The 56,358-nt window shown below is 69.7% G+C and carries 53 protein-coding genes, 1 rRNA gene and 3 pseudogenes (2 of these 57 cut by a window edge); 28 read left to right on the top strand and 29 right to left on the bottom strand.

Annotation, left to right across the window (positions count from 1 at the left end):
* From ABD269_RS28150 to ABD269_RS28130, 6 genes are all read right to left on the bottom strand, one after another.
* Positions 1-134 carry the start of a phage portal protein gene (locus tag ABD269_RS28150; protein ID WP_344122358.1) on the bottom strand. The gene continues 1,339 nt to the left of window position 1, outside the view, so 134 of the gene's 1,473 nt are visible here — the first part of the coding sequence; its start codon is at positions 132-134; its stop codon lies off the left edge, out of view.
* Positions 121-567 carry an HNH endonuclease signature motif containing protein gene (locus ABD269_RS35440; protein WP_425572999.1) on the bottom strand — a complete coding sequence of 149 codons (447 nt, stop codon included), beginning with the start codon at positions 565-567 and terminating at the stop codon, positions 121-123. Before ABD269_RS35440 ends, ABD269_RS28150 begins: the two co-directional genes overlap by 14 nt.
* Positions 568-641: 74 nt before the next feature.
* Entirely contained in the window at positions 642-1,877 is a 1,236-nt protein-coding gene (locus ABD269_RS28145; RefSeq protein WP_344122356.1) for a PBSX family phage terminase large subunit, read from the bottom strand.
* Positions 1,877-2,323 (bottom strand): helix-turn-helix domain-containing protein, encoded by a 447-nt coding sequence (locus tag ABD269_RS28140; RefSeq protein WP_344122354.1) that lies wholly within the window; start codon positions 2,321-2,323, stop codon positions 1,877-1,879. Before ABD269_RS28140 ends, ABD269_RS28145 begins: the two co-directional genes overlap by 1 nt.
* Positions 2,324-2,389: 66 nt before the next feature.
* Complete coding sequence (locus ABD269_RS28135; protein ID WP_344122352.1) at positions 2,390-2,842, bottom strand: DUF732 domain-containing protein; 453 nt, start codon at positions 2,840-2,842, stop codon at positions 2,390-2,392.
* Between the two features lie 305 nt (positions 2,843-3,147).
* Positions 3,148-4,263 (bottom strand): hypothetical protein, encoded by a 1,116-nt coding sequence (locus ABD269_RS28130; RefSeq protein ID WP_344122350.1) that lies wholly within the window; start codon positions 4,261-4,263, stop codon positions 3,148-3,150.
* A gap of 128 nt (positions 4,264-4,391) precedes the next feature.
* On the opposite strand from ABD269_RS28130, the gene ABD269_RS28125 reads away from it, so the two are divergent.
* The gene (locus tag ABD269_RS28125; protein ID WP_344122348.1) at positions 4,392-4,685 is read left to right on the top strand and encodes a hypothetical protein; all 294 of its coding nucleotides are present in this window, start codon (positions 4,392-4,394) and stop codon (positions 4,683-4,685) included.
* Positions 4,686-4,719: 34 nt separating this feature from the next.
* Here ABD269_RS28125 and ABD269_RS28120 read toward each other — a convergent pair whose 3' ends face one another.
* The 5 genes from ABD269_RS28120 to ABD269_RS28100 are packed head-to-tail and all read right to left on the bottom strand — an operon-like array spanning position 4,720 to position 7,712.
* On the bottom strand, positions 4,720-5,493 hold the full coding sequence (locus ABD269_RS28120; protein WP_344122346.1) for a hypothetical protein: 774 nt from the start codon (positions 5,491-5,493) through the stop codon (positions 4,720-4,722).
* Between the two features lie 20 nt (positions 5,494-5,513).
* Complete coding sequence (locus ABD269_RS28115) at positions 5,514-5,810, bottom strand: hypothetical protein (RefSeq protein ID WP_344122344.1); 297 nt, start codon at positions 5,808-5,810, stop codon at positions 5,514-5,516.
* Positions 5,807-6,058, bottom strand: a complete 252-nt coding sequence (locus tag ABD269_RS28110) for a hypothetical protein (RefSeq protein WP_344122342.1) — start codon at positions 6,056-6,058, stop codon at positions 5,807-5,809. The genes ABD269_RS28115 and ABD269_RS28110 overlap by 4 nt, the downstream gene beginning before the upstream one ends.
* Complete coding sequence (locus tag ABD269_RS28105; protein WP_344122340.1) at positions 6,055-6,750, bottom strand: hypothetical protein; 696 nt, start codon at positions 6,748-6,750, stop codon at positions 6,055-6,057. Before ABD269_RS28105 ends, ABD269_RS28110 begins: the two co-directional genes overlap by 4 nt.
* Positions 6,747-7,712: a mucin-2 gene (locus ABD269_RS28100; RefSeq protein WP_344122338.1), complete on the bottom strand. Its 966-nt coding sequence runs from the start codon at positions 7,710-7,712 to the stop codon at positions 6,747-6,749. Before ABD269_RS28100 ends, ABD269_RS28105 begins: the two co-directional genes overlap by 4 nt.
* 253 nt (positions 7,713-7,965) lie before the next feature.
* Here ABD269_RS28100 and ABD269_RS28095 point away from each other — a divergent pair, with 253 nt between their 5' ends.
* Entirely contained in the window at positions 7,966-8,256 is a 291-nt protein-coding gene (locus tag ABD269_RS28095) for a hypothetical protein (protein WP_344122336.1), read from the top strand.
* 125 nt (positions 8,257-8,381) lie between these two features.
* Here the strand turns inward: ABD269_RS28095 and ABD269_RS28090 are convergent, their stop codons facing one another.
* Genes ABD269_RS28090 through ABD269_RS28080 form a run of 3 tightly spaced genes read right to left on the bottom strand, consistent with a single transcriptional unit; the run spans position 8,382 to position 10,566 of the window.
* Positions 8,382-9,245 carry a recombinase RecT gene (locus ABD269_RS28090; RefSeq protein ID WP_344122334.1) on the bottom strand — a complete coding sequence of 288 codons (864 nt, stop codon included), beginning with the start codon at positions 9,243-9,245 and terminating at the stop codon, positions 8,382-8,384.
* Positions 9,242-10,270: a YqaJ viral recombinase family nuclease gene (locus tag ABD269_RS28085; RefSeq protein WP_344122332.1), complete on the bottom strand. Its 1,029-nt coding sequence runs from the start codon at positions 10,268-10,270 to the stop codon at positions 9,242-9,244. The genes ABD269_RS28090 and ABD269_RS28085 overlap by 4 nt, the downstream gene beginning before the upstream one ends.
* A gap of 14 nt (positions 10,271-10,284) precedes the next feature.
* The gene (locus ABD269_RS28080; protein WP_344122330.1) at positions 10,285-10,566 is read right to left on the bottom strand and encodes a hypothetical protein; all 282 of its coding nucleotides are present in this window, start codon (positions 10,564-10,566) and stop codon (positions 10,285-10,287) included.
* A gap of 208 nt (positions 10,567-10,774) precedes the next feature.
* On the opposite strand from ABD269_RS28080, the gene ABD269_RS28075 reads away from it, so the two are divergent.
* A complete protein-coding gene (locus tag ABD269_RS28075; RefSeq protein WP_344122328.1) occupies positions 10,775-11,176 on the top strand; it encodes a hypothetical protein in 402 nt (133 codons plus the stop codon).
* Positions 11,177-11,887: 711 nt separating this feature from the next.
* Here the strand turns inward: ABD269_RS28075 and ABD269_RS28070 are convergent.
* Both ABD269_RS28070 and ABD269_RS28065 read right to left on the bottom strand, forming a co-directional pair.
* Positions 11,888-13,167: pseudogene (locus tag ABD269_RS28070) on the bottom strand (site-specific integrase).
* The gene (locus ABD269_RS28065) at positions 13,164-13,670 is read right to left on the bottom strand and encodes a transcriptional regulator (RefSeq protein WP_344122326.1); all 507 of its coding nucleotides are present in this window, start codon (positions 13,668-13,670) and stop codon (positions 13,164-13,166) included. Before ABD269_RS28065 ends, ABD269_RS28070 begins: the two are co-directional and overlap by 4 nt.
* 292 nt (positions 13,671-13,962) lie before the next feature.
* Between ABD269_RS28065 and ABD269_RS28060 the strand changes: the two are divergent.
* A pseudogene (locus tag ABD269_RS28060) lies at positions 13,963-14,446 on the top strand (NUDIX domain-containing protein).
* 435 nt (positions 14,447-14,881) lie between these two features.
* Here ABD269_RS28060 and ABD269_RS28055 read toward each other — a convergent pair.
* Both ABD269_RS28055 and aspS read right to left on the bottom strand, forming a co-directional pair.
* Positions 14,882-16,684, bottom strand: a complete 1,803-nt coding sequence (locus ABD269_RS28055; RefSeq protein WP_344122324.1) for an AAA family ATPase — start codon at positions 16,682-16,684, stop codon at positions 14,882-14,884.
* Between the two features lie 338 nt (positions 16,685-17,022).
* The gene (gene aspS, locus ABD269_RS28050) at positions 17,023-18,339 is read right to left on the bottom strand and encodes an aspartate--tRNA(Asn) ligase (protein ID WP_344122322.1); all 1,317 of its coding nucleotides are present in this window, start codon (positions 18,337-18,339) and stop codon (positions 17,023-17,025) included.
* 501 nt (positions 18,340-18,840) lie between these two features.
* Here aspS and ABD269_RS28045 point away from each other — a divergent pair.
* Together ABD269_RS28045 and ABD269_RS28040 are read left to right on the top strand one after the other, a co-directional pair.
* Positions 18,841-20,388, top strand: a complete 1,548-nt coding sequence (locus tag ABD269_RS28045; RefSeq protein WP_344122320.1) for an Eco57I restriction-modification methylase domain-containing protein — start codon at positions 18,841-18,843, stop codon at positions 20,386-20,388.
* Positions 20,389-21,366: a BsuBI/PstI family type II restriction endonuclease gene (locus ABD269_RS28040; RefSeq protein WP_344122318.1), complete on the top strand. Its 978-nt coding sequence runs from the start codon at positions 20,389-20,391 to the stop codon at positions 21,364-21,366. It abuts the gene before it with no gap.
* Positions 21,367-21,424: 58 nt separating this feature from the next.
* Here ABD269_RS28040 and rrf read toward each other — a convergent pair.
* Positions 21,425-21,541: ribosomal RNA gene (gene rrf, locus ABD269_RS28035) — 5S ribosomal RNA — on the bottom strand.
* Positions 21,542-21,903: 362 nt separating this feature from the next.
* Here rrf and ABD269_RS28030 point away from each other — a divergent pair.
* On the top strand, positions 21,904-23,964 hold the full coding sequence (locus tag ABD269_RS28030; RefSeq protein WP_344122316.1) for an ATP-binding protein: 2,061 nt from the start codon (positions 21,904-21,906) through the stop codon (positions 23,962-23,964).
* 69 nt (positions 23,965-24,033) lie between these two features.
* A pseudogene (locus tag ABD269_RS35435) lies at positions 24,034-24,129 on the top strand (nucleotidyltransferase domain-containing protein); the annotation flags it as partial.
* Positions 24,130-24,156: 27 nt separating this feature from the next.
* Here ABD269_RS35435 and ABD269_RS28025 read toward each other — a convergent pair.
* From ABD269_RS28025 to lysW, 8 genes are all read right to left on the bottom strand, one after another.
* Positions 24,157-25,572: a hypothetical protein gene (locus ABD269_RS28025; RefSeq protein ID WP_344122314.1), complete on the bottom strand. Its 1,416-nt coding sequence runs from the start codon at positions 25,570-25,572 to the stop codon at positions 24,157-24,159.
* A gap of 431 nt (positions 25,573-26,003) precedes the next feature.
* Positions 26,004-26,999 (bottom strand): transketolase family protein, encoded by a 996-nt coding sequence (locus ABD269_RS28020; RefSeq protein ID WP_344122312.1) that lies wholly within the window; start codon positions 26,997-26,999, stop codon positions 26,004-26,006.
* A complete protein-coding gene (locus ABD269_RS28015) occupies positions 26,996-27,874 on the bottom strand; it encodes a transketolase (RefSeq protein ID WP_344122310.1) in 879 nt (292 codons plus the stop codon). Before ABD269_RS28015 ends, ABD269_RS28020 begins: the two co-directional genes overlap by 4 nt.
* Positions 27,874-28,998: a M20/M25/M40 family metallo-hydrolase gene (locus ABD269_RS28010; protein WP_301893531.1), complete on the bottom strand. Its 1,125-nt coding sequence runs from the start codon at positions 28,996-28,998 to the stop codon at positions 27,874-27,876. Before ABD269_RS28010 ends, ABD269_RS28015 begins: the two co-directional genes overlap by 1 nt.
* Positions 28,995-29,873 carry a [LysW]-aminoadipate kinase gene (locus tag ABD269_RS28005; RefSeq protein WP_344122307.1) on the bottom strand — a complete coding sequence of 293 codons (879 nt, stop codon included), beginning with the start codon at positions 29,871-29,873 and terminating at the stop codon, positions 28,995-28,997. Before ABD269_RS28005 ends, ABD269_RS28010 begins: the two co-directional genes overlap by 4 nt.
* A gap of 133 nt (positions 29,874-30,006) precedes the next feature.
* A complete protein-coding gene (gene argC / locus ABD269_RS28000) occupies positions 30,007-31,044 on the bottom strand; it encodes an N-acetyl-gamma-glutamyl-phosphate reductase (protein ID WP_301893528.1) in 1,038 nt (345 codons plus the stop codon).
* The gene (locus tag ABD269_RS27995) at positions 31,032-31,877 is read right to left on the bottom strand and encodes a RimK family alpha-L-glutamate ligase (protein ID WP_344122714.1); all 846 of its coding nucleotides are present in this window, start codon (positions 31,875-31,877) and stop codon (positions 31,032-31,034) included. The genes argC and ABD269_RS27995 overlap by 13 nt, the downstream gene beginning before the upstream one ends.
* Positions 31,878-31,906: 29 nt before the next feature.
* Positions 31,907-32,071, bottom strand: a complete 165-nt coding sequence (gene lysW, locus ABD269_RS27990; protein WP_116213109.1) for a lysine biosynthesis protein LysW — start codon at positions 32,069-32,071, stop codon at positions 31,907-31,909.
* A 399-nt stretch (positions 32,072-32,470) separates the two neighbouring features.
* On the opposite strand from lysW, the gene ABD269_RS27985 reads away from it, so the two are divergent.
* The 20 genes from ABD269_RS27985 (at position 32,471) to ABD269_RS27890 (ending at position 54,710) form a co-directional block, all read left to right on the top strand.
* Positions 32,471-33,127 (top strand): sulfotransferase-like domain-containing protein, encoded by a 657-nt coding sequence (locus tag ABD269_RS27985; protein WP_425572998.1) that lies wholly within the window; start codon positions 32,471-32,473, stop codon positions 33,125-33,127.
* A gap of 51 nt (positions 33,128-33,178) precedes the next feature.
* Positions 33,179-33,748 (top strand): adenylyl-sulfate kinase, encoded by a 570-nt coding sequence (gene cysC, locus ABD269_RS27980; protein WP_344122302.1) that lies wholly within the window; start codon positions 33,179-33,181, stop codon positions 33,746-33,748.
* On the top strand, positions 33,745-34,692 hold the full coding sequence (gene cysD, locus ABD269_RS27975) for a sulfate adenylyltransferase subunit CysD (protein WP_344122300.1): 948 nt from the start codon (positions 33,745-33,747) through the stop codon (positions 34,690-34,692). The genes cysC and cysD overlap by 4 nt, the downstream gene beginning before the upstream one ends.
* On the top strand, positions 34,693-35,970 hold the full coding sequence (locus tag ABD269_RS27970) for a sulfate adenylyltransferase subunit 1 (protein WP_344122297.1): 1,278 nt from the start codon (positions 34,693-34,695) through the stop codon (positions 35,968-35,970). It abuts the gene before it with no gap.
* A 367-nt stretch (positions 35,971-36,337) separates the two neighbouring features.
* Positions 36,338-37,054, top strand: coding sequence for a response regulator (locus ABD269_RS27965; protein ID WP_301893524.1), 717 nt, complete (start codon positions 36,338-36,340; stop codon positions 37,052-37,054).
* A gap of 153 nt (positions 37,055-37,207) precedes the next feature.
* The gene (locus ABD269_RS27960) at positions 37,208-37,405 is read left to right on the top strand and encodes an MbtH family protein (protein WP_301893523.1); all 198 of its coding nucleotides are present in this window, start codon (positions 37,208-37,210) and stop codon (positions 37,403-37,405) included.
* A gap of 37 nt (positions 37,406-37,442) precedes the next feature.
* The gene (locus ABD269_RS27955; protein WP_344122294.1) at positions 37,443-39,236 is read left to right on the top strand and encodes an amino acid adenylation domain-containing protein; all 1,794 of its coding nucleotides are present in this window, start codon (positions 37,443-37,445) and stop codon (positions 39,234-39,236) included.
* A gap of 78 nt (positions 39,237-39,314) precedes the next feature.
* A complete protein-coding gene (locus ABD269_RS27950; protein WP_344122292.1) occupies positions 39,315-40,094 on the top strand; it encodes a thioesterase II family protein in 780 nt (259 codons plus the stop codon).
* Complete coding sequence (locus ABD269_RS27945) at positions 40,091-41,431, top strand: M20/M25/M40 family metallo-hydrolase (protein WP_344122289.1); 1,341 nt, start codon at positions 40,091-40,093, stop codon at positions 41,429-41,431. Before ABD269_RS27950 ends, ABD269_RS27945 begins: the two co-directional genes overlap by 4 nt.
* Positions 41,424-42,368: a GNAT family N-acetyltransferase gene (locus ABD269_RS27940; protein ID WP_344122287.1), complete on the top strand. Its 945-nt coding sequence runs from the start codon at positions 41,424-41,426 to the stop codon at positions 42,366-42,368. Before ABD269_RS27945 ends, ABD269_RS27940 begins: the two co-directional genes overlap by 8 nt.
* On the top strand, positions 42,365-42,958 hold the full coding sequence (locus ABD269_RS27935; protein ID WP_301893517.1) for a hypothetical protein: 594 nt from the start codon (positions 42,365-42,367) through the stop codon (positions 42,956-42,958). Before ABD269_RS27940 ends, ABD269_RS27935 begins: the two co-directional genes overlap by 4 nt.
* Entirely contained in the window at positions 42,955-43,980 is a 1,026-nt protein-coding gene (locus tag ABD269_RS27930; RefSeq protein WP_344122284.1) for a BtrH N-terminal domain-containing protein, read from the top strand. The genes ABD269_RS27935 and ABD269_RS27930 overlap by 4 nt, the downstream gene beginning before the upstream one ends.
* On the top strand, positions 43,980-45,374 hold the full coding sequence (locus ABD269_RS27925) for a DegT/DnrJ/EryC1/StrS family aminotransferase (RefSeq protein ID WP_344122282.1): 1,395 nt from the start codon (positions 43,980-43,982) through the stop codon (positions 45,372-45,374). The genes ABD269_RS27930 and ABD269_RS27925 overlap by 1 nt, the downstream gene beginning before the upstream one ends.
* Positions 45,371-45,697 (top strand): acyl carrier protein, encoded by a 327-nt coding sequence (locus tag ABD269_RS27920; protein ID WP_344122280.1) that lies wholly within the window; start codon positions 45,371-45,373, stop codon positions 45,695-45,697. The genes ABD269_RS27925 and ABD269_RS27920 overlap by 4 nt, the downstream gene beginning before the upstream one ends.
* A gap of 40 nt (positions 45,698-45,737) precedes the next feature.
* Entirely contained in the window at positions 45,738-49,823 is a 4,086-nt protein-coding gene (locus tag ABD269_RS27915) for a non-ribosomal peptide synthetase (protein ID WP_344122278.1), read from the top strand.
* A gap of 56 nt (positions 49,824-49,879) precedes the next feature.
* Positions 49,880-51,034 carry an acyl-CoA dehydrogenase family protein gene (locus ABD269_RS27910; RefSeq protein WP_344122276.1) on the top strand — a complete coding sequence of 385 codons (1,155 nt, stop codon included), beginning with the start codon at positions 49,880-49,882 and terminating at the stop codon, positions 51,032-51,034.
* A gap of 41 nt (positions 51,035-51,075) precedes the next feature.
* The gene (locus ABD269_RS27905) at positions 51,076-52,206 is read left to right on the top strand and encodes an acyl-CoA dehydrogenase family protein (RefSeq protein WP_344122274.1); all 1,131 of its coding nucleotides are present in this window, start codon (positions 51,076-51,078) and stop codon (positions 52,204-52,206) included.
* A gap of 15 nt (positions 52,207-52,221) precedes the next feature.
* Complete coding sequence (locus tag ABD269_RS27900) at positions 52,222-53,097, top strand: AzlC family ABC transporter permease (protein ID WP_344122712.1); 876 nt, start codon at positions 52,222-52,224, stop codon at positions 53,095-53,097.
* Positions 53,098-53,418 carry an AzlD domain-containing protein gene (locus tag ABD269_RS27895; RefSeq protein WP_301893505.1) on the top strand — a complete coding sequence of 107 codons (321 nt, stop codon included), beginning with the start codon at positions 53,098-53,100 and terminating at the stop codon, positions 53,416-53,418.
* A 38-nt stretch (positions 53,419-53,456) separates the two neighbouring features.
* Positions 53,457-54,710 carry an ATP-grasp domain-containing protein gene (locus ABD269_RS27890; RefSeq protein WP_344122272.1) on the top strand — a complete coding sequence of 418 codons (1,254 nt, stop codon included), beginning with the start codon at positions 53,457-53,459 and terminating at the stop codon, positions 54,708-54,710.
* An 89-nt stretch (positions 54,711-54,799) separates the two neighbouring features.
* Here the strand turns inward: ABD269_RS27890 and ABD269_RS27885 are convergent, their stop codons facing one another.
* Both ABD269_RS27885 and ABD269_RS27880 read right to left on the bottom strand, forming a co-directional pair.
* A complete protein-coding gene (locus ABD269_RS27885; protein ID WP_301893501.1) occupies positions 54,800-55,585 on the bottom strand; it encodes an ABC transporter permease in 786 nt (261 codons plus the stop codon).
* Positions 55,582-56,358 carry the 3' portion of an ATP-binding cassette domain-containing protein gene (locus ABD269_RS27880; protein WP_344122269.1) on the bottom strand. 216 nt of this gene lie beyond the right edge of the window, so the window shows 777 of its 993 coding nt (coding positions 217-993); its start codon lies off the right edge, out of view; its stop codon occupies positions 55,582-55,584. Before ABD269_RS27880 ends, ABD269_RS27885 begins: the two co-directional genes overlap by 4 nt.

Raw genomic sequence — 56,358 nt, 5'->3', positions numbered from 1 at the left:
CGCGGCTGGTCGCGGTAGACCCCGGCGAGCCGCTTGTGATCGCCCGAGTACCACGCATCATCGACGCGCAGATCGCGGTAGATGCCGGCGAACTGCTTCGGCGGCCACGGGGTATCAGCGTCAGGAAGCGGCACAGGCCACCTCCCGTCGATGTCGTGCGCGGTTCTGCGCCATGGCACGGCACCGTCGGCACTTCCTCGTGCCGTTGGGCGCTCGGTACGTATTGGCGGCATCGAATTCGTGTCCGCGACAGCAGTGGGTTTGGCGGGCACGCCGGGCAGCGATGTTCACGCCGCGTCGGATGTTGATCCGCTGGGTTACCGCTTCGAGGTGATCAGGCCGGACGCAGTCCCGCCGGTGGCACAAGTGGTCGATCACGAGCCCGTCGGGTATCTCCCCGTGCCAGAGTTCATACGCGACCCGGTGCGCAGACCGGATCCGAGCACCGACCCTGAACTGCCCGTAGCCGGACGGCTTGACCGACCCTGTCCACTGCCAGCAGCCGCCGGCGGTCGGGGTCACCTTGTCGAGGAATCGATCGGCATCGTTACGCGGGTTACGCGGCATCGCATGTCCCCCTTTGGGCAGGCGCACCCACGGCACGCCCCCCGGGCGTCCGGGGTGTGGCGGTGGTGGTGTGGCTACTGGGGCTGTGCGATCAGGTGGCGCCACTCGTGGGCGGTGGACTGCACGGCGTAGCGCAGGGCGTCGACGCTGTGATCGTTGACCTTGGCGGGCTGATCCTCGCCGCGCGCTGCGGCCTGCTCCGACCATGAGTAGTCGGGGAGTTCAGTGAGCAGCCCCTCGCACGAGCGGTGGATGTACAGCAGGCCGGCGTCGAGGACGTTCGAGACGCTGCGGATGCCGTCCAGCACGGCGTTGTCGGCGCGGGCGACGCCGGGGTGCTCGTCCGTCCACAACTGTGTGGAAAACGAGGCGGCCGACGGGTCGACGAACGTCCACTCGGGCACGATGCCGAGCTCGTCGAGCCATCCTCGGACCGCGGCGGAGTACTGGGCGTCGGTCATCTGTCGGCGGGCGGCTCGGGAGTCGTACCGCCACTCGGCGACCGCGTACAGGCGGTCGTCGGGGCCGAGGCCGAGCAGCACGGCGGAGAAAGGATTCGCCGTGCCGTAGTCGATGCCGAGCCAGTACCGGCGCATCTCCGGCAACGCATCGACGACGTGCCGCTGCTCGTCGTACATGTCGTAGATCGACCCCTCGGCCAGCACCCACGCGCCGTCGATCATGCGGCGTCGCCAAAGGCCGGAATACTCGGCGGACAGCGCGGCAACGTAGGCGGGCGGCAACGCGGGGTTGTCGTCGAGGCGGAAGTGAAAGCCGACGAGGTCGAGTTCGGCCTCGCGGTCGAGGTACGACGCCTTGAGCCAGTGCCGCGGCCCGTCGGGGTTCGTGGTGGCCAGCAGCCGCGCCCCAGGCACGCTCAGGCGGGCGAGTAGCTGCGTCCAGAATCCCTCGGGTACGAGGGTGGCCTCGTCGACGTAGGCGAGGCAGGCCGTTGCGCCGCGCAGGCGGCCCTCGGCCCGAGCGTCCGAGGCACCGATCAGGTGGACGGTGCGGCCGAGGATGTTCGCCGTCGTGGCGCCCCGGGTGTGCCGTACCTCCGCAGTGACGTCCGGGCCGAACAGCGCCGGATCGGCGAGCGGTTCGAGAATGTTCCTCTCGATCGTTTGCAGCGATCGGCCGCACAGCAGGATCAGGCCCGTTGCCGGCGCCCGCCGTATCGAGATCAGGAACGCGAGCAGGCTCGCGATGGTCTTGCCCGACCGCACGCTGCCGTGCCAGACAGAAATGCGGGAGTCGAACGATGCCCGGACCGACGAGAGTTGCTTGTCGGACAGAGGGGGCGAGGCCACTACACCCCCTTGTCGTCACCTCCGGCCGGCCCGAGCAGGGCGTCGGCGAGGCGGTCGAGCATCGATCCTCCGGCGCTACCGGTCCTGCTGTGACGGGCGAGCTCGGCGACGCGGGCGTGCACCTCGGTAAGAGCGCGGGCGGCGGTGGCGTGGTCGCGGGCGTCGCGTGCGGACTCGGCGCCGGTTGTCCGCTCGACTTGGCGCAGGGCGCCGTCGAGGGACTCCTCGGCGAGCAGCTCACGCCGCGCGGCAGCATCGGCGCGGCGCGCCTCGGTCGCAGCAGCCACGCGGGCACCGCCGGAGAATTCGAGCCCCAGCTCGCGGGCGACCTTCGAGACTGTCGCGGCGCTGCGCCCGGTCTCGCGGGCGATGGCGTTACGGGACTTGCCTGCGGCGTGTAGCCGGCGGACCTGTTCGCGGTCGGTATTGGTGATCGGCTCGGCCACGGCTGATCACCTCCGGGCACGCAACGGCCCGGCAGCAGCACCGCCGGGCCGTACAGGCGTGATGGGTCAGTGCTTCGGGCAGAGGTGCGTCTGCACCGCGGTGAGGATCTGCTCGGCCTGCGCGGTGGTGAACTGCTTCGCACCGCTGAATCGTTGCTGCGTGAGCGATACCTGCTTGGCGTGGTCACTGGGGAACGAGTGGATCGTTCCGCACGTGTCGCGTCCGCGGCTCACAGCACGGTCTTCCTTGCCGTTCACGATGGCGGGGTCGATGGCGTTCAGGGCGCGGACGTAGGCGGCCTGAACGGCAGCGTCCGGCTTGGGCGGGATGCCGCCTCTTGCCTCGGCGCTCGCAAGGGGCTTGCTCGGGGTGGCCGGGGCGGCGGGTGCGCTCGACGCCGCGGCCGGCGGCGTGCTCTTCTCCGGGGACTTGCTCTCGCTGCCCTTGCCGCCTCCACACGCGGTGAGGCTTGCGGCGGCGATCACGACGGCAGTTAAGGCGGTGGCGGTGCGTTTCATGGTGGCTCTCCCCTGGCCAGCGGGCATGATCGCCCATCCTGGCATGACACCACCCCGCCACAGGGGGGGAGTGGCGGGGCGGTGGTCGGGGGGTTTCCGGGCACGCCGGAGGCGCCTCCAACTCTAGGTCACGAATTGGTAACGGCGCAAGTCTGTTCGGGTGCATGCCCGGGATAGGCTGGCCGCAGCCTTGGGCGGGGTTTGCTCCTGCCCACGGCTAGGGCCCGTGAGGCGGTGGAGTCGCCGAAGCGGGCCCGTTCTACTTCTCGCCCGCCTCGGTTAAGTCCGGGGCGGGCGGTTGGTCATCAGCCGAAGAGGGCGCCCTGCTCGGCACCGTCGCCTAGGTTGAACAGAACATCATTGGCGGCCTGCTGCCCGGTGGCTATCCACCCGCTACGCCACGTGCCCGCGGCGTCGAGGGACTCCGCGACGTCGACCTCGTCGGCCTCGGGGGCGGCCTGCCGCTGCTGGGTCCGGCGTCGGGCCCGGAGCGCGCGCCCTGCTTCCTGGCATGCGGCGTCCGCTTGGCGGACAGTCTTGTCCTCGTCGCCCTCGGCCGGGCGCCATGCGAACACGCACCGCAGGCTGCGCGGCTCGACGCGCCACCCGGCCTCGGTGAACTTGTCCCGCAAGATGTTCAGTTCGACGACGTGCGGCTCGCCTCGGAACGTGTCCTGTCCGCCCTCGACCCAGTAGGCGGCGACGCGCCCCTGCCCGCGGGGGTCGAGCATGTACCCGCGCACGCTGGTGTCGACCTCGTCGGCGCCCCGGCTGGTGTCGGTGCGGTCGGTCAGGATGGCGGGCTTCAACGGGCGCAGGGCGGCGCGGGCGGCAACGACGTCGGGGTGCTGGGCGTGCCGGGGCAGGCTGCCCTCGGCGGTACCGCCGTGCTCGACGACGACACCCTCGACGATGCGGCGCTCGATTTCGGCCGCCGGCTGCCGTTCGGCCCCGACCGCAGCCGAGTCCTGCCGGGTTCCCGCAGGTGTCAGCTCGGACGTGTACAGGCGGCGACGCGTGAATCCGCCCTCGCGTTGGATGTTGGCGCGCACCTCGGGCAGGGCCTCGGCTGCGCGGGTCATGTCCTCGGCCGTCGCCCCCTCGACCCGGGCGATTTCGACGCCGGCGCGGGTTGTGATCGTCCAGGTGTCGGACGGCTCATCGCGCGTGGGCTGCTCCTGGTCCTGCTCGGCGAGCTGCTCGGCGTTCTCGGCGCGCTTCCGCGCAGCGCGGGTGCACGTGGCGCACATCTTGTGCCCCCGCTCGTCGAGCAGTTCGGAAGCCTCCAAGATGTTGAGGTACTCGCCAACCTCGCGGCTGCACAGCGTGTCGTCGTTGCGGGGCGAGTAGTGGACGCGCTTTCCGCGGCCGACGGTGGCGTACGTGACGCTCGCGAGCTCGGCAAGTGTGCGGATTTCCATGGGGGTTGCTCCCTTGGTTGTGGTGGGGCCGGGTGGAGTCCGGCGGCACACCAAGAATTTATAGGGGGCCTAGAAAGTGTGTCAAGGGGGTCTAGAAAATAATCTTCGGGACCGCGTAGGCTGCTCCCATGAGCGAGACGACCCCCCCGGCTGAGCAGGCACGCGCCGCCCTGCGTGAGCACATGGCGGAGCACCTCGACGCCGCGCTCGCCTACCTCGACGGCATCCCCGACCCTGTCGAGCGCGAACTCACGGCGCAGCTCCTCGCCGAGGATCTGCTGCCGGACGCCGTGAAGCGGGTCAAGGCCGTGCGCGGTGCCGCGCTACAAGAGCTGCGCGACCGGAAGCTCTCTCTTCGCAAGATTGGCGAACTGATCGGCAAGTCCACGCCGCGCGTGGATCAGATCCTCAAGGGCAAATAGCAGGCCGGCCCCGAGATTGCGGGCCGGCCTGCTGTCATGCCGCTAGGGGAAGGTCCCCCAGATGTCCCGCAGCGGCGAGGGCGGCGACGAGGTCGGACAGGTCGCCCCACTCCCACACCCGCCGGCCCCGCCCGTCGAGCACGACGGGGGCAGGGCAGGCCGGCCCGGTCGAGCAGGTCACGGCCGGCCCCTGCTCGGGTCCGGTGTGCAGCACCAGCAGGCCAGCGCACCAGGGGCACGGCCGGTCGGGAACCGGGGTAGTGCGCTCATCGAGGGCGAGCGTGCGCAGTAGACGACCCTCGCACTCCCGGACGCTGCGCCGTGCCTCATGCAGCAGGCGTGGGGGCAGGACGTCGAACGGTGCCGCGGCGAGGGTGCCGTCGAGCTGCTGCTCGGGCTCGGTGTCCTCGTCGAGCAGGCGCCCCTCGATCCACACACATGCCCAGTGAAGGCCGTGCCCTCTGCTGCCCGGCGAGGTGGGGCTGCGGTAGCCCCACCTGCGCGGGTCGTCGAGGGTGGCGTGCTGGACGGTGGCGGCGAGAGTGTCGGCGAGGTCGAACACCTGGCGCTCGATGTCGAGGCCGGCGTCGAGCGCGGTCACGTTCAGTGGGGCGGGGTGCTCGCGCAGCACCAACGGCGCCCGGTCCTCGACGAGCAGCTCGTCGTCGCGCATGGTGTGCGCGAGCTGCCGCGGGGGCCACACGTCCGCCGGCGGCGTCTCGATCGTGAGCAGCAGCTCGCCCCAGTGTTCCCGGATGGTGCGCAGCGCCTCGACGGTCTCGCGGCGGGCAATAGCGGCGCTGGTCATAGGTGATCCCCCTCAGTCGTTCAGTGGGCGGTGATGGTGGCGAGCGCCTGCTGCGCCCGGTCGCGGTCGGCCTCGGCCTCGACGATCGCCTGCTCGGCGGCCTCGACCCTGGCGTGCAGTCGACGGACAGCCGCTGTGTAGCCGACGGCGGTGCGCCGCGCTCGGTCACCCTCGGCGATCTCGGCACCGACCATGGCGCGCAGCAGGTCGGCCTCGGAGGGCAGCAGCCGCTCGGCGCGGGCAAGCAGGACGGCGAGGGACGCGCGGCGGCGGGTGCGGCCGAGCTCCCGGTCGGCGGCTCGGGTGCTGCGGCTCATGAGGTGGCGTCTCCGTTCGTCCGGGTACGGCGGGGGAGCAGGCGACGGGCAAGACCCCGACGGGTCCGGCCGGCCTCCCGCGCGCGAGGCGCGACCGGTCGCGCGGGCGGTGTGCTGGTGATGTGCCATCCGTCGGCGGCGAGGCGGTCGGCGAGTGCTGCGGTGGTGAGGGTCGCGAGGTGCGGGTGCACGTCGAGTTCGTCCGTGAGGTGGGCGGCGATGAGGGCGCGTGCGGCGTAGGGGATCACCGGCGGCCTCCTGCGGTGTGACGGGCTCGGGCGGTGCGCGGGGCGGGTGGTTGGCACATCACGTGGGACACGTGCTCGGTGTAGGTGCGCTGTCGCTTGTCGTGGGTGTGATCGCGGAGTTCACGCCCGCTCGGCGCCTTGCACCGTGAGTTCCGCCGGGCGCGGCACGTCTCGTGCGGGCAGTCGACTTCGAGCTCGGGGAAGGCGCGGCGGCGGGCGCCGTATCGCTGCTTGGCGAGTTGATCGGCAACATCGGTCGGCATGTACGGGCGCTCGTCCTCGTCGACGGCGCGGCCGACACCGGCGGCCAAGGCGAGGACTTCGTGCGAGGGCTCGGCGCCTATGGCCTGGGTGATGGTGCGTGCGGGCAGGGTGCCGTCGGCCGCGGCGGCGAGTTGGGCGCGACGGTGCTCGGCGAACTGGGCGCCGGTCTCGTTGGGGTTGCCGTTGTAGACGGGGTGGGCGGCGCCGATGCGGTCCTCGCGTATGCGGACGCGGATGCGGCGGACGTGGGCGGGAGTGATCCACTGCTCGGTTTCGGCGTAGTGGCGGGCGACGGCTTCGCGGGTATCGGCGTCGAGGGGCACGCCGTTGAGTGCGGCGGCCCATGCGCGGGCGTCGGTTTCGCCGATGGTCCTGCGGTCGAACGCGGCGCACAGGGTGAGCAGTTCGGCGGCGTCTGCGGGTGTCATTGGGCGTTCTCCTGTTCGCGGAGTCGGGCGGCGAGGTCGAGTCCGTCGCGCACGCGCTGATCGGTGGTCGAGGGGCGGGCAGCACTGCGTAGGGCGACGACGGTCGCACCGGGCCCGGTCGAGTCGGGGGTGCGGGTGGGCATGGAGGGGAGGGAGCGCCATCCGGCGAGGAAGTAGCGCGCGCTGCGGGGGCGGGTGCGTGCGGCCTGCCAGGCGCCCCCGGCGTGGTCGACGAGGACGGGCACACCGCAGCGCCCGATCAGGGCTTGCAGCAGGACCCACTCGGCGGGGGCGAGCTCCCACGAGACGACCATGCCGGCGGCGGTCATCGCGTCGACGAGGGGCCGTACAGGCTCTGCGATCCGAGGCCCGTCGCTGTCCCCCGAGCTAGCTTGTTTCCCTCTACTTCCGAAGGAAGTAGAGGGGTATGGCTTGGGGTTGGTTAGGGGGCCTGTGACACCCTCCATAGGGTCACGCTGTGACAGCCCCTCTTGACCTGCGGTTTCCTCTCGAAACTGGGGTGCGTTTCGCTCACGATCCGGCGCCGATCCGCGCTCGTTTCGCGCACGATCCGCGCGCGATTCATCGCCGATTCGCTCCCCATTTCCGCGGCTGCGGCTCTTGGCCTTGCGCTCCGCGGCGGCGCTCCGATTGGCCTCGACCTGCGCGCGGGTGGCGTTGCGACCGGCCTCGAAGAAGTCGTGCACCACATAGTCGCCAGCGGCCGGCTGGACGCAGCGCGAGCAGCCGTGACCGTGCTCGTGCCACAACCCGACCTTGACCAACTTGGCGGCCTGCGGGGCAGTTCCGTACTGCTTGGCGACCACGGCCGGCACGTGGCCCTCGGTGAGGTGCTGGGCGGAGTAGGCGCCGCACCGCAGCCACAGACCCAGAGCAGCGTTACCCGCGGCGATCACCTTCGGGTGCATGTGCGCGCTGTCATCGATCTTGAACCAGGTCACGGGGTCGGCTCCTTCCTGGGCGCGGACGGGGGTGGGCCGTCCGGTGAGGGCGGCAGGGGGGTGTAGAGCGGGAAGCAGTAGCCAGTGAGGTAGCGACGGATGCCGTCGACGGCGCGGCGTACGTCTGTACGGCGCTGCGCTCATCGGGTGAACACTGCATTGCCGGGGTCATTTGCGGGGCACTCCGCCCGGGAAGTCGATAGATTCATTTACGTTTCTGTCGCAGCGGTCAAGAAACCTCCAGGAGTAGGAAATGAATAGCAAGTCTTCGGTCGTAAAAAATGGCGGGGCAGTGAAATACTCAAAGTCTGAAAGTGCCCGAGGTGTGGAATTCATCCCGATCGATCTGGGTAACGGCATTGAGAAATATCCGAGTGGCACTCGACTGAATGGGCTGACCCTCGAAGCGGAAGGCCCGTTCGACAGGGGTCGAGGCGGACGGTTTGTAAGCTCCATGGCTGGCAGTCATTACAAATATTTCTATGCAGTGGAAGAGGTGATCGCCGGAGTAAAGGTGATCGTCAGCGATGACGAGCTTGAATAGCGGGGGAGAAACAGGGGCGAGGACCCGGACGCCGGCGCCCAGTAGCTGCACAGCGCCCTCAGTCGGTGAGCTACCAGTGGGCATCACATAGCGTCCGGAGCACTGCCCGGCTCGGCCGTCTCGGGCTACCCGGTGAACTGCGAAGGAATGTCCTCGACTTGCTCGCCTTCCTGGGCGGCCGGCTGCTCGATGATCTCGCCCTCGATGTAGTCGCCGGGCACGTCGAGCCCCTCGGGCGAGGGATCGCGCCGAACGGTCCCGTCGTGCGCCACGGCACGCGCCAACTCGGCCGACTTGGGTAGCATCTTGAACAGTTGCCGTACGCAGGTCTTGCGAGCCATCGCGTCGTAGTCCGTCGCCCACGGACCGAAATCCTTGGCCTTGCTGCGCTTGCGGATCGCCTCGACGTCCTCGACGTCCAGGACGACGAACGCGTTGCCGCCGTTGGTGAGGCGAGCAACGGCGTAGTAGTGCGTCGCCGGTCCCTTGGCCGAGCCGAGCGCCGGCTTGTGGCGCAGCACCGGGTCGAGGCCGTACTCGTACGCGAACTCGTCGCCCTCGTACACCGTGTGGGTATCCAGGCCGGCGGCGAGCGGATGCTGCCAGAACAGGCGAATCATTCCCTGATAGCCGATGACGAGCTGCACCTCGTACGAACGCGTCTTCTTCGACCAGAACGGCAGCAGATACGCCTCGCCGGAGACCCCGCCGGGCTCAAGTCCCAGGGCCGCGCAGGTCATCAGCGCGCCGGCGAAGCTCTCGCGGGTGCACTCGGCGAGGTGCTCGACCCGACGCAGCTCGGTCAGCGCAATGCGGGCGATGCGGTCGGCGCCGCCGAGGTGGGCCGGCAGGGCGCGCTCGATCTCCGGCCGCATCTGCTGCACGAACTGCACGAGGGAGGCCGGCTGCGCGGGCCGGTTGGGCGGGACGGCGGGGGAGGTGGAACGGGTGCGCTTGGTGGCGACGCGCTCGGCGAGGTTCGTACTCATGCTGCGGCGTTCTCCTTCGAAACGACGAGGCGTCGGGCGCGGTGCGCCCGGAACTCGTCGGGTCGCTCGGTGGCGAGGCTCTTGGTGTCGAGCGCGTCGACGCGGTGCGTGTACTGCTGCGCGAGGTCCGGATGCGCGGCGGTGAAGCGTTTCTGCGAGAGCGGGCCGTTCTGCCGGTAGGTGTAGGCGGTGCGGCCCTGGACCTTGACGACCTCGGCCTCGCCGGCGGTCGCCTTCAGCCGGTTGTCGACCTCGCGCAACTCGTCGACGGTCCGCTGCTCGCGGGCCTTGAGCTCGCGCCGGCGCTCCAACAGCGGGAGCACCTCGGCCGGATCAGCGACCGTCACAGCGTCGGCCCTGACCTTGTAGAGGTGGCCGAGCAGCTCCTCGGTGGCCTCGGAACCGTCGACCGCCGGCGGGATGCCGTCGAGCACGCCCTGCCAGAACTCCCCGACGAGCTCGATGAGTTGCTCGACGAGGGCCTCGTCGCGCTCGACGCGGTGCACGACCAGGCGGTTACCGCCGAGCAGCGCAGCGACGTGCGCGTGCTGGTAGCCGGTGACGGCGAGGTACCAGTGCGTTTGAAGCGCCGGCCCGTCTGGAACGCCGAGCAGCCACTCGGCGAGCTGATAGGCGGACCGGGTCTTGATCTCCAGCAGGCTGGACGGATGTCCCCGCTCGTCGAGCACGTACCGGTCGACGTTGGCGAGCATCCACCGACGCTCGACATGCGCGAGCGTTCCCGGGCCCTCGACGACGCCGAGGCCGGTGCGCTCCGCGAACACCTTCGCGATCGTCGGCTCGTGAGCGTGCCCCCAGAAAGCGGCCTCGGCGAGGTCCGGGTGCTGCGGGCGGTCGAGTGGCAACTCGCCGCGCTTGTCGAGGTAGACCTCGTGCGGCGACGTGTACCGGCTCATGCCGAGCACCGCGGCGACGTCCGAGCCCCCGATGCCCCTACGACGGACGGCGAGCCACTGCTCACGGTCGATGGCTGACGGGGCGACAACAACCCCCGTGGGCGTCACGGTCGCAGCACTCGTCACCGGGCACCCCCGACGAACCGGGCGTACACGCGGTACTCGGCGACGCCGCCCTCAACGACCGTGCGGGACACCGCCTCGAACGCGCCGGCCGGGGCGTACGCAGCGAGCTTGGCCTTACGGATGGCTTGCGCTGCCGCCGCGGCGCGGGTGGTACTTGCCGCACGCTGGACCACGCCCCACGTGTTCGGGTGGGCTCGCAGCTCTCTTGCGATGCGGGTGTGCTTGGTGTCCTTCTGTACCGGCGGCGGTCCGATGAACTCGACGACGCTGGTGCCCATGCCTCCCCCTTCGGCCTGTATGCGAATAGAAACGGAAGGGTCTGCAAGCGCGCAGATCCGGCCTGATTGCCTGTTTCTGTTTCGGAACAAGATCACCGTAAGTCTCCCGTTACGGCACGTCAACGACGTTCTTCCAGGTGCGATAGAGGCTTTTGGCTGCTTGAATGAGGCTGTTTGCGTTTCGCGACAAGAACGGAGATGAGAACCCGTGTGGGAGTCTGGCGCCCCGTTCGGCGACTTGGTGCGCCAAGCAACAGCCGACGGGACAACGTGGCGCAAGCTCGCAGAGCGCGCCCTAGATCCAAAGACCGACTACAAGGCGTCGCATACGACCCTGTGGAAGATCGCCAACGAGCAGCAGGTGAAGATCCATCCCGCTCTCGTGCGGGCGGTCGCTGCCGCTGTCGGTAAGCCAGAGAGGGAGGTGCAGATCGCCGCCGCGCAGCAGTACATCGGCCTCATGGCAGGTGACCCTCTCGACGTCAGCACCCCGAAGGTTGGCGTCGTCGTCGCTCACGTGCCCGGGATGACCCCCGAGGACATGCCGAAAGTTCAAGAGCTACTTACCCGCTGGTCAAGCAGTGGTAAGTCTGAAACACAGTCAGATTAAGATCACGCCCGCACGTAAGCGCGTGACCTGCACACTTGCCTCGGAGTAGTGTGGTTGGGCTCCTGCTCGGACATGTGTTCGAGCAGGGTCCAGTCATGCCGCGAGGGGGCATCTTGATCTCCGTCACCCGTACCCGACTCGACAACGGAATACCGGCAGTCGCTCAGGCGACTGCTGACGCGCTGCGCATTGCGATCGATGACCGGCACATCACCGCTGCCGGCGCGGTCGCCCTTGAGCGCGTCCTGAACGGGCTAGCACCCCAGCGGCGGTCGCCCGAGGCCGATGTTGAGGGGGGCGAGTGATCGAAAACACTGGAGGAAGGGCCGCGCGGACGACCGTGCGGCCCTTCGTGCTTGATGCCGCAAATCCCCAGGTGGGCGGCGCCTGACGCGTGCCCGCTGCGTGCCCATTGCGTGCCCGGACTGCTCTGGACTGTCCGCCATCGGTCGGCATCAGGAGTGCCGCCACGAGCCTCTGACCTGCATGTATTGGCATATGGCGGCACCCTGTGAACCCACCCGACATTTCGGATCTTGAGCTCGTAATGCGTAGGTCTCGGGTTCGAATCCCGAAGGCGGCTCAGAGAAACCCCAAGTCATATTGCCCGTGACCTGGGGTTTTCTGTTGCCTGGGCATGCCGAGCCGCGCGACGGGGACATCCCGAGGACAGCTTGCGGGAGCGATGCGTGAGCGGAGCGCCGCCAGGACCTACTTCTCGGGCTTCTGGCGCTTGGCCTTCTTCTTGGCCTGGGCCTGGGCTTTCGCCTTGTTCTTCGGCTTACTGGCGTCGCCCTTGCGGGCCTTCTCGGCCTTCGCCTTCTTCGCCGCCTTGCGGGCTGCCTTCTCCGCCTCGGCCTTGCGCTGAAGCGGGACCAGCTTCGCCGTCGCCTCGGCGGCGTTCTTGCCGACCTGGGGCAGGGCGCTCTGGTAAATGTCCCGCGTGATGCGGGTGTCACTGAAGTGGGTGTCGAGGTTCGTCTCCGACCACGGCTGTCCGCACGCCTCTCCACGGCGCAGGCTGCGGAAGGCGATCACGTGCCACATCGCGTACAGTCGGCCCTCGGCGACGAAGTCGAGGACGGCGCCGGTCTGCTGGGGCGTCCAGACCATCACGGGCGACGGCTTCTCGCCCGTCTGTTCCCATTTGGCGACCCGCTCGTCCGTCCACACGAGCGCCTTCGGCTTGCGCACGGGATCGATCTCGACATGGGCGGCCGGGTTGAACGTGATGATCTGCTGCCCGATCGCGTCGTTCAGGGCCGCACGGAGGGTTGCCTTGACGTGCTGGCGTGTGGCAGGGCCGGTGATGCGGCGGAACGGCGGCGTCTCGTCGATCGCCGCCTTCATGGCCTTGCGGCGGGCGCGTTTGTCCACGCCCTTCCACGGCACGGTCGCCAACTCGTCGATCGCGGCTCGCCGTTGATCGTTCTGCTCCAGGATCTGGGCGTTGGCCTCGCGGATGTCCGTGAACATCTCGCTGAGGTGGCTGACGCGCAGCCGGTCGAGGCGTCGGCCTCCGATGCGTGGCTTGAGGTGCACGCGGATGTCGGTCTCGTAGCGGTTCAGGCCGGACTTGCGTTTGCGCTTGCCCGCCAGCCACCGGTCGAGCCATTCGCTCACGGCGAGGCTGCCGATGTCTTGGCCGGCGTTGAGGCGCCGCCTCGTCTCCTCGACGTCGGGCAGGGGAGTCTTCTCGCTGCTGACTGCCGTCAGCATGGCGGCGATCAGCTCCGTGCCCTCGGGGTCGTCCGACTCGGCCAGGCCGAGGAGGGCGCGGACGTGATCGAGGTCGGCCTGGGCTGCCTTGCGGCTGTCGAAGCCGCCACGGGCGAAGGACCTGCGGCCGCCGTTCTTACGCGGGGGGCAGCTCCTGGCGTATCGAGTAGGTGCAAGTGGTTCCTGCTGTTGCGCTTGGGGCAGGAGGTGCCGAGTTTCTTGCCGGTCTTGGGGCCGCGGCAGGAACAGTGGCGGTAGGTGGAGCCCTTCAAAGACCATTCTTCTCAGTGGTGTTGGCATTGCTGCCGGGTTCGGGTGGGACTACGTCGGCGAGTTCGGCTGGCAGGTCGGGGAGGAGGCCGCGGCCACGGCGGATGAAGGAGCGGGCTACGCGGAGGCGTTGCTTGGCCTTATCGATGCGCTCCAGGCAGGTGGCCTGGTCGCGCAGGGCCTCGGCCCGTTCTGTGGCACTGGTCGCCTGCTCGACGGCGTACCGTGCGTAGCTCTCGCTGGCCATCGCGGAGCGCGCCTCGCCGAGGGCCTCGATGTGCTCGCGCTGGTAGCGGAGCATGTCGCGGTCGGCCAGGGAGTCGCTGTCCTGAGCGATGAACCAGCACATGGCCTCCCACCGAGCAATTCGGTGCTCGTACGGGAGCCGCTGGACCTCGGCGACGTAACCGATCGGGTAGGTGAGGCAGATCGGGTTCGTGTGCAGTGCCTTGGCCAGGACCATGACGTCGACCAGGGGCAGGTTGGCGCGGCGACCGGATTCCATATTGGCGATGACGTTGCGGGGATCGGGTGGCTGATCTTCTCGCACCGGTCGGCGAGGTCCTGGGCGCTCATACGCAACTCCTTCCTTCGGCGTCGGACCTCAGCGGCCACAGTGGCCACGACGTGGTCAGCCCACTCGGGGATGTCGTCCTCGTCTTCGTCCTCGTATCCAGCATCGAAATCGTGTTGTGTCATGAGGACCCATTAGCTTCGCCATCCTGGATTTAGTGGCGCAGGCGCAGGCGCAGGCGCAGGCACGGGGCAGTTGGCGGTCGCCGGTTGCAGTCCGTCCCGTGAGCGAGAACGAGCACGAAGCGAAGACGGCCCACCCGCGCATGGCAGCCGGTGCGCTCTTCTTCGACGACGCCGACTGGATCCTGCTCGTTGAACCTCGTACAAGGACTACCGCGAAATCCCCGGCGGCTACGTCGAGCGCGGGAATCTCCCTTGCAAGCCTGTGTGCGCGAAGTCCACGAAGAGCTCGGCATCAAGCCCGCCATCGGCCGCCTGCTCGTCGTGGACTGGGCGCCGAATCCAGGGGAGGGCGACAAGGTTCTCTATCTCTTCGAGGGGGGCCGCCTCACCGTGGATGAGTGCCGGCACATCGAACTCCAGGCTGACGAGCTCCGCGGCTACGCCTTCTACGAAGCAGGGGGGCTGGCAGAACTCACGATCCCTCGCCTCGTCCGCCGTACCACGGCTGGCGTCGAGGCCCGTGCTCGCGGTGTGACTGCCTACCTGGAACACGGAGTGTCGCCGACGGCAGGGCCCAGGTAGGGATCTTCCGGCTGATAGCCCCAATCTGCTCGGCACCATCCGGGATGATCTTGCAGGCCCTCTCCTTGCAGGAACCAGGCCGTAACGATGCAGCGCCCATGGGGCCACACCCAGAGCCCGTGAGCGGCTAGCGCATTTTATTACATTTAGGGCGAAATGGGCCGTCTGGAAGCGGGGGTGATGTCAGTGCCATGGGGAAGAATCCCTTTTGGAGAGGGAGACTCATGACTGACGAGCAAAATGCCTCTGACCAGCGCATTCCTGCTCCGGGTGGCTGTCGCTGGTGCGGGATAGAGGCGCGGGAGCACGCACAGCGGTGGAAGCCGCCGGTGGGGTGGCACAAGTGGGAGCCTCCGACGTTGGAGCAGCGGAAGGAGCGCATGCTCGCACGGCGGAAGCGCAAGACTGGCGAGGCTAGGGTGGTGTTACGCGCCTTTAGCCTGCGGCCAGCTTTCTGACCTCGCTAAAGATCTCTCGCAGCTGTGCAGGGACCTGATCCGGGCTGGTCAGCGTAGTCACCAGCTCGAACATCATGTCGGGCTTTCCGCTGGGCCCATTGAGGCTTCCCTGGCGAAGCATGTTCAGCACCTCTTTGCTGAACTTCTGACCGGGACGTTGAGCTGCGAAGTCGCTCGCTGTCCAGGGCTCGTCCTTCGGCCAGAGGTCATTCGCGGCTGTGGTCCACAGGTCGTCCGAGAACAGTTCCTCCAACTCGTTGAACGACTCCGGTTCGCCGACGAAGCGGACCACATCGTCAACGGCATTGCCGAAGAACTGTTGGAGACGAGCCGCCTTGAAGAGTCCCTTCGGCAAGTTGCGGCTGTCGGCATCCACCATGAGCATCACGGAGCGCTCGTGCTCGACCAGGTAGCGGGCCAGATGCAGTGCCCCCTCGTTGTTGAAACACGCCCATAGAGCGACGCCAGCCGACTGCAGGGACTGCCCCTCGGACAGCCCGAACAACATGGGGATCACCCGTTGCTCGGTCTCGCCCTCGACGGCCAAGAAGCAGCGCTCATGCAGGAGTACGGAGTTGCGCAAGCCCACCGCTGCTGCAATGCGCCCCAGATGGCCGTCAATTTCGTCGTGGGCGTCAGTCCCCAGCCGCTCTATCAGTGTTCGCCCGTTTTCCAACCGCAGGTGGACGACATCGGCGATGTCGACGCCGTCGATCAGATTCATAGAGTGGGTGGCCACGATGACGTTGACATGAGGCAGGGCACTCTGATCCCTGATCAGCTGCATGATCTTGCGCTGGTGGCCATAGTCGAGGTGCGTGTCTGGCTCGTCGTAGATCACGATCGTTTGCACTGGCGGTGGGGCATCCTCGACAGAGTCCGGCTCGGCCGTGTGGTCGACGTCGCCGAGCTCCTCTTGCGCGAGTAGCTGGCTGTTCCACTCCCAGATCGCAAGAGAGATGCGGCGACCGCTACCTAGACCAGAGCGGTTGAGGCCGACGGCTTCACCCTTGGTGCGCGCGATGCGTAGCGGAGTGCCCCGGAGGCTATGGGTGAAGGAGACCTCGGGCTCGACGTACACCTCAGCCAAGTCATCGCAGCGGCTCTGAATGTGCTCGCACAGGGACTTGGCGTCGTTCTGGAGTCGGTCCTTGATGCCGTCTTCGATCGTCTGCAGACTTCCCTGCAGCGTGGGGTCGGCCATGTGGGCCTGAAAGCGCCCCATCAGTGCCGTCTTGACGGCACCGTCAGGATCAGCCGTCTTCCCATCGAACGGCATGAGTCGGGGCAGCCTGCGGTCCATACCCTTCGGAGCGGGAATCCACGCCGCCGTCGAGGCGTGCGCCATGCCGTACTTGCGCAACATCGGCTCGATGTCGCCGCGCTTGATGGACGTCAGGTCGGGCAGGACTTCCTTGGCCAGCGTCCTGACCTCTGCAAGGGACAGCTTGGAGGGGTCGCGTAGTCGATCATCGTCCGCCAGTGGCGCCCAGCATTCCAGGACGGGGGCCTCGTCAGCAGTGGAGCGTCTCCGTACACACAGCTCCGCGGGAAGGCCGAACTCTTCTTGCTCCCAAGCGTCGAGAGTAAACAGCCCTTCCACCCAGGTAGTCGAGCACCGTGACAGGGATGCCATATCCTCCGCATTGGCGGAAGGAGCCAGCGCGTACGTGCGGTCGTCCTCGGCCAGTTGTTCGTTCCCCACGAGGAATGCGAGAGCAGCGAGCACGGCGCTCTTACCGCCGTCGTTCTGTCCGGCGAGGATGGTCGGTGTGCTCACGGGGATGTCGCGTACATCCTCTAGGGACCGGAATCCACACACGGTGAAGCTGTGCATGTGCACCGTTCTCAGCCGCTCCGTTCCCTTGCACCGAGGGTCAGCCACGAGCTGCCTCAGCGTCCTACCACAGCCATTGACTGGGACGAAGGTCTCCCAGACGCATCATCCTATGTCTTGCGGAGATGGCTCGTTGAAGTCGTGCGCGGATCTGACTGAATCAGACCGATCCAGATAGGCGCGCGTCCAACGAAGTGGCCCTCTGGGGGATCCGCGCACACAAGTTCCTGCTCGACCTTCGATCTGCAACCGCGGCGAGGGCAGCAGTGTGCATGGCGCAGTCAGGGCGTGAGACGGTTCGGTCCGCGGAACAGGAAGGCCGCCTCGCGGATGGAGTCCAGACCAAGCATGACCATCAGAATTCGCCCGAGGCCGGCGCCGAGGCCGCCGTGGGGCGGGCAGCCGAAGCGGAAGATGTTCAGGTAGACCTGCATGGGCTCGGTGCTCATGCCCTTCTCCTCCGCCTGCTTCAGCAGGACGTCGGAGCGGTGCTCGCGCTGGGCGCCAGTGGTGACCTCCAGGCCCTTCCACAGCAGGTCGAAGCTGAGCGTCAGGTCCGCCCGGTCCGCAGGGCGCATGTGGTAGAAGGGCCGGATGCTCGCCGGGTAGTGCGTGATGAACGCGAACTCGTGCCCGGTCTGCTCCTTCATGTGCGCGGCGATTCGACGCTCACCGTCCGGGTCCAGGTCCTCCTTCACGCCCTCCGGGTCCCACCCGCCGGCCCGCAGGACCTCCTGCGCCTTGGCCATCGTGATCCGCGGGAACGGCGTCTCCGGCACCGTCACCTCGACCCCGAAGACCTCCCGGATCTGCTCCCCGTGCACGTCGGTGACCTTGCCGATGGGGTGGGCGACCATCTGCTCCTTGAAGGCCATTACCTCCTCGACGTCGTCGATCCACGACAGCTCCACGTCCACACCGGTGAACTCGGTCGCGTGCCGGGAGGTGAACGACGGCTCGGCCCGGAAGACCGGCCCGATCTCGAAGACCCGGTCGATGCCGGCGGCCACCGCCATCTGCTTGTAGAACTGCGGCGACTGCGCCAGGTACGCCAAGCGGTCGAAGTACCTGAGCCTGAACACCTCCGCCCCGGACTCCGAGGCGGTCCGCATCAGCTTCGGGGTGTGCATCTCCGTGCAGCCGTACTCCATGGCGTGCTCGCGCAGCCCCTGCTCCAGGGTCGTCTGCACGGCGAACACGAGCTGTGCGGTCTCCCGCTTGCGGACGTCGAGGAAGCGCCAGTCCAGCCGGGCCTCGGGCCCGGTGTGCTCGTCGATCGGCGACGGCGGCTCCGCCAGGTTCAGCACCTGGACCGACTCGGGGACGAGCTCCAGGCCGCCGAGCTTGACCTGGGGCGCATCCACGACGCGCCCCGTGATCCGTACGGCGGACTCCGGTGTGAGGGACTCGAGGACAGCCTCCAGCGGGCCGCCGTCGCGCTTGTGGGTCACATGGACCATGCCGGAGTGGTCGCGCAGGATCACGAACTGCATCTTGCGCTGCAGCCGGAGTGTGTTCACCCAGCCGGACACGGAGACGGTCTGGTTGATGTGACCGCGTAGGTCAGAGGTCAGAACGCGGCTCGTAGTGTGGATCATCGCAGCCCTCCAGGGGCGTCGTCGTGATCCCTTGGGAGTGCGGGCGAGAAGGGAACTCGCGGTACCACCGCACTTTCGCGGCCACCCGGGGGCAACAGCCCCATTCAGCCCTGTGACGGGGACGAACCGGCGGGGCATTGGACCAGGTGGCCGTTCCTCCCCGCGCTCAGGAGGGTCTTCACCTCGGGCGGGAGTCCGCCTTCCCAGCTACCGGCGGCTCTCCCTGGTCGCGTGATCCTCAGCTACTGGTCTCCGTCTTCGCGTTGCCCACGAGGATAGGGACCATATAAATCTCCCGCAACGGAATCACGGCACTGGTACGCGACCTGGCCGAATCACGCCTTCGTCTTGGCCCCACCTGCACCATCACCTGGCCCATGGTTGGCGATGACCTTCGATAGCCGTTCGGCTCGTAACCCGCTGCCCGTGGCTCACCACGAACGCCAGCCGTGTTATCCACAGGCAAGCAGGACTGGAGCCACAGCTGGCTAGGCTGTGTCTATGGCAACAGGAGCACCAGCAGCGGTAACGGATCTTGTGATCCGCACGGAAGCGCGTAGGCAGGAATCGTCCGAGGCGTTGGACGCTAAGCAGCGTGCGAAGCTCGGTCAGTACTTCACCCCTGCCCCTGCCGCGGACTTCATTGCTTCCCTCGCCAGGTTGGAAGCGTCTGAGACGATCCGCGTTCTGGATCCTGGTGCTGGCGCCGGCTCCCTCACGGCATCCCTTGTCATGCGGATCTTGCACGAGCAACCGCGGTCGCGCATCTCTGTCACGGCATGCGAGGTGGATCCGCAGCTGCATGAGACTCTGGCTGCCACGCTCGCCGACTGCGTCAGCACAGCGGAAGCAGTCGGCGGTTCCGTCGAGGTGAACCTCGTACCTGGCGACTTCATCGCGTGGGCGACCGAGGACGATGGCTTGTTCGCCGAGACGCGAGAACGCTTCGACCTGGTGATCATGAATCCGCCCTACAAGAAACTGGCTGCAAACTCGCGAGAGCGCAGGGCGGTCACCGAGAAATGTACTGAGACGTCGAATCTTTACTCGGCCTTCATGGCACTTGGTGTCCACCTGCTGGCGCCTGGCGGCCAGCTGGTGGCGATCACGCCTAGGAGCTTTGCTAATGGACCCTACTTCCGGCCGTTCCGGAAGTATTTCCTGGACCGAATGCACCTCGACCATGTGCATGTATTCGAAGCTCGCAATAAGGTCTTCGCCGACACTGATGTTCTGCAAGAGAACGTCATCTTCTCTGCGACGCGAACCGATGCAAGTGGCCGCGGCCCGGTAACGGTGTCGACCAGCAAGAGCTACTCGAGTGAGATTCGAAGTCGCAGTGTTCGTTATGCGGAAATGGTGCACCCGGAGGATCGAGAATTCTTCATTCACATCAGTGCTGACGAAGAGGACACGCAGCTTGCGCAGGCCCATGCCAGCCTGCCGGCTGCCCTTGCTGACCTTCACTGTCAGGTCTCTACCGGCCGTGTAGTTGACTTCCGTAGCAGGGAACACCTCCGGCCTGACCCCGTCCTTGGGTCTGTTCCTTTGATCTATCCCTTGCATATGCGCGAGGGCGGCATTTCTTGGCCCGTTCCGGGGGCGAAAAAGAACAACGCCATCATGCTAAACGGGGAAACCGAGAAGATGACGTTCCCCCGCGGTTATTATGTCGTAGTGAAACGCCTATCCTCCAAAGAGGAGAAGCGTCGCGTCGTGGCTGCCGTATTCGATCCGAGCCAGGTTCCTTGCGACCGAATTGGGTTCGAGAACCATGTGAATGTCTTCCATGAGGCTGGCGAAGGCTTGTCAGAAGACGTTGCGAGGGGCCTCTGCTTGTGGCTGAATTCTACGCTGCTGGACCGGTTCATTCGACGGTTCAGTGGCCACACTCAGGTAAATGCTACAGACCTGCGAAACCTTCGCTATCCAAGCCGAAAGCAGCTCTCCGAAATGGGGCGGGGTTGGGACAGTGATGTCTGGCTGGGGCAGGAAAAGATCGACGAAGTCGTAGAGCGGAATATCGAGAAAGCGGAGGCTGAAAACTAAATGACTAAGCAGACCGTCATTGAATTTGATGGAGGCGCGCGTGAAAATAAGCTTACGGAGGCCCGTAGGCTTCTCCAGCTTCTTGGTTTCGACTCGGAGCGTTCCAATGAGCGCTCGGCCTATGTGCTCCTAGCTCTTCTGGAACTCGGCCCTGATCAGGACTGGACGCAAGCTGAAAGGTCCATGCTTCGGACTGTGCAGATCATGCAGTGGCTGCGCGACTTCTATGAGAAGGATTACGCTGCAAACAGCCGCGAGACGATCCGCCGGTTCACGCTGCACCAGTTCGTCGACGCGGGCCTCGTTGTGCAGAATCCCGATCAGCCGGACCGGCCGGTGAATTCGCCGAAGTGGTGCTACCAGATAGAGCCCGCTGCCCATGACCTCATTACATCGTTCGGGCAGGATGGATTCGATGAGCAGCTTGCCGAGTACCTTGCAGAGCGCCCCGGTCTTCAGGCGTTGTACGCGCGGGAGCGGGAGATGAACAGGATCCCGGTTCAGCTTCCTGGGGGAAAGAAGATTGACCTCAGTCCAGGTGGTCAGAACACCTTGATCGTGCAGATCATAGACGAGTTCTGCGAGCGGTACACGCCCAACGGTGAGGTGCTCTATGTTGGTGATGCCGACAAAAAATTGGCGTGGTTCGAAGAAGATTCACTCGCGGAGCTCGGCATCGAGGTCGATTCGCATGGAAAGATGCCAGACGTTGTGGTATTTCTCCGGGATCGGAACTGGCTCGTCTTGATTGAAGCGGCGTCTTCCCACGGCCCGGTCGACGCCAAAAGGCACAGGGAGCTCAGTGAGCTGTTCCGAGGATCATCGGCCGGCCTCGTCTTCATCTCTGCACTGCCGTCGCGTGCTGAACTGCGTAAGTACCTCAAGGAAATCGCTTGGGAGACGGACGTCTGGTGCGCAGATAACCCCACACACCTGATTCACTTTAACGGTGAACGCTTCCTGGGTCCGTACAGCTAAGATCGGCACAAAGTAAGGGGCCGTTCCGCAAAATTGCGGAACGGCCCCTTCAGGTTTAATTCGGCGACGACCTACTCTCCCACGAGGTCCCCCTCGCAGTACCATCGGCGCTGGCAAGCTTAGCTTCCGGGTTCGAAATGTTACCGGGCGTTTTCTCGCCGCTATGGTCACCGAAAATCTGGTGAGCGCTTCCTGGCGTAGAAGCGCTTTCGTCGGCTGAGTATACAGGCCGATATTGGTCGCCGTGCACCTGGCCTGTGCTGATGCAAAGCCGGACAGGGCAGCCGGGAGGTGGCCGGCGACAGCGTTCCACCCCAGCTGAGAGGCTGGGCGCTCTCGGCTTCCATGAGTCCCCGAACTGCATGTGATGGCCTGACGGCCGTGGTCCCTGTGTCGGTAATGGGTCAGAACCGGCCAAGTGTGCTGCTTGGCAGCGAGATTATCCGGCCAATCGGCCTGCGCCGTGCTTGGGCGTGGCTACGCTGCGTGGCACCTGGGATCTTGTGACGCGGGCGGATCGGGCCCGAAGGAGGACGCTTGAACACGCATCTGCGCTTTGCGCCGGAGATCCTGATCCGCCTGGGGGAGGAGCTGATCCCGCACCCCGACCTCGGGGTGATTGAACTTGTCCGCAACGCCTATGACGCGGATGCGACGAAGGCCATCGTTCAGCTCCACAACGCAACCCAAGCCGGCGGCACCCTTGTGGTTGAAGATGATGGCGACGGCATGACGGCCGAGGACATCCGCGAGGGCTTCCTCCTCATCGGGAGGTCGCAGAAGTCTGGTGCAACGGACAGCCACTCCAAGCGTCGTCGCATCGGTGAGAAGGGGCTGGGTCGCCTGGCGGCACTGCGCCTTGGCCGCCGGGTGGAGCTGCTGTCCCGCCCGCGTAGCGAGCCCGGCGTGGAGCACAGGCTCGTCATCGACTGGTCTGACTACGACTCGGTTGGCTCGGTCGAAGAGGTCGAGCTCACGGTTGTCACGCAGACAACATCGAAGAAGCCTGGCACCTCGTTGACCGTTCGCCAGCTGCGGCAGGGCTTCGAGAAAGAGCAGATGGATCGGCTTGCCCGTGCCATGCGCCTGGTCACGGGGTTCTTCAATGACGAGGACACAGGTTTCACCGCAACGCTCATTGCGCCCCAGTTCGATAGGGTCTCGGACGCAGTAAATCGAAGTTTCTTCGACGAGTATGAATACAAGCTCGAAGCCAATCTCGACGAAGAGGGATACGCCAGTACCGTCCTCTACGACTGGAAAGGCCGCGTAATCACCCGAGGGGAGCACGTCGACGTCGCGCCGGATAGCCGCGGGGGGCGACTCCAGCCCCCTCTGAGGTATCAGGCGCCAGCGGCGTCCTTCGAGCTGTGGATGTTCCTGCTGGACAAGCGTTCGTTCGAACTTCGTGGCTCGAAGAACCAGTTCACTTCTCTGCGTCCGTGGCTCAAGGTTGTCGGTGGTGTTCACCTCTTTCACCGAGGCCTGCGTGTGCACCCTTATGGCGATCCGGGCTTCGATTGGCTAGACCTGAACCTCTTGAGGGCTCGTAACCCACAACTTCGCCCCTCCACCAACAACAGCATTGGGCGTGTGTCGGTCGATGACCCGGATGGATTTCTCATTCCGAAGACGGACCGAATGGGGTTCCAGGAGAACGCCGCGTTCATGGAACTCTGTGATTTTGCCCGAGGCGCCACGGAATGGGCGGCAAGAGAACGCAAGAGGATCCGAGACGGTGAGAAGCTAGGGGTTCCTTCGCCCGCTCAGCGCCCTTCGCCTGCCGAGCGCCCTGCACCTATCGATGACCGCCTCGAGCCCCCCAAGAGCTCGCCGGACGACCGTAGGGCTTGGGACACGGCACCGCAGCCGGAACTGTTGACGCTGGCGCCGAGTCTGCCTGCGCAGCGCCGCGAGGCGCCCTTGCCGACGATGCGGCCGGAGCACCTTCTCTATCGGTCCCTCGCCACTGCTGGAATCCTTGCTTCTGCGTTCGGGCGTGACACAGCAGCCGGAAATGATGCCAGCGAAGTAGGTCTCGAGGCTATCGACCTTGCGGGAATCGCTACGCGAGCGGCACGGTCAGATAGCTTCCGCGTCGACATCGTCGACCTGAACGAAGTGGTCAGCCGAGCCTTGGGTGGGGTGCGTCCCCAGCTGGAGCGACGCGGCATCTCTATCGACGAGGAGTACTGGGAGGAGCCGATTCGTGTCGCGGCCGCGGTGTCGGACCTGGAGGCGATCGTCTTCAATCTGGCCGCCAATGCCATGAGCTCATTCGCGCGAGCCGGTGATCTGTTGGGGGACCGAACCGTGCAGGTCCGGACTCGGGTTGAGGAGGGCCGCGCGGCTTTCGACTTTTCCGATTCAGGTCCGGGGATCGTCGACGTCGACCTTGCACACATGTGGCGTCCGGGTGTGACAGGGCCGGGGACTGAGGGCGCCGGACTCGGCCTGACAGTCGTGCGTGATGCCGTTGCGGACATGTGTGGCAGGCGGTCGGTGGTTGAGGATGGGGATCTTGCGGCTGACGCGTCCGGGGAGCTGGGGGGCGCGTCCTTCCGTATCCGCCTTCCCACGCGGATCGCAGGCGAGTAGGTGAGGACGGGGTCGGGGCTGGTGAAGAGCGGCGATCTTGGGGAATGGAGCCCCGCTCCCACGTCGGAGATGGCAGGGGTCTTCAAGGATGCTGGCTTTCCGTGGTGGATCGCCGGCGGTCGGGCGATCGAGCTCTTCATTGGCCACGAGCTGCGGGCGCACGGAGACCTCGACATTCTTGTGCTGCCTCTCTCAGGCTCCCCACCCCCGGTGTGCTTCGGGACCGTGTGGGCTCCAGCTGTTCAGGTACGGCTTCAGTTCCTCTGGCTTCGGTTCGCGGGCGGTAGGCATTGCGGGGAGCTGGGTCAGCGGGTCGAGGTGGCGGATGTATTGCTGCATCCATGCCAGCCACTGTCGCGTCGAGGCCACTTCTGCGTCGTCCCCTTCCGGGGCCGCTTCGATTCGGCGCTCCAAGGCGTTGGCGTACGCGCTCAGTTGCGTCGCTTCCTGCCATTGGTGAGCCTGTGAACGGAGTACCTCGGCGAACTGGTCTTGGGCGGCCTGCTCCTTCGCCTTCTCCATGGCCGCTCTCCAACGGACCTCGCGCTCGGCTTTCGCGCGCTCCTCGTCCACCTGACGCTGAGCGTCCTCCACGGCGCGGGTTTCGATCTCCCGCAGAATGGCCCCGAGGATGTCCTCCAGCACCCAGCGTTTGCGATCGGCCCACCGGGACTGCGGGCTGGACCGGCTGTAGCCGAGTTCGATCACGAGGCTCTTGGAACGCTCCGGGTCGGTGGACTGCGGAGACTCCTGCTGGATCGTGACGGTGTAGGTGAAGCCGCCGACGATCACGTTCAGCTCGCCCTCGCGACGCGAGTAGCCCGAGGGGTAGTGCCTGCCCGCGTACGTGTAGGCACGGCTGCGGTAGCGGTCGGGGACGCGGTGTTCCTTCACCTCGTGTCCGCGGCGTACGGTCTCGGCGGCCAGGCCCTGGAGCAGCAGTAGGGAGCGACGACGGAGTGGGGTCGGCATTACCAGTCGGCACTCGTCGTCCTTCAGTGCGGCAATGGCTGGATGCGGGGAGCGCAACTGGCTCGGGACCTGGATGGGCGGGGCATCCTCTGGTGCCTGCCTCCGTGAGTTGGGGTGTGGCCCTTCAACCAGAGAGATCAGCAGGTCGCGATTCCACATGCGGATTCTCTCGATGCGTTTGCCCTCGGGTACGAGGCCATGGCGTTTCGCGTAGTCGATCACGCGCCGCCATTCCGTCACCGTTGCCTCGTCGGGCTGGGCGATGGTGAGACGCCTCTCCGCGACGAGTCGCCTGATGAGCTCAGTCGCCTTCGCACGACGGGCGAGGGGGATCGGTCTGTCGCCGTAGGACGGTGATCGGCCGCCAGCCTTCCCCTCTTCCTTGACGAGCTTCTCGTCCCCAGAATGCGCCGGGTCGTCAGGGTGGTGGCCGTGTTGGATGTAGAACGTGCCTGCCTCGGTGACCTGTGCCTGCACCTCGCCACCGCTCCGCTTGATTATCGCCAGCCCGCGGTCGCGTAGCGCGTAGGCGGAGCGCCACTCGCCGGGATCCCAGGAGGCTCCGGGTTCAGCGCTGTTCGCGAGCTGGCCGAGGAGGGCGAGTTGCCGTTCGTTCAGGGGAGGCCAGCGATGCATAGCAACAGCTGACCCTGGGAGCTGGTCAGGTGCAATGACTCGTACGGGTGGTCGCTCCTGGAGAGGGGAGAAAGACGAGGCCCGCCGCCCGCCGGCCAGCCCGCGTTGCGTGAGCGCTGCGTGAGCGGACGGGGTGGTATGGGGCGGATTGGGTGGCGCGTGGGTTGAGGGTAGCAGGTCTCTGACCTGGGAAAACGGGATTCTGCGGCACTCGCCAGCACCACCCGAGACGATCTTGCAGGCCCTCGTAATGCGTAGGTCTCGGGTTCGAATCCCGAAGGCGGCTCAGGCGAAGCCCAGGTCAGACTTTTCTGACCTGGGCTTTCTTGTTGCCCTTGCGTCGTCGCAGGGTCCAGATCATGGCTTCGGCCCTTCCCGGAACCGAGGCTCCGCCCGGAGCCCCGAACCGCCCCCCTCCCTCGTTCGAGGTATCAACCCCCAGCGCCCAGCGCCTCCCGCACCCGTTCGGTGATCGCCTCTGCCGTGATGCCGTTGCGTTCCACGAGGTGGCTCTGGCCGCCCGTGCCGCGGGCGAAGTGGTCGCCGAGGGCGACGCGGCGGACGGGGGTGGGGACGCCGAGTTCGGCGATCGTCTCGGCGGTCGCGGAGCCCAGGCCGCCCGCCGCCCAGTGCTCCTCCACGGTGACGACGGCCTTCGTCGTCCGCGCGGCTGTGATCAGAGCCCGGGTGTCCAGGGGCTTGATCGTGTGGAAGTTGAGCACCGCCGCCTCGATGCCCGCGCCGGCGAGCGTGTCGGCCGCTTCGAGCGCGGCGAGCACGGGGTACGGGCCGGTGGCCACCAGCGTCACGTCGTCGCCCTCGCGCAGCCGCTGGGCCTCGCCGAGCCGCAGGGGCGGGGCGCCGGCGGGCAGGTCCGGGGTGGCGTTGCGGCCCAGGCGGATGTAGACGGGGCCCGGGAGCTCCTGGGCCTGCCGGATGAGGGCCTCGGTGGAGGCGGCGTCGGTGGGGACCACGACCGTGAGGTTCGGGAGCAGCCTGGTGATGGCCAGGTCCTCCAGCGAGTGGTGCGTGGAGCCCAGGTGGCCCGCGGCGAGGCCGCCGTGGGTGGCGGCGATCCGTACGGGCAGGTTGTTCAGGGCGATGTCCAGCTTCAGGGACTCCAGCGCCCGTGTGGTGGCGAACGTCGCCATCGTGTTGACGAACGGCAGCCGCCCGGACCTTGCCAGGCCCGCGGCCACGCCCATCAGGTTCTGCTCGGCGATGCCGAGGTTGACGTAGCGGGCGGAAGTGCCGCCGAAGTCCACGCCGTTGAACAGTCCGGTGTCGCTGTCCAGGCACACCACCCGCTCGTCGGCGGCGAGGAACTCCACGAGCAGGTCTCGGTAGACCTCGCGGCTGGAGGGGATCGCGGGTGCCGGAGCGGCCTCCGCCGGGGCCGGGTGGGCTTCGGTCGCCACGGTGGTCATGCCTGTGCCGCCTTCCTGGACTGGGCGCGCAGGATCGCCAGCGCCCGCTTCTTCGGTCGCTCGCCGAGGCGGGCGTAGTGGCTGCGCGCCTGTCCCTCGATGTAGGGCAGGCCGCGGCCCTTGACCGTCCGCGCGATCAGCACGGTCGGCCGGTCCGCGTCGTACGGGATGCCGTCGAGCGTGGCGCGGAGTTCGGCGATGTCGTGCCCGTCCACCTCGTGCACGTTCCACCCGAAGCTGTGCCAGCGGTCGGCCAGCGGCTCCAGGGCGACGGCGTTCTCGGTCGGGCCGGTGATCTGCAGGCTGTTGCGGTCCACGACGGCGACGAGCCGGCCGAGGCCGAGCGAGCCGGCCGCCATCGCGGCCTCCCAGTTGGAGCCCTCCTGGAGCTCGCCGTCGCCGAGGAGGACGAAGGTGCGCCGGGGAGAGGCGTCGAGCCGGGCCGCGAGGGCGAAGCCGACGCCCAGCGGCAGCCCGTGCCCGAGGGAGCCGGTGGGCATCTCGACGCCGGGCACGGCCGGGTTGGGGTGCGCGGAGAAAAGGCTCTCCGGCCTGCCGTACGTGGCCAGGTCCTCGGCGGGGAAGAAGCCGCGCTCCGCCAGGGCGGCGTAGAGGCCGATCGCGCCGTGGCCCTTGCTCAGCAGCAGCACGTCGCGCTCGGGGTCGTCGGGCGCCGCGGGGTCGATGCGCAACACCGAGCGGTAGAGCGTCACCAGGATCTCGACGAGGGACATCGAGCCGCCGAGGTGACCTCCTTCGGCGGAGCCGCACATCTCCACGATCAGCTCGCGGACGCGCAGGGCGTGTTCCTCGGGTGCGAGGTCGCCGGTCCATGCGCTGCCCGTGGGGGAACCGGTGGGGGGAGTGGCACTCATCAGCTTTCCTCGGATACGTGCGGGGCGGTGGCCTGCGCCGGGAGGGAGGCGCCGAGTTCACACAGGGCGGCGGACAGCACCTCGATGCCGCCGAGGTAGTCGGACAGCACGACGTGCTCGTCGTCCGCGTGGTCGAGCCTGCTGTCGCCGGGGCCGTAGGTGGCCATCGGGACGTCCCAGACCTCGGCCAGGGTGTTCATGTCGGAGGTCGCCGTCTTCACCTTCATGGACGGCTTGGCGCCCTGCTTCCGGATGCCGGCCGCGAGGGCCCGGACGACCGGGTCCGTACGGCCCACGCGGCACGCCTCGACGGTGTTGACGACCGTGATCCGGCCCTCGGGCACGGCCTCGGTCAGCCGGTGCACGAGCTTGTGGTGGTCGAAGCCGGGCGGGATGCGGATGCTGAACTCCGCCTTCGCCGTGGTGATGTCACCGTTGATCGACACGAGCGTGGGGCCCGGCTGGTCGAAGGAGCCGTGGCCCGCGTCCGGCCCCAGCAGCTCCAGCAGCGCCGACCAGGCGCCCGCGGCCAGCTCCGTCGCCTTGGGCAGCGGGTTGCTGGGGTGGGTCGCCTCGCACTCCACCTCGTAGAGCAGGTCGAGCTTGCCCTTGTAGCCGAGCACGACGGTCGACCAGCCGCTCGGCTCGCCGATGACGAACGCGTCCGGCCTGGGGTGGGTGCGCCGGATGTGCACCGCGCCGCGCGACAGCGCCGTCTCCTCCTCCACGGCGCCCACGACCACGATCCGGCCCCGGAAGTCCGTCGCGGTGGCGGCCGCGCAGACCATGGTGGCCAGCGGGGTCTTGGCGTCCACGGCGCCGCGCCCGTAGAGCCGCCCCTCGGCGGCGTAGACGGGCAGGTCGCCGGTGACGGTGTCCATGTGGCCGAGCAGCATCACCGTCGGCCCGTCGCCGCGGACGATCTCGCCGACGGCGTTGCCCGCCTCGTCGACCCGGGCGTCGAAGCCGAGCTCCGTCATGCTCTCGGCCAGGAAGGCGGCGAGCTCCCCCTCCTCGTACGAGGGGGACGGGATCTCCAGCATGCGGCGCAGCATGCCGACCGCGTACGACTCCGTGCACGAGGAGGCGCCCGCTCGTGGTGTGCGGCTGATCGGCGTGCTCATCGGAGTGCCTCTTCCCCGGCCGTCGCGGGCCTGTCGGTCGTGTCCGTCGCCGCCGGCTCTTCGGCGATCACGATCTCGGTGGCGTGGCCCGCCAGCGCGGCCCGTACGGGGTCGGGCCGGCGGCCGTCGGCTATCAGTACGCGCCGCGCCCCGCCGAGCAGGGCCTCCCGGGCCGCGATGAGCTTGAGGCCCATGCCGCCGCCGACGTGCGGCGGCGCCCCGGTGGGCGGTACGGCGCAGACCGGCAGCACGGAGCTCTCGTCCGCCGGGTCCGCGAGGACGCCCGGCGCGCCGGTCAGCAGGACGAGCGTCTCCGCGCGGAGCGCCCCGGCGACGGCCGCGGCGGCGCGGTCGGCGTCGGTGTTCACCGGACGGCCGTCCTCCGCGAGGGCGGGCGGGGAGATCACCGGCACCGAGCCGGCGTCCAGCAAGGTGTGCAGCAAAGCGGTGTTGACCTCGGTCACGCGGCCGCTGTGGTCGTCGCGGACCAGTACCTTCCGGCCGTCGACGATCGCGCGGTGCGCGGACTTGCGCCTGGCGCGCAGCAGGCCGCCGTCGAGGCCGGTGAGCCCGACGGCGGAGACGCCCCTGTCGACGAGGGCGGCGACGAGGCGGGGTTTGGCGAGCCCGGCGAGTGCGAGGTGGACCACTTCCAGGGTCGCGGCGTCGGTGTGGCGGGCGGATACGCCGTCCGGCGAGGTGAGGCGGCGGGTCGGGACGTTCATGCGGTGGGCGAGGTCCTCTATGTCGGCCGAGCCGCCGTGCACGAGGGCGATGCGGTCGCCCTCGTGCGTCATTGCCGCTATGTCCTCGCAGATGGCGAGGGGGTCTACGGCTGCGTTGCCGCCGCATTTGACGACGGTGGTGTGCTGCATGCTTTTCGGCCTTTCGGCTTCTGGGGGTGGCGGGTTTCTTTCCCCGGCCCCGCCCCTTCCCGGCTGCATCCGATATGCGGCTCCGCCGCGTGAGGGCTTCGCCCCGGACCCCCGGATGGGCTGGATTTCGGCGTCAGTTGGGGTGCAGGCCCGTGAATTCCAGGCCCAGGGATTCCGGCCAGCCCTGGCGGATGTTCAAGCACTGGACCGCGTTGCCCGAGCCGCCCTTCACCAGGTTGTCGAGCGCGCCCACCACCACCGCGGTGCCCGGTTCGTCGCCGACCGAGAAGCCGACGTCGCAGAAGTTCGACCCGGAGAGGATCTTCGGCTCCGGCAGCCGGTAGAGGCCGCGCTTCTGGGCGACGACGCGCACGAACCGCTCGTCCGCGTACGCCTCGCGGTACGCCCGGCGCAGGGCGCGCTCGTCCGTGCCCTCGGTGAGCTGTACGCGGCAGAGCACCTGCACGCCGCGTACGGCCTCCACCCCGGTGGCGGTCATGCTGACCGGCAGCCCGGTGGACTGGGTGATCTCCGCCTGGTGGCGGTGGCTGTTGGGCGCGAAGATCCGCATGGCGCCGCTGCGTTCGGCGTGGATGTTGGACGAGCCGGCCGAGATGCCGGAGCCGCTGGAGCCGGTGCGGGCGTCGACCTGGATGCCGCCCGTGAGCAGCCCGGCCTCGCTGAGCGGGCGGAGCGCCAGGATGCCGGCGGTCGCCATGCAGCCCGGTACGGAGATGCGGTCGCTCTCCCGGATCTCCTTGCGGTGCCACTCGGGGAGGCCCGTGGTGAAGGTGGGGATGAGCTCGGGGGCGGTGTGCGGGGTGCCGTAGTGGTGCTCGTAGACCTGTGGGTCGCGCAGCCGGAAGTCGCCGGAGAGGTCGATGACCTGCTCGGCGAGCCCGAGGAACTCGGGCATCCGGCCCATGGTCTCCTTGTGCGGCGTCGCCAGGAAGAGGACGTCGAAGCTGCCCTCGGCCTCCGCCAGCCGGTCGTTGGCGACGAAGGTCAGGTCGGTCGCCCCGCGCAGGTTGGGGTGCGGGCCGTCCACCCGCTTGCCCGCGAAGCGGTTCGAGGTCGCGACGGTCACCTCGACGCGGGGGTGGCCGATGAGGAGCCGTAGGAGTTCGCCGCCGATGTATCCGGAGGCTCCGACAACCGCTACTCGCAGCATGATTCAGACCTTGTCATGAGATGTTCGACGATCCGGTCGGCCACGTCCACGCGGTCGCCCATGGCCCGCTGGAAGCCCGAGAACTCGACGCCGTGGTTGACCTCCAGGACCACCACCTCGCCGTCGTCGCTCTCGATCAGGTCGACGCCCGCGATGTCGGCCGCCACGGTCTTCGCGGCCATGACGGCGAGTTCGGCCATCCCGGGCGAGGGGGTGAACGCCTCCGTGGTCGCGCCGCGCGCCACATTGGTGCGCCACTGGGTGCCGCGGCGGTAGGTGGCGCCGAGCACCTCGCCGCCCACGACGATCATGCGGATGTCGCGGTCGGGCTTGGCGATCAGTTCCTGGACGTAGACGATGTGCGACTGCGGGGCCGGGAGGGCGGCGATGTACTCCATCACCGTCTCGGCCGTCCGCCGGTCCGGCAGCAGGGTCACCAGGCGGCCCCAGGAGCCCACGAGGGGCTTGACCACGGCGGGGTAGCCGATCTCCTCCAGGGCGTCGAGCGCGGCCTCGGGCGTGAGGGCGAGCGCGGTGCGCGGGGTGGGCAGGCCGGCCCGGCGCAGAGCCACGGAGGTCTGCCACTTGTCACCGCAGACCTCGGTGGCCGCCGCCGAGTTGACCACGGTGGCTCCGGCCGCCTCCAGGGCGCGCGCGGCGTACAGGGCACGGGCGTGGCCGATCTCGCGGTTGAGCACGATCCGCCACGGCGGCCGCTGCGCGTGCAGAAGACTCCACGACGCCCGGCTGTCGACGTACTCGCAGTGGGCGCCCCGTCGTTCGAAGGCGTCGAGAAGCCGCTTCTCATCCGCTCTCATACGGGATGCGAGCATGGCGAAGGGGCCCGGGCGCGTGGAGGTGGTCACTCGCCCCAGTCCTCTTCGATCTCCGGGGCCAGCACGAGCTCCACCGGGTCGACGGAGATGAGCTCGAGCTCGCTGGAGCAGCCGGCGCACTCCACGATCTCACTCACCCGGGGGTTCTCCATGAGGGCCACGGAACCTTCGCACTCCGGACACTTCGCCATGAAAACTGCTCTCCCATCGCACTGTTGCGGAATCGCGCACTTGACATGCACTTGATGCGCGGACCAAGGCTAGGGGCCCCGCTCCGGGGCGGGCATCCACTCGTTTGATGATTCGCGCGGGTCGATTCCGTTGACCGGGACCGGCATTTCCCGATGGCGCGTCGACGCGCGTCCACAACTTCTCAACGGCAGGCTGACCCGGGCCCGCTCCAATTCCCGTCCGCGGCGCCCGCCGCGGGCGGTCGGCCATTGCTACTCGCGTGCCGTTCAGGTTAGGTTGAAGCGCCCGTGTGCAGTATCGGAAGAGTGTGCAAGGAGTGTCATTTGCGGTCCGTCGAAGCCCCACGAATTCTGACCCTCTGGAGCGCTCCACGCTGCCGCTCCACCGCATTCTTCCGCATGATGTCCGAGCGCGGCGATTTCCGTCTGCTGCACGAGCCGTTCTCGTACCTGATGGAATTCGGCTCGGTGGACGCGGCCGGCCGGACGGTGTCGGACGAAGCCGGTCTGCTCTCCCGGATACGCGAACTCGCCGCGGACGGACCGCTTTTCTTCAAGGACACCACCGACGAGCGCTATCCCGGACTGCTCGCTGACTCGCCGTTCCTGGCCGAGGACGCGCTGCACACGTTCATCATCCGGCACCCGCGCGAGACGATCGCCTCGTACCACGCCATCAACCCCGAGGTGCAGCTGCACCAGATCGGATTCGAGGCGCAGTACGAGCTCTTCGAGCGCGTCCGGGAACTGACCGGGACCGTGCCCGCCGTGGTCGACGCCGCGGACCTCGTGGAGGCGCCGGAGCGGACCGTGCGGGCGTACTGCGCCGCCGCCCGCATCCCGTACCTCCCCGAGGCCCTCCAGTGGCGCAGCGGCAGCCGGGAGGAATGGGCGCCGAGCGAGAAGTGGCACCGGGACGCGAGCGCGAGCAGCGGTTTCGAGAAGAAGGAGCGGGCGGACCGGGTCGACGTGGACGGCCACCCCGTCCTGTCGAAGTATCTGGAACACCACCTGCCGTTCTACGAGAAGCTGCGCGCGCACCGGCTGGGTGGCTGACATGGGCGCAGAGGCCGTGGCCGGTGCGGCGAGGAGCAAGGGGAGCGGAAGGTGACAGTGACGCAGTGCACGTGCGACACGCCGGAGCGGACGGGCGCCACGGTGTGGCTGACGGGTCTGCCGAGCGCGGGCAAGACCACGATCGCCAAGGCCCTCGCGGAGCGGTTGCGCGGCGAGGGCCATCGGGTCGAGGTGCTGGACGGTGACGAGATCCGCGAGTTCATCTCCGCGGGCCTCGGCTTCAGCCGCGCGGACCGGAACACCAATGTGCAGCGCATCGGCCTGATTTCGGAGGTACTCGCGCGCAACGGCGTGAAGTCGATCGTGCCGGTGATCGCGCCCTACGCCGATTCCCGGGAAGCGGTGCGCAAGCGCCACGAGGGCTCGGACACGGCCTATCTCGAGGTGCATGTGGCGACTCCGGTCGAGGTGTGCTCGGAGCGCGACGTGAAGGGGCTGTACGCCCTGCAGGCGGCGGGCGAGATATCGGGTCTCACGGGGGTAGACGACCCCTACGAGGCGCCGGAGTCGCCGGATCTGCGGATCGAGTCGCACACCCAGACCGTGGCGGAGTCCGCCGCCGCGCTGTACTCGCTGCTCACGGAGAGGGGTCTGGCGTGAGTGACACCGGTTCGACGGCCTTCGCAGCTGTCGCCGACACCGCGGATCAGTACGCGCTGTCGCACCTTGACGCCTTGGAATCCGAAGCGGTGCATATATTCCGTGAGGTGGCGGGTGAGTTCGAGCGGCCGGTGATCCTGTTCTCCGGCGGCAAGGACTCCATCGTGATGCTGCACCTGGCGCTGAAGGCGTTCGCGCCCGCGCCGGTGCCGTTCACGCTGCTGCACGTGGACACCGGGCACAACTTCCCCGAGGTGCTGGAGTACCGCGACCGGGCGGTGGCCCGCCACGGCCTGCGGCTTCATGTCGCCTCCGTGCAGGACTACATCGACCGGGGCGTGCTCCGCGAGCGGCCCGACGGCACCCGCAACCCCCTGCAGACGGTCCCGCTCACGGAGGCCATCCAGGAGCACCGCTTCGACGCGGTCTTCGGCGGCGGGCGGCGCGACGAGGAGAAGGCCCGCGCCAAGGAGCGCGTCTTCTCCCTGCGCGACGAGTTCTCGCAGTGGGACCCGCGGCGCCAGCGGCCCGAGCTGTGGAACCTCTACAACGGCCGGCACGCGCCCGGCGAGCACGTCCGCGTCTTCCCGCTCTCCAACTGGACCGAGCTGGACGTGTGGCAGTACATCGCCCGCGAGGGCATCGAGCTCCCCGAGATCTACTTCGCCCATGAGCGCGAGGTCTTCGCGCGCAACGGCATGTGGCTGACCGCGGGCGAGTGGGGCGGCCCCAAGGACGGCGAGCCCGTCGAGGTGCGCCAGGTGCGCTACCGCACGGTGGGCGACATGTCCTGCACCGGAGCCGTCGACTCCGACGCCACGACGCTCGACGCGGTGATCGTGGAGATAGCGGCCTCCCGGCTCACCGAGCGGGGCGCGACGCGGGCCGACGACAAGATGTCGGAAGCCGCGATGGAAGACCGCAAGCGCGAGGGGTACTTCTAGATGACCAGCACCACCGAGCAGCGGGCCACGACCCTGCTGCGTTTCGCGACGGCGGGCTCCGTGGACGACGGGAAGTCCACCCTGGTCGGCCGGCTGCTGCACGACTCCAAGTCCGTCCTGGCCGACCAGCTCGAGGCCGTCGAGGACGCCTCACGCCGGCGCGGCCAGGAAACACCCGACCTGGCGCTCCTCACGGACGGGCTGCGGGCGGAGCGGGAGCAGGGCATCACGATCGATGTCGCGTACCGTTACTTCGCCACCCCGCGGCGGCGGTTCATCCTCGCCGACACCCCCGGCCACGTGCAGTACACCCGCAACATGGTGACGGGTGCGTCCACCGCCGAGCTGGCCGTGGTCCTGGTCGACGCCCGCAACGGCGTCGTCGAGCAGACCCGCCGCCACGCCGCCGTCGCCGCCCTCCTTCGTGTGCCGCATGTGGTGCTGGCCGTCAACAAGATGGACCTCGTCGATTACGCCGAGCCCGTCTTCGCGGCCATCGCCGCGGAGTTCACCGCCTACGCGGCCTCGCTCGGCATCCCCGACGTCACCGCCATCCCCATCTCCGCGCTCGCCGGCGACAACGTCGTCGAACCCTCCGCGCACATGGACTGGTACGGCGGCCCCACCGTCCTCGAACACCTGGAGACCGTGCCCACCGGCCACGACCCCTCCATCGACCCCGCGCGCTTCCCCGTGCAGTACGTGATCCGCCCGCAGTCCGCCGAACACCCCGACTACCGGGGCTACGCCGGCCAGATCGCCTCCGGCGTCCTGCGCGTCGGCGAGCCCGTGACCGTGCTGCCCTCGGGCCGTACGAGCACGATCGCCGGGATCGACGCCCTGGGACGCAGCACCGATATCGCCTGGGCGCCCCAGTCCGTGACCGTCACCCTCGCCGACGACATCGACGTCTCCCGCGGTGACACCATCGCCCCCACCACCGGCGCCCCGCAGGTGACCCAGGACGTCGAGGCGACCGTCTGCCACGTCGCCGACCGGCCCCTCAGTCCCGGCCAGCGGGTCCTGCTCAAGCACACCACCCGCACCGTCAAGGCGATCGTGAAGGCCATCCCCTCACGCCTGACCCTCGACGACCTCTCCCAGCACCCCGACCCCGGACAGCTCACCGCCAACGACATCGGCCGCATCACCCTCCGCACCGCCGAACCCCTCGCCCTCGACACCTACGCCGACTCCCGCCACACCGGCTCCTTCCTCCTCATCGACCCCGCCGACGGCACCACCCTCGCCGCCGGCATGGCGGGAACCGCGGAGTGACCCGTGGGCCCGGCGCGGCCGGGCCCACAACGGCCTTGGCGAGTATGAACAGTTCGTTTCGGTGTGAAGGCCATCCAACTGATGGAATCCTTGGCAAATCAGCACAGCCGGATAATTGCCTGAATAGCCCGATGTGTATGCCCGCTTTCCGCTCCCGACGGGGCTTTCGGTGAGCTTGGTCACGCTCTCCACGGACTCCGGCCGTCCGTCTTCATGAAGTAGATTGACGAACGGTGCTGCGGGGGACACCGCGTTTCTGGGTGCTTTGCGGCCTTGTGACAAAGGCAGAACGAGTGGTCGGCCGCGTGGTGAGCCAATTCTTATGCACTTGTTGGCGTACCGCCCCGCGGATGGTCACCGCTTTGCCATGGGATTACGTAACCTGGGGGTGCGGGGCGCGGTGGCGATCAAAGTGGTCATCTGTGATGAGACGCCGATCATTCGAAATGGGCTGAAGACCTTCCTGGAGGCCGCCCAGGACATCGAGGTCGTCGATGTCTCGGACAGTGCGATGAGTGCCCTGATGCTCATCCGCACGCACCGGCCCGATGTGGTCGTCACCGGGCTCAAGTTCCAGGGGATGTCCGGGATCGAGCTGATCCGCCGGCTCGCCCGGTTCGACGACGACGATGTGCCCGCCCCCCGCTCCGTGGTGTTCAGCATGGACTGCGCCGACGACGTGATCACCGAGGTGCTGCACGCCGGGGCCAACGGGGTGCTGATCGGCGACGCCAAGCGCGAGGAGGTCGCCAGCGCCGTGCGGACCGTGGCGCGCGGCGGCACCGCCCTGGCCTCCGAGGTGGCGGGCCGCCTCGTCGAGTGGTTCCGCGGCCGGGACCTGCGGCCGGCCGCCGAACTGCGGCCCTCGATCGGCTCGCTCACCTCGCGCGAGCGCCAGGTGCTCACGCTGATCGGCCGGGGGATGTCGATCGAGGAGGTGGCGACGGAGCTGTGCATCGGCGTCAGCACGATCCGCACCCACCTGCACCGGCTGCGCAACAAGCTCGACCTGAAGGACCGGGCCCAGCTCGTCTCCTTCGCCTACCGGGCCGGTCTGATGCAGAGCCCGGCCGAGGCGTGTTGAGGAGTTCTGGACGGCCGTAAGCCGGGCGTCGACGTGAGGGAACCCGGGTCGACGGGTGGTCGCCCGGCAGGTCAACCGCGGAGTGGATGCGGCATTACGGCGGCCCTGCCTACGCTCTGGCGATATCACTGCGGATAAACCAGAGGGTCGACCATGGCTGAGGCTGCCGAAGCGGCGCTGGATTCTTGGACAATCGTCGTCAACCACGAGGAACAGCATTCGATCTGGCCCGCCGGACGCGAACTTCCGGCGGGCTGGAACGAAATAGGTTTCACCGGTGACCGGCAGGCGTGCCTGGACCGGATATCCACCGTGTGGAAGGACCTGCGGCCGCTGAGCCTGCGTAGCTGATCCGACCGACCGTGGAAAATGCGCAAAGGGTTCGAGAATGACAACGACCGTTGAATCTGTGCACCCGGCCGAATCCGTGCACGCGGCCTTCGAGCGGTGCGCGGCGGCCACCCCGGACGCGGTGGCGATCTCCTCGGGGGACACCCGGGTCGGCTACGCGGAGCTCGACGCACGGGCCAACCGGCTCGCCCACCACCTGCGCGCCCTGGGCGTCGGCGTGGAGAGCCCGGTCGGCATCTGCGCGGAGCGGTCCGTGGAGACCGTGGTCGCCCTTCTCGCGATCCTCAAGGCGGGCGGCCACTATGTCGCGCTCGACCCGCGCCAGCCGCGCGAGCGCCACGCGACCCTGGTGAAGGAGGCGGGCCCGGAGCTGATCCTCACTCAGGAACGGCTCCTTCCGCAGGTGTCCGGGCTCGCCGGGACCGTGGTCCTCGACGACCCCGAGCTCGACCGCGGTGTGCTCTCCGGGCTCCCCGCCACCGCCCTCGGTGCGGAGGTGCGCCCCGGCCACGCCGCCTACGTCGCGTACACCTCCGGCTCGACCGGGGCGCCCAAGGGCGCGTGCGTCCCGCACCGCGCCGTGCTCCGCCTCGTCCAGGACAACAACTTCCTGACGGCCGGGCCCGACGACGCCTTCCTGATGTTCGCGCCGCTCGCCTTCGACGCGTCGACGCTGGAGATCTGGGCGCCCCTGCTGAACGGCGCCCGGCTCGCGATCCTCCCGCCCGGGGAGCCCTCACTCGACGAGCTCGCCGACGCGGTCGTCCAGGAGGGCGTCACCGTGCTGTGGCTGACCGCCGGGCTCTTCCACCAGATGGCAGAGGGGCCCGTCGCCCGGCTGACCACGGTCCGGCAGCTGCTGGCGGGCGGGGACGTCCTCTCGCCCCACCACATCAACGCGACGTTCGCCGCGCTGCCCGGCATCCGGGTCGTCAACGGCTACGGACCCACCGAGAACACCACGTTCACCTGCTGCCACATCATGGACGAGCCGGTCGGCGACGGGCCCGTGCCCATCGGGCTGCCCGTCACCGGCACCACCGTCCACGTGCTCGACGAGCGGCTGCGGGAGGTCCCCGACGGCGCCACCGGCGAGCTCTACGCCGGCGGTGCCGGGGTGGCCCGGGGTTACGTGGGGCGCCCCGACCTGACCGCCGACCGCTTCCTGCCCGACCCGCACGCCACCGAGCCGGGCGCGCGGATGTACCGCACCGGCGACCTCGTCCGCCGCCGCGCCGACGGCGTGGTGGAGTTCCTCGGCCGGATCGACAACCAGGTGAAGGTGCGGGGCTTCCGCATCGAACCCGGCGAGATCGAGACGGCGTTGGTGGCCCAGGCGGGCGTCAAGGACGCCTGCGTCGTGGTCCACACGCACCCCGAGTCCGGCAAGCGCCTGGTCGCCTTCTTCGTCGCCGACGACAGCGTCCTGCCCGCCGCGCTGCGCGAGGCCGTCGCCGCCGCCCTGCCGCCCTACATGGTCCCCTCGCTCCTCGCCCGCGTCGACGCCCTGCCGCTGACCCGCAACGGCAAGGTCGACCGGGCCGCCCTGACGGCGCGCGAGATCCGGGAACGGCCGGAGACCAACGCCGACTTCCGGGCGCCGGGCACCGCGCTGGAGCGCGAACTCGCCGTGCTCTGGGCCGGTCTCATGGGCCTGGACGAGGTCGGCGTCGACGACGACTTCTTCGAGCTGGGCGGCCACTCGCTGATGGTCACCCGGATCGTCGCCCACGTCGCGGAGCGGCACGGCGTGGAGCTCCGCCCCCGCGACCTCTACCTGAGCTCGACCGTGGCCGAACTAGCCGAGGTCATCGAGGGATCGGCGGGCTGACCCCGGCCGTACCGCCCGCCGCCGACCACCCGCGACCCGCCGCCGGTGCCCGTTCCGCCGTCCGACATGAGGTGAAGGATGACTTCCGACCGACGTCCCTCGAAATGGCTGCTGCGCCGCCCGAAGGACGACAGTCCCGTGCGCGTCTTCTGCTTCCCCTACGCGGGTGTCGGCGCGTCGATGTACGCCAAGTGGCCGCGGACCATCGGGCCGGCCGAGGTGTGCCTCGTCCAGCTGCCGGGCCGGGAGAACCGGCTGCGGGAGCCGCACTTCGGCACGTACGAGGAGCTGACCGAGGGGCTGCTGGAGGGCCTGGAGCCGCACCTGGACCGCCCGTTCGCCTTCTTCGGGCACTGCAGCGGCGCCCTGCCCGCCTTCGCCGCGGCGGCCGAACTGGCCCGCCGGGGACAGCGGCTCCCGGACCGGCTCTTCCTCTCCTCGCAGGTGGCCCCGCACGAGGGCCCGTACGGCCGGCTGCTCGACCTCGGGCACGACGAGCTCGCCGACGAGCTCGTCGCACTGACCCGGGCCATGGGCGGCGAACCCCACCCGGACCTCATCGACCTCGGCGTGGGCATCCTCGCCGCCGACATCGAGGCCAACCGGCGCTACCGGCTCGACGCGCCGCTGCGGCTGCCCACCACCCTCACCACCATCGGCTGGCGCGAGGACACCGTCATCCCCGCCGCGAAGACGGCCGGCTGGCGGGAGTACGCCCCCGACGGCGACACCCGCGAAGTCCTCCTGGACGGCGGCCACTACGCCTTCCTGGACGCACCGGAAGCGCTCGTCGCCGAGCTGGCCGCCGACCTGGCCGCCCTCGCCCCTTTGAAGAAGACGGAGGCCGACCGGACATGAGCACGGACACGAGCACCCTGGAGAACCCCGGCGCCGTCGCGCTCACCCAGCGGCTGATCCGCTTCGACACCACCAACCCGCCCGGCGACGAGGCCGCCTGCGTGCAGTACGTGGCGGAGCTGCTCTCCGCCGCCGGTCTGGAGACGCGCCTGCTCGGCCGCGAACCCGCACGGCCCAACCTGATCGCCCGGCTGCCCGGCCGCGGTGAGGCGCCCCCGCTGCTGCTGCACGCCCACGTCGACGTGGTGCCCACCGAGAACCAGCGCTGGAGCCGCCCGCCGTTCGGCGGCGAGCTCGTGGACGGCGAGGTGTGGGGGCGCGGCGCGGTCGACATGAAGGGCCAGCTGGCCATGATGCTCGACGCCGTGCTGCGGCTGCGGGCCACGGGCACCCCGCCCGCCGGTGACGTCCTCCTCGCCGTCGTGTGCGACGAGGAGGCGGGCAGCGCGGCGGGCGCGAAGTTCCTGGTGAACGAGCACCCCGAGGTGTTCGCCGGGGTCCGCTACGCGATCGGCGAGGACGGCGGCGCGAGCCTGGGCCTCGGCGGTCACGTGCGCTTCCACCCGATCGTGGTCGCCGAGAAGCGGGCCGTGTGGGTGCGCGCCGTGCTGCGCGGCGTCGCCGGGCACGCCTCCCGGGTCACCGGCAGCGCGGGCGCCGCGTACAAGCTGACCCGGCTGCTCGGCGCCATCGACGGCGGCGGGCTCGGCACCGTGCTGACCCCGGCCGTCGACACCATGCTCGGCGAGCTGGCCCGCGTCCTGCCGGAGCGCGAGGGCCGCCGGATCGCGGCCTTCCGCGCCGACCCGGCCGACACCTCCACCCTCGACGGCTTCGACGAGCGCGACATCCGCTACCTGAGCTCGATCGTGCAGCACACCGTCAACGCCACGGTGATCCACGGCGGCACCAAGACCAATGTGCTGCCGAGCGAGATCTCCGTGGAGCTCGACGGACGGGTGCTGCCCGGCGACTTCGGCACCCCCGGCTTCCTCGCCGAACTGCGCGCGAAGTCCGGTGTCGACATGGACCTCGAGGTCCTCGTCGAGGGCGAGCAGATGCCGCAGCCGAAGCTCGGGGCGTTCTACGAGCGGCTCGCCGGGGTGCTGCGCGAGCAGGACCCGGGCGGCGTGCCGATCCCCATGGTGACCACCGCGTCCACCGACGCGCGCCTCTTCCCGCAGCTGGGCATCGAGACGTACGGCTGGCTGCCGCTGCGGCAGTCCACCGGCACGTCGTACCGCGACATGCTGCACGTCGCGGACGAGCGCATCGCGGTGGAGGACCTGGAGTTCGGTGCCCACTGCTTCCACGAACTGCTGCGCGACTATGAGTGAGACGACCACCGCCGTCGACGTGGCGCCGCTGCCCCCCGGCCGCGCGGCGGCCGCCCGCTGGGCGGGCCCGGTCGCGGGGCTGACGCGGGCCGCGTACGCGCTGTCCGACCCCTACCCCGGCCTGCCCGTCCCCGACGGCGCGCGGGAGACGGAACCCGCCGTCCTGCGCGACATCGAACGCGGCACCCGGGTGTGGCTGGCCACCGGGCCGGACGACAGGCTCGCCGGCGCCCTGCGGGTCACCGACCACGGGGCGGCGGGCTGGGAGGTCCACCGCGTCTCCGTGGCCCCCGCCCGGCAGGGCCAGGGCATCGCCCGCGCCATGCTGACGGCCGTCGAGGAGGCGGCCCTGGCGCGGGGCGTGCCGCGGCTGTGGCTCGACGCGGTCGTGGAGCGCTGTCTGCCGGGCGTCTACGGCCGGCTGGGCTTCCGGGCCGTACGCCACTGGTCGGCCGACGACAAGCCGCTGTCCGAGACCACGCTGGAACGCGTCCCCGGCGCACCGCCGCACACCGGCGAACTGCCCCTGGTGGACGACCCACTGGGGCCGTCGGACCCGGCGCTCGTCTGGCTGCCGGCGGACGGCCGGCTGCTGGCCGCCGTCGAGACGGGCGGGCGCCCGTCGGAGCTGCTGGACCGGGCCTGCGACCGCGCCGGGGTCCCGGGCGCGGCCGGGCTGGACGTCTGGCCCGGCGCGGGCACGGACGGCCGGGCCCGGCTGACCGCGCTGCTCACCGGCCTCGCGGGCGTCCACGGCCGACCGGGGCACGAGATCTTCGCCTTTCCCGGCGGCCGGGAGAGCGTGGCCGCCCACCTCATGCCACGCACCCTCCACCCCGGGCTGCGGGCCGTCCTGCGCCTCGCCCCGGGCCGGACGCACCGGCCGGTGCCGGCCGCACCCTCCGCTCACGGAACCGTTGGAGCAAGTCCGAGTTGAGAACACAGACCGCACACACGACGCCCACGCGCCTGGACCTGACGGCGTTCGCCAACAACACCGGCATCACCACCGAGGACCGGCTGTCCGACGGCGCGTTCAACATCTGGGGCAACACCTTCCCGGCCGAGGAGCTGCCCGCGGGCGGCGAGATCACCGTCGACGGCATCCCCTTCCGCTTCCCGGCCCCCGCCGCGGGCGCCCCGGACAACGTCCGCTGCGCCGGTCAGCTCCTGGAGCTGCCCGCCGGGCGCTACGACTGGATCCACGTCCTGGCCGCCGCCGAGCGGCGCACCGAGGACTTCGTCCAACTGCACTACGCGGACGGGTCCGTGGACCCGGAGTGGCTGCGGATCTCCGACTTCTGGCCGCAGACCGGGGCCCGCTTCGGGGAGAGCGCCGCCTTCTCCTGCACGCGGCTGCACTACCCCCGGCACGTCCAGCGCACCATGGGGCCGACCATCTGGCGGCAGCGCGTCCCCGTGACCCGGCAGCGGGAGCTGACGGCGCTCACGCTGCCCGACAACCCCGCGATCCATGTGTTCGCGATGACCCTCGCGCCCACGACACCGCCGGAGGCAGCGGAGTGACCACCCTCATCGACGACGTGCGCAGCTGGCGCCACGACCTGGCCGGCTGCCTGCACGCCTGCATGGCGACCCTGCTTGAGCACCGCGGCGTGGCACCGCTGGAGACGCTGGGCGCCGCCTGGCGCTTCCGCCACCTGCCCGGTGACATACGGCGCGAGGAGTACTTCTACCCCTGCGCCGCCGGCGAGTCGCTGCTCGGCGCGCTGGCCCCGTACCACCCGGTGCGCTCCGTCTGGCACAGCCCGGCGGATGCCGCCGAGGGCTGGGCGCAGGTGCGGGCCGAGGTGGAGGCCGGGCGGCCGGTGGCGGTCGCGGTGGACAACTTCGAGCTGCCCTTCCGGCCCGCCTACCGGGACGTGCACTCCAACCACATGGTGGTCGTGCACGGCTTCGACGAGGACGCGGGCACCGTCCACGTCCTCGACGCCATCCCGCCGCACTTCCACGGGGACATCACCCTCCAACAGCTGGCCGCCTCCCGCGACTCGGGCAACGCCGCGGTGCACGACCGGGACATGTTCTTCACGGACGTGCACATAGGCAACCGCTGGCTGTCCGTCGAACTCGACGCGAACCCCGAGGACTTCCCCGCCTTCGACCGGTCGCACATCCGCGACGTCGTCGAGCGGAACCTGCGCGGCTACCACGAGCCCGTGCGGGGCGACGGCTACGCGGGCCTCGACGGGCTGACCGCGTTCTTCGCCGACATGGGCAAGCGGCTCGCGGCGGGCGAGACCGTACGCGACGAGCTGTTCGTCGTCGCGGGCGCGGCCCTGGCCAACACGGCCGTCCACGCCGACTGGCTGGCCCTCGCCGGACGCACGCTCGACCACCCCGGTCTGACCGAGCAGGGCCGGGCCGTCGAGCGGATCGCCCACCACTGGTCCGCGATCCGGATCATGGCGGCGCTCACGCAGTCCGAGGGGCTCGGCGCGGCGCGCTTCACCAGGCGCGCCCACACCCTCCTGAAGGACCTGGAACAGGTGCTGGCAGGACTCGCACACGAAGGAGCGGAACTGTAATGGCTGTTGCCGCATCTCCGGGGGCCACCAGGTCGCCCGACAAGCTCGCCATGCAGGGCGGCGCCCGGTCCGTCCCGCGCTCGCTGCGCATCCCCGCCTGGCCGCGGGTGACCGAGGCCGACGAGGCGGCGGTCATGCGGACCGTGGCCAGCGGCCGCTTCACCTCGGCGTCCTCGGGCGAGCAGGAGATCGAGTCGCTGGAGCGCGAGTGGGCCGAGGCCGTCGGCGCCAAGCACTGCGTCATGGTCAGCAACGGCACCGCCGCGATCTCCGTGGCCCTCGGCGCCCTCGACATCCAGCCGGGCGACGAGGTGATCGTGCCCGCGCTGAGCTTCATCGCCTCCGCCGTGGCGCCGCTGCACATCCTCGCGGTGCCCGTCTTCGTCGACATCGACCCGCGGACGTTCAACGTCACGCCGGAGGCCGTCGAGGCCGCGATCACCCCGCGCACCCGCGCCATCGTGGTCGTCCACCTGCACGGCCTGCCCGTCGACATGACGGAGATCCTGGCGGTCGCCGACAAGCACGGCATCCCCGTCGTCGAGGACGCCGCCCAGGCGCACGGCGCGCTCTACCAGGGCCGTGCGGTCGGCTCGCTGGGTGCGATCAACACCTTCAGCCTCAACGTCAGCAAGAACCTCGCCACCTGCGGCGAGGGCGGTCTCATCACGACCGACGACGACAAGCTGGCCCGCCGCGCGCTGATGCTGCGGCAGTTCGGCGAGCTCATCCCCAAGCAGGGCGAGCGCTCCTACGTGGGCCACATGCTCGGCTTCAACCACAAGCCGAACGCCATCCAGGCGGCCTTCACGCGCAGCCAGCTGGAGCGGCTCCCCGAAGAGGCCGAGATCCGCGACGAGAACGTCCGGTACTTCCTCGACCGGCTCTCCGCCCTGCCCGGCCTCCTCACCCCGTACGTCCCCGAGGACCGCACGCACGCCTGGCACATCCTGCGCTTCCGCGTCGACCCCACGGCGCTCGGCCTCGACCCCTCGCTCGCCGGCCCGCTGCGCGCCTCGCTGATGCGGGCCCTGCGCGCCGAGGGCGTGCCCGCCGGGCACTACCAGATGATGTCGCTGCCGCAGCAGCGCGTCTTCCAGGAGCAGTTGGGCTACGGCGGCTACCCCTGGCAGCTGCCGGGCGTCGAGCCGCGGCAGTACCGGGCCGAGGACCAGCCCGTCACGCTGGCCGTCATCGACGACTCCTTCGCCATCCAGAAGGCCCACCTGTCGCCCGACGCCAGGCCGCTGCTCGCCGCCTACGCGGACGCCTTCGAGAAGGTCTGGCAGCACCGCGAGGTGTGGACGCGCTACGCCGCGGCCATGGAGCACCGCACACCGTGGGAGAAGGCCGCGGAGATCTCCGAGGCCGAGTGGGCGGAGGCCAACGCGTGAGCGCCGGGGCCACGGACCCGGTACGGGACGAACTCACCGCCATCTGGCAGGACGTCTTCAAGGTCACCGCCGAGGAGATCGACCCCGACGAGGGCTTCTTCGAGCTCGGCGGCACCTCCCTGCAGGCGGTGCAGCTGATGACCCGCATCGAGAAGGCCTTCGACGTGAAGGTCCCGCTCCCGGTGATCTTCACGGAGGGCAGCGTCGCGGGCCTGACGGCGATCGTCGAGGAGGAGCTGCTGTCCGGCGCGGACGAGCTCACCGACGAGGAGGCGCTGCGCCTGCTCGAAGAACACCAGGAAGCCGGCGAAGAGCGCCGCTGACCGCGGCCGCAGGCGAACGAGTACGAGGTTGACGAGGGACATGGCTGAAACAGAGCGAGGCACCGCGGGTACGGCAGGCCTCTCCGACGTCAAGCGCAAGCTGCTGGAGATGAAGCTGCGGCAGAAGCGCGCGGAGAAGGCGGAGCGCGACCGGATCGTCGCGGTGGACCGGGACGGCAAGCTCGCCGTCTCCGAGCAGCAGCGCTATCTGTGGTTCCTCCACCAGGTCGCACCGGAACTCCCGGTGTACAACGTCCCGTTCGCACTGCGGCTGCGCGGCGAGCTCGACACCGCCGCGCTCACCGCCGCGCTGACCGCCCTGGTCGCCCGGCACGAGAGCCTGCGCACCCGCTTCGGCGGCGAGCGCGGCGTGCCCTTCCAGACGGTGGACGACCCGGCCCCCTGGCCGCTGCCGGTCACCGACCTCGGGGCCGAGGGCGACCGCGAGGAGCGGGTGCGGCGGCTCGTCGACGAGGAGGCCCGGCGCCCGTTCGACCTGGAGACGGGCCCGGTCTTCCGCTCCTCGCTCTTCAAGGTCGCCGACGGCGATCACGTGCTGCTGCTCGTCATGCACCACATCGTCACCGACGGCTGGTCCGTCGGCCGGGTGACCGAGGAGCTCGCCGCGCTGTACGAGGCGGAGCGCACCGGCACCCCGGCGCGGCTCCCGGAACTCGCCGTGCAGCCCGCCGATTTCGCCGCCTGGCAGCAGCGCTGGCTCACCACCGACGCGCCCGCCGGGCAGGTGGCCTACTGGCGCAAGGCCCTGGACGGCCTGCCGACCGTCGACTTCCCCGCCGACCGGGCCCGCCCCGCGCAGCCCACCTGGGCCGGGGCCACCCTGGAGCGCGACCTGCCGGCGGAGCTCGGCGAGCGGCTGCGGGAGTTCGCCGCGAAGGAGCGCGCCTCGCTGCTCTCGGTGATGCTGTCCGCGTTCGCCGTCGTGCTCGGCCGCTACACCGGCCAGCCCGAGCTGTCCCTCGGCTCCGTCTTCAGCGGCCGCACCCGGCCCGAGACGGACCCGCTCGTCGGCTTCTTCGCCAACACCCTGGTGCTGCGCCCGGACCTGACGGGCAACCCCACCTTCGGCGAGCTGGTCGCCCGCTCCAACCGCGGCGTCCTCGGCGCCCTGGAGCACCAGGACGTCCCCTTCGGCACCCTGGTGCAGGAGCTGCGCCCGGAGCGCGACCCCAGCCGCAACCCGCTCTTCCAGATCAGCTTCACCCTGCTCACCGGGTCGATCGTGGGGTCCTTCGCGTTCGGCGGCCTGGAGGTCGAGGAACTCCCCGTCCAGCAGGGCAGTTCGCGCTTCGACCTGGCCTTCCAGGTCGTCGACCGGCCCGGCAGCGACCTGGGCATCTGGATCGAGTACGCCACCGACCTCTTCGAGCGCGACCGCATGGAGCGGCTCGTCGAGCACTTCCACAGCGTCCTGGAGCAGGCCGTCGCCGCGCCGGACACCCGCGTCGACGCCTTCGAGGTGCTCCCCGCGCACGAGCGGGACCGCGTCCTGCGCGAGTGGAACCCCGCCCCGGTCACCCGCCCCGCGGACGAGGCGCTGCTGCACGAGCTCGTGGCCCGGCACGCCGCCGAGCGCCCCGGCGCCGTCGCCATGCGCTTCCAGGGCGAGCAGCTCGACTACGCGGGGCTCGACGCCCGCGCCAACCGGCTCGCCCACCTGCTGCGCACCCGCTGGGGCACCGGCCCCGACCAGGTCGTGGGCGTGCTCCTCGACCGCGGCCTCGACCTGCCGGTCGCCCAGCTGGCCGTCCTCAAGGCCGGTGGCGCCTGGCTGCCGATCGACCCGCAGTACCCGGCCGACCGGATCGCCCACCAGCTCGCGGACGCGGGCGTCCGCACCGTACTGACCAGCAAGGACCTGGCCCACCTGGTGACCGGCCCGGTCGACCACTGGTGCATGGACGACGCCGCGGGCGAGCTCGCGGACCTGCCGGCCGAGGCGCCCGCCGTCGACGTCCGGCCCGACCACCTCGCGTACGTCATCTACACCTCGGGATCCACCGGCAAGCCCAAGGGCGTGCTCATCTCCCACCGGGCCGCGGTGGACTTCGTGGAGGGCGTCCGCGAGCTGTTCCGGATCACCCCGGACGACCGGCTGCTGCAGTTCGCCAACCCCGCCTTCGACGTCAGCGTCTTCGACTTCTACGCGGCCCTCGGCTCCGGCGCGGCCGTCATCGGCGCCCCGCGCGAGCAGCTGCTGGACCCGGACGCCCTCCAGGAGCTGCTGCGCGCGGAGCAGGTGACCGTCGCGGACGTGCCCCCGGCCGTGCTGCGGCTGCTCGACCCGGAGCCGCTCACCGCACTGCGGGTGCTCTTCGTGGGCCTGGAGGCGTTCCCCGCCGAGCTCGTCAACCGGTGGAGCGCGCCCGGCCGCGAGTTCCACAACGGCTACGGCCCGACCGAGGCCACCGTCGCCTGTGTCGACTACCTCTGCCCGCCCGAGGGCCTCACCTCGGCGCCGCCGATCGGCCGCGCCATGGCGGGCCACCGGGCGTACGTCCTCGACGCCGCCTTCCGGCCGGTGCCGGTCGGCGTCCCCGGCGAGCTGTACGTGGCCGGCACCGGGCTGGCGCGCGGCTACCTGGGCCGCCCCGACCTCACGGCGGGGAGCTTCCTGCCCGACCCCTTCGCGCGGACACCCGGCGAGCGGATGTACCGCACCGGTGACGTGGTCCGCTGGCGGCCCGACGGCAACCTGGAGTTCCTCGGCCGCGCCGACCGCCAGGTGAAGATCCGCGGCCTGCGCATCGAACTGGGCGAGGTCGAGCACGCGCTCACCGGCCTGCCCGCCGTGCGCCAGGGCATCGTCGTGGTGCAGGACCCGGGCACCCCGCAGGCCCGCCTGGTCGCCTATGTGGTGGCCGAACCGGACAGCGCGCGCGGGCTCGACGGCGAGCGCGTCCGCCAGGACGTCGCCGACCGGCTGCCGCTGCACATGGTGCCCTCGGTCGTCGTCCTGCTGGACGCCCTGCCGCTCACCGCCAACGGCAAGGTCGACCAGAAGCGGCTGCCGCTGCCCGAGGCGCAGGGCGAGCAGGGGCACACCCCGCCCGCGACGCCCACCGAGCGGAAGCTCGCCGCCCTGTGGACCGGTCTGCTGGGCGTCGACGGCGACCGCCTCAGCGTGCACGACAGCTTCTTCGGCCTCGGCGGCAACTCGCTCAACCTGATCCGGCTGACCACCGCCGTCAAGCAGGAGTTCGGCGTCACGCTGGAGGTGCGCCGCCTCTACCTCGCGCCGACCGTGCGGGGCATCGCGTCGCTGATCGACGAGCACGCCGCGCCCGCCGCGCAGGGCCCGTCCGTCCTCGTGCCGCTCAACCCCGGGGGCACGCGCCCGGCGTTCTTCTGCGTCCACCCGGCGGGCGGCGCCGCGGTGCCGTACATCCCGCTGGCCCGGCTGCTCGGCGACGACCAGCCGTTCCACGGCCTGGAGGCGCCCGGCCTCGACGGCGGCGCGACCCCGGGCACGCTGACGGAGTTCGCGGCGCTCTACGTCGCCGCCGTCCGCGAGGTGCAGCCGGAAGGCCCGTACCACCTGGGCGGCTGGTCCGTCGGCGGCGCCATAGCGGCGGAGATGGCCGCACAGCTGCGGGACGCCGGGCAGGAGGTCGGCGCGCTCGTCCTCTTCGACACGGCGACACCCGGCGAGGGCGCCGACGGCGGCGCGCCCGACCACGCCGCGCAACTGGCATCCTTCGTCCACGACCTGGCCCACCTGCGGGAGCGGCCGGTGCCCGACGTCGGCCTCGCGCACCTGCGCACGCTCACCGAGGACGAGCAGTCGGACCACGTGGTGCGGCTGCTGGAGGAGAGCGGCCTGGTCCCCGAGGGCGTACGGGACGAACTGCGCGCCCGGATCGGGGTGTTCCTGGCGACCACCCACGCCGTGCGCACCCACACGCCGCGCCCGGTCGACACCCGGATCACCCTGCTCGGCGCGGCCGAGGAGGACAACGTCCCGGTGGCGCTGTGGCGCGGGCTGGCCGGGCGCGGGGCCGACCACGTAGAGGTCCCCGGCACCCACTACACGATGCTCCAGCCGCCGCACGTCGAGGAGCTGGCACGCGCGGTGCGGCGGGCCCTCGACGCGGCGGCGGGCTGAGCGGGACCCGGATCCGAGCAGGCTTCGAGCAGGCTTCGAACAGGAGGAGTGGAACGGTGGAGTTGGAGCCGACGGCACAGCAGCGGGAGTTCCGCGAGCGGATCTGCGCGCTGCTGTGCTCGGACGAGGTCCGCGCCGAGGTGGCGGCGGTACGCGGCGCGCGGGGCGGGGAAGCGGGCCTGCTCGACGTCTACCGCAGGCTGGGCGAGCGCGGCTGGCTCGCGGTCAACTGGCCCGAGGAGTACGGCGGGCTGGGCGGGACCATCCAGGACAAGGCGATCCTCACGGAGGAGCTCATCGCCCACGGCGTCCCCGACATCGTGCACACGCTGAGCATCGACATCGTCGGGCTGGCCCTGATGATGTACGGCACGGACGCCCAGAAGAGCAGGCTCCTGCCGAGGATCGCCCGCGGCGAGGGCGCCGCGAGCATCCTCTTCAGCGAGCCCGCCGTCGGCTCCGACCTGGCCGCCCTGGAGACCCGGGCCGAGCCCGACGGCGACGGCTGGCGCATCCACGGGCGCAAGGTCTACAGCATGAAGTCGCACCTCGCCGACTTCGCGCTGTGCGCCGCCCGCACGTCCGAGTCCGAGGTGAAGTACCACGGCATCACGCTCTTCGTCGTGCCGCTGAAGACCCCGGGCGTCCTGGTGGACCCGCTGTGGAACCTCGGCGACGAGCGGTTCGGCGATGTCACCCTCACCGGCATCCGGGTCACCGAGGACGACGTCGTCGGCGAGGTCGACGGCGGCTGGGAGGTCATCAACAGCGTCCTCGGACTGGAGCGCACCGGCGTCGAGTTCGAGGCCAAGGCGTGCCGCTGGTTCGACGTGCTGCTGCGGCACGCCGCCGACACCGGGCTGCTCGACCACCCGGTGCACGGGCCGCGGCTCGTGGAGCTCGACTCCTGGGTGCGGGCCGCCCGGCTGCTCGCCTGGCGCTCGGTCACCGAACTCGGCGACCACGCGAGCGACGACGTGCACAACGCCATGGCCAAGCTGGTCACTTCCGAGGTCGCCCAGGAGGTGGCCCGGGCCCAGCTCGACCTCTCGGGACTGGACGGCGCGCTCACCCGGCACGACGACCGGGCACCGTCCGGCGGCACGGGCGAGGCGGCCTACCGCGACTCGGTGGGCCTCACCCTCGCATCGGGCACGTCGGAGGTCATGCGTTCGCTGATCGCGTCGACGGGCCTGGGATTGCTGGCGTGAACCTGCCCGCAGCCACTCCGAGCCGTACCTGAGGAACCCACATGAAGACCACCCTGAGCCCCGGCCAGCAAGCCCTCCAGGAGCAGCTCGAAGAGTTCCTGGACGAAGAGCTCACCCCCCTCGTCCGCCGCATGGCGGACCGCTCACCCCACGCCGACACCGAGGACAACCCCGACATCCGGGCCATGATCCACCAGGCCCTGACCGATCTCGGCCTGTCCGCCGGGCTCGGCCGGGAGTCCTGGGCGATCGCCGCCGAGCAGTTGGGCGACGTCCTCTACCAGGGGACGCTGCTGGACACGGCGGCCGCCGCCGAGCTCGTCTCGCACACAGCCGCCGGCGGCGCGCGGGACGAGCTCCTCGCCGCCGTCGCCGAAGGCACCCGCATCGCGCTCGCGGCCCGCGACACCGGCACCGGGACCACCGCCGACCCGGCACCGCTGACCGTCGGCCCGGACGGGAACACCGTCACCGGCTCCCGGTCCTTCGTCGGTTTCGTGCCGGAGGCGGACCAGCTCCTGGTGATCGGCCGCGCCGGGGGCACGGTGCGCGCCGCGCTCGTACGGCCGGACGCGCCCGGGGTGACCGTCCGGCGCCACGAGGAGCTGGGGCGGGGCGAGCTGTACGCGGTCGGGTTCGACGGCGCCCCTGTCGATACTTGGCTGGAAACGGACGCCGGCACCACGCTCGCGGAGGCCTGGCGGGCGGTGCTCGACGGCGCCCGCGTCCGGCAGGCCGCCTATCTCGTCGGGCTCGGTCAGGGGGCGCTCGATCTGGCGGTCTCCTACGCCAAGTCCCGCAAGCAATTCGGCAAGCCCTTGGGGCACCAACAGGTGATCGCGCTGCGGCTGGCCGACCTCACCGCCCGTCTCGACGCCGTGCGCCTCGTCGTCCGGGCCGCGGCCTGGGAGGCGGACCGGCCCGCGGGCGCGCCCCGGCTGGAGGCCGCGCAGGCGCTGGCCATGGCGGCCGAAACCGCACGGAAGATCGCCGCGGAGACCATGCAGGTGCACGGTGCGTACGGGATGACGGAAGACAGCGACGCTCAACTGTTCTATCGTCGCGCCGCGGTGGAGTCTCTCCGCCTGGGTTCGCCCGCCGAGCTGCGCAGCGAGGTGGCCCCGTTGCTCAAGGACAGACTGACCGGCCGGGGGCATTCGCAGCCTGCATAAATTCCCCAGGTGACTATGTGGAGGGAGGTGGACCCGTTGGACGAGCCCGTATGCAGCGGGACCAAGGAGTCCGGTGCGGCGGACGAACGCGTCGGCACGCATGAGCCGGTGGCGGCCGCGGCGGACGGCGGGGACACCGCCGCCGCCGACGGAGGCGCCGCGTCCGGTGGCGGGGACGCCCACCGGACCGAGTTCTGGGCGGGCGCGCGGGCCATGACCCCGTTCATGATCGGCGCGTTCCCCATGGGCATCATCGCCGGGGCCGCCGGCATCGCCGGGGGCATCGGCTGGGCGGGCACCGTCGCCATGGCCGCCGCCGTCAACTCCGGCACCGCGATGCTGGCCGGCCAGCAGCTGCTGCGCGACGGCGTGGGCTGGCCGATCATCCTGCTCACCACCCTCGTGCTGAGCCTGCGGATGATGATCTACGCGATCATGCTCCGGCCCCACATGCGGGACCTGCCGCAGCGCTGGCGGGCGCTGCTGGCCTTCGGGCTGGTCGACGCGGTCTTCTTCGTCGTCGTCGACAAGTTCAAGACGCTGACCGGCATCCGGGACCGGCAGTGGTACTTCCTGGGCGCTTCCATGGCGATGTTCGCCAACTGGATCACGTCCCTCGTCCTGGGCATGATCCTCGGCTCGGCCGTACCGGACATCGCCAGCCAGGGCCTCGAATTCCCCATGACGGCGATCTTCATCGCCATGATGGCGGGCGCGATGGTCAACTGGAAGGTGTGGGCCGCGGTGCTCGGCGCCGGAGCGCTCGCCCTGGCCGCGCACCCCCTCCCGTACAACCTCGGGCTCGTCGTCGCGACCCTCGGCGGCGCGGCGATCGGCGCGGGCTGCGATGTCTGGGAGAAGAAGCGCGCGAAGTCCACGGAGGTGGCCTGAGTGTTCCTGACCCTGCTCATCGTCGGCATGGCGGCCTGCGCCTTCGCCACGCGCTACCTCCCCATCGTGCTGTTCCAGGACCGGGAACTGCCAGGACCGGTGAAGACGGCCCTGAACTACGTCCCGGCGGCGGTGCTCGCCGCGCTCGTCTTCCCCGAGGTCGTCACGCCCATGTACGAGGGCGGCGGCGACTGGGCGGTCCCGACGCTGATCGGCGGCGTGGTCACCCTGATCGCCGGCCGCCTCATCAAGAACTTCCTCGCGGTGGCGGCGATCGGAGTGGTGACGTTCTTCGTGCTTCGTCAGCTGCTGGGCGGGTGATTCGAGCCCGTCCCACTCGGACCCGAAAGGCCCCTGAAATGCCACCCCGCCTCGCCGTCGTCCACGACAACGGCTCCGTGACCCCGCTCCAACTGGCCGTCGCCGCCACCGGCCACTGCGAACTCGTGCTCCTCTGCGACCCGTCCGAGGCCACCGTGGCCAAGGACCTCCCGCTCCTGAGGGAAATCGGCACCGTCGTGGAATTCGACGCCGGATCACCCTTGGCCGAGGCCACGACCCGGCGGCTCGAAGCCCTCGGCATCGACGGGATCACCACTTTCAGCGACCGCACCATAGAAGCGACCGCCGCGCTCGCGCGGCACCTGGGGCTCGCCTACCACTCCCCGGGAACGGCCGCCGCCCTGGTCGACAAGCACCTCCAGCGCGCGACCCTCGCCGCCGCGGGCGTCCCCGCGCTGCCCCGCTACGCCGCCGTCTCCGCGCCCGGGGACGCCGCCGCCGCGGCAGCCGCCGTGGGCGCCCCGGCCGTCGTCAAGCCGCGGCAGGGCGCGGGCAGCCGCAACACGGTCCTCGCGCGGACGGTGGAGGACTGCGTCCGCACGGTCGAGGAGCTGCTGGCCGCCGGCGAGAGCGAGTTGGTGCTGGAGGAGTACCTCGTCGGGGACCCCGCCGTCGCGGGGCCGCGGTGGGGTGACTACGTGTCCGTGGAGTCGGTGGTCGTGGACGGCCGGACCGTCCACGTGGGCATCACGGGCAAGCCGCCCCTGCTGGCGCCCTTCCGCGAGACCGGCGCGTTCTTCCCCAGCAACGTCGACGACCGTACGGCCGCCCGGCTCACCGAGGCGACCGGACGGGCGCTGCGCGCGCTGGGGGTGACGTGCGGCATCGCCCACACCGAGTTCAAGCTGACCGCCGAGGGCCCGCGGCTGATCGAGGTCAACGGCAGGCTGGGCGGTTTCATCGACGACACCGTCGGCCGCGCCACGGGCTTCCCGATGATCCGCACCGCCTTCGACTGCGCCCTGGGCCGGGTGCCCGCGGACCTCACGGCCCCGGCGCCCCGGGGCATCGCCTTCCAGCGCTTCTTCGCCCCGCCGCTCGCCGCCCGCGAGATCGTCTCGATGACGGGCGTCAAGGAGGCGAAGGCCCTGCCGGGCGTGCGGCGCGTCGAGGTCGTCCGCCGCCCCGGCCAGTCGGTCGACTGGCGCGAGGGCACCCAGGCGTTCGCCGCCATCGTCTACGGCGAGGCCCCCGACCACGAGTCGCTCGCGGAGCTCTTCGACGCGCTCGACAAGACGCTGGTGGTGACGTACGACCGCGAGTCCGCGTAGCCGCGCGCAGGCGGCAGGACGCGTCCACGCCGACAGGGCGGCGCACCCCGACGCTGTGTCGGAGCGCGCCGCCCGCACGGCCTTCCCGGCTACTTCGGTTCGCGGTTGAAAGCCGCCTTCGACCAGAAGTAGCCGAGCGCGGTGAGCGCCAGGCACCAGGCGACCGCGAGCCACCCGTTGTTGCCGATCTCGGTGCCGAGCAGCAGGCCGCGCAGGGTCTCGATGGCCGGGGTGAACGGCTGGTACTCGGCGATCGGCTGGAACCAGCCCGGCATCGCGTGGACCGGGACGAAGGCGCTGGAGATCAGCGGCAGGACGATCAGCGGCATCGCGTTGTTGCTGGCCGCCTCGACGTTCGGGCTGACCATGCCCATCCCGACCGCGATCCAGGTGAGCGCCAGGGCGACCAGCGCCATCAGACCGAACGCCGCCAGCCAGTCCAGGGCCGTGGCATGCGTGGACCGGAAGCCGATGGCCACGGCGACGGCACCCACGAGGACCACGCTGGCGATCGACTGCAGCACGCTGCCGATGACGTGCCCGATGAGCACGGACCCGCGGTGGATCGCCATCGTGCGGAAGCGGGCCATGATGCCCTCGGTCATGTCGTTGGAGACGGAGACCGCGGTCCCGACCACGGTGCTGCCGACGGTCATCAGCAGGAGGCCCGGGACGATGTACGCGATGTACGCGGAGCGGCCGCCGCCGCCGATGCCCGCGCTCATCGCGTCACCGAAGATGTAGACGAAGAGCAGCAACAGCATGATCGGCGTGAGCAGCAGGTTCAGGGTGAGCGACGGGTAGCGCCGCGCGTGCAGGAGGTTGCGGCGCAGCATCGTGGACGAGTCGCGCACGGCGAGGGCCAGAGAGCTCATCGGACGGTCTCCTTGGGCTTGTCGGTGCCGCCGGTCAGGGCGAAGAACACGTCGTCGAGGTCGGGGGTGTGCACGGTCAGCTCGTCCGCCTCGACGCCGACGGAGTCCAGCCAGTCGAGGATGGAGCGCAGCTCGCGCTGGGTGCCGTCGCTGGGGATCTGCAGTGACAGGGCCTCGTCGTCCCGCGTGACCTCGCGCAGCGCCAGGGCGGCGCTCCGGTAGGCGGCCGGGTCGGAGAAGCGGAGGCGGACATGCCCGCCGGGGATCAGCCGCTTCAGCTCCTCCGCGGTGCCCTCGGCCGCGATCCTGCCGTCGTTGAGCACGGCGATGCGGTCGGCGAGCTCGTCGGCCTCCTCCAGGTACTGGGTGGTGAGGAAGACGGTGACGCCGCCCGTGACCAACTCGCGGATGATTCCCCACATGTTGTGGCGGCTGCGCGGGTCGAGGCCGGTGGTCGGCTCGTCGAGGAAGATGATCCGCGGGTTGCCGACCAGCGTCATGGCGATGTCGAGGCGGCGCTTCATGCCGCCGGAGTAGGTGGAGGCGGGCTTCTTCGCGGCCTCGGTGAGGTCGAAGCGCTCCAGCAGCTCGGCGGCGACCCGCCGCCCCTCGCGCTTGGACAGGTGGTGCAGGTCCGCCATGAGGAGCATGTTCTCCTCGCCGGTGATCAGGCCGTCGACGGCGGAGAACTGCCCGGTGACGCCGATCGCGGCGCGCACCCCGTCCGGTGCCGTGGCGACGTCGTGGCCCGCGACCTGGGCCTGGCCGCCGTC

It is taken from the genome of Streptomyces blastmyceticus (assembly GCF_039521185.1).
GTDB lineage: Bacteria > Actinomycetota > Actinomycetes > Streptomycetales > Streptomycetaceae > Streptomyces > Streptomyces blastmyceticus.
Note: the sequence above shows the minus strand (reverse complement) of the source record. Positions and strands in the feature narration are given on the sequence as shown.

Bases quoted from the DNA above. Each gene is read 5' to 3' on its own strand.
- ABD269_RS35440 (WP_425572999.1), bottom strand. From the start codon at position 567: ATGCCGCGTAACCCGCGTAACGATGCCGATCGATTCCTCGACAAGGTG.
- ABD269_RS28135 (WP_344122352.1), bottom strand. From the start codon at position 2,842: ATGAAACGCACCGCCACCGCCTTAACTGCCGTCGTGATCGCCGCCGCA.
- ABD269_RS28130 (WP_344122350.1), bottom strand. From the start codon at position 4,263: ATGGAAATCCGCACACTTGCCGAGCTCGCGAGCGTCACGTACGCCACC.
- ABD269_RS28125 (WP_344122348.1), top strand. From the start codon at position 4,392: ATGAGCGAGACGACCCCCCCGGCTGAGCAGGCACGCGCCGCCCTGCGT.
- ABD269_RS28120 (WP_344122346.1), bottom strand. From the start codon at position 5,493: ATGACCAGCGCCGCTATTGCCCGCCGCGAGACCGTCGAGGCGCTGCGC.
- ABD269_RS28115 (WP_344122344.1), bottom strand. From the start codon at position 5,810: ATGAGCCGCAGCACCCGAGCCGCCGACCGGGAGCTCGGCCGCACCCGC.
- ABD269_RS28105 (WP_344122340.1), bottom strand. From the start codon at position 6,750: ATGACACCCGCAGACGCCGCCGAACTGCTCACCCTGTGCGCCGCGTTC.
- ABD269_RS28095 (WP_344122336.1), top strand. From the start codon at position 7,966: ATGAATAGCAAGTCTTCGGTCGTAAAAAATGGCGGGGCAGTGAAATAC.
- ABD269_RS28090 (WP_344122334.1), bottom strand. From the start codon at position 9,245: ATGAGTACGAACCTCGCCGAGCGCGTCGCCACCAAGCGCACCCGTTCC.
- ABD269_RS28080 (WP_344122330.1), bottom strand. From the start codon at position 10,566: ATGGGCACCAGCGTCGTCGAGTTCATCGGACCGCCGCCGGTACAGAAG.
- ABD269_RS28065 (WP_344122326.1), bottom strand. From the start codon at position 13,670: ATGGAATCCGGTCGCCGCGCCAACCTGCCCCTGGTCGACGTCATGGTC.
- aspS (WP_344122322.1), bottom strand. From the start codon at position 18,339: ATGATCCACACTACGAGCCGCGTTCTGACCTCTGACCTACGCGGTCAC.
- ABD269_RS28045 (WP_344122320.1), top strand. From the start codon at position 18,841: ATGGCAACAGGAGCACCAGCAGCGGTAACGGATCTTGTGATCCGCACG.
- ABD269_RS28040 (WP_344122318.1), top strand. From the start codon at position 20,389: ATGACTAAGCAGACCGTCATTGAATTTGATGGAGGCGCGCGTGAAAAT.
- ABD269_RS28025 (WP_344122314.1), bottom strand. From the start codon at position 25,572: ATGCATCGCTGGCCTCCCCTGAACGAACGGCAACTCGCCCTCCTCGGC.
- ABD269_RS28020 (WP_344122312.1), bottom strand. From the start codon at position 26,999: ATGACCACCGTGGCGACCGAAGCCCACCCGGCCCCGGCGGAGGCCGCT.
- ABD269_RS28015 (WP_344122310.1), bottom strand. From the start codon at position 27,874: ATGAGTGCCACTCCCCCCACCGGTTCCCCCACGGGCAGCGCATGGACC.
- ABD269_RS28010 (WP_301893531.1), bottom strand. From the start codon at position 28,998: ATGAGCACGCCGATCAGCCGCACACCACGAGCGGGCGCCTCCTCGTGC.
- ABD269_RS28005 (WP_344122307.1), bottom strand. From the start codon at position 29,873: ATGCAGCACACCACCGTCGTCAAATGCGGCGGCAACGCAGCCGTAGAC.
- argC (WP_301893528.1), bottom strand. From the start codon at position 31,044: ATGCTGCGAGTAGCGGTTGTCGGAGCCTCCGGATACATCGGCGGCGAA.
- ABD269_RS27995 (WP_344122714.1), bottom strand. From the start codon at position 31,877: ATGCTCGCATCCCGTATGAGAGCGGATGAGAAGCGGCTTCTCGACGCC.
- lysW (WP_116213109.1), bottom strand. From the start codon at position 32,071: ATGGCGAAGTGTCCGGAGTGCGAAGGTTCCGTGGCCCTCATGGAGAAC.
- ABD269_RS27985 (WP_425572998.1), top strand. From the start codon at position 32,471: ATGATGTCCGAGCGCGGCGATTTCCGTCTGCTGCACGAGCCGTTCTCG.
- ABD269_RS27970 (WP_344122297.1), top strand. From the start codon at position 34,693: ATGACCAGCACCACCGAGCAGCGGGCCACGACCCTGCTGCGTTTCGCG.
- ABD269_RS27965 (WP_301893524.1), top strand. From the start codon at position 36,338: ATGGGATTACGTAACCTGGGGGTGCGGGGCGCGGTGGCGATCAAAGTG.
- ABD269_RS27960 (WP_301893523.1), top strand. From the start codon at position 37,208: ATGGCTGAGGCTGCCGAAGCGGCGCTGGATTCTTGGACAATCGTCGTC.
- ABD269_RS27955 (WP_344122294.1), top strand. From the start codon at position 37,443: ATGACAACGACCGTTGAATCTGTGCACCCGGCCGAATCCGTGCACGCG.
- ABD269_RS27950 (WP_344122292.1), top strand. From the start codon at position 39,315: ATGACTTCCGACCGACGTCCCTCGAAATGGCTGCTGCGCCGCCCGAAG.
- ABD269_RS27945 (WP_344122289.1), top strand. From the start codon at position 40,091: ATGAGCACGGACACGAGCACCCTGGAGAACCCCGGCGCCGTCGCGCTC.
- ABD269_RS27940 (WP_344122287.1), top strand. From the start codon at position 41,424: ATGAGTGAGACGACCACCGCCGTCGACGTGGCGCCGCTGCCCCCCGGC.
- ABD269_RS27925 (WP_344122282.1), top strand. From the start codon at position 43,980: ATGGCTGTTGCCGCATCTCCGGGGGCCACCAGGTCGCCCGACAAGCTC.
- ABD269_RS27915 (WP_344122278.1), top strand. From the start codon at position 45,738: ATGGCTGAAACAGAGCGAGGCACCGCGGGTACGGCAGGCCTCTCCGAC.
- ABD269_RS27905 (WP_344122274.1), top strand. From the start codon at position 51,076: ATGAAGACCACCCTGAGCCCCGGCCAGCAAGCCCTCCAGGAGCAGCTC.
- ABD269_RS27900 (WP_344122712.1), top strand. From the start codon at position 52,222: ATGTGGAGGGAGGTGGACCCGTTGGACGAGCCCGTATGCAGCGGGACC.
- ABD269_RS27890 (WP_344122272.1), top strand. From the start codon at position 53,457: ATGCCACCCCGCCTCGCCGTCGTCCACGACAACGGCTCCGTGACCCCG.
- ABD269_RS27885 (WP_301893501.1), bottom strand. From the start codon at position 55,585: ATGAGCTCTCTGGCCCTCGCCGTGCGCGACTCGTCCACGATGCTGCGC.